General features: G+C 65.9%; 37 protein-coding genes and 1 tRNA gene (1 of these 38 only partly in view). 19 read left to right on the forward strand and 19 right to left on the reverse strand.

The genetic code is table 11. The annotated features are described in order from the left end of the window. On the forward strand, positions 1-1,566 hold the 3' portion of the coding sequence (locus tag G5C50_RS18180; RefSeq protein ID WP_165071634.1) for a hypothetical protein. The gene continues 408 nt to the left of window position 1, outside the view; the window shows 1,566 of its 1,974 coding nt (coding positions 409-1,974); its start codon lies off the left edge, out of view; the stop codon is at positions 1,564-1,566. Between the two features lie 15 nt (positions 1,567-1,581). On the opposite strand, the gene G5C50_RS18185 is transcribed toward G5C50_RS18180, so the two are convergent. Genes G5C50_RS18185 through G5C50_RS18195 form a run of 3 tightly spaced genes read right to left on the reverse strand, consistent with a single transcriptional unit; the run spans position 1,582 to position 7,032 of the window. Beyond that, complete coding sequence (locus tag G5C50_RS18185; protein ID WP_165071635.1) at positions 1,582-4,302, reverse strand: heparinase II/III domain-containing protein; 2,721 nt, start codon at positions 4,300-4,302, stop codon at positions 1,582-1,584. A 16-nt stretch (positions 4,303-4,318) separates the two neighbouring features. Continuing rightward, the gene (locus G5C50_RS32960) at positions 4,319-6,055 is read right to left on the reverse strand and encodes a tetratricopeptide repeat protein (RefSeq protein ID WP_165071636.1); all 1,737 of its coding nucleotides are present in this window, start codon (positions 6,053-6,055) and stop codon (positions 4,319-4,321) included. After that, entirely contained in the window at positions 6,052-7,032 is a 981-nt protein-coding gene (locus G5C50_RS18195) for a YybH family protein (RefSeq protein WP_206107756.1), read from the reverse strand. Before G5C50_RS18195 ends, G5C50_RS32960 begins: the two co-directional genes overlap by 4 nt. Before the next feature lie 225 nt (positions 7,033-7,257). On the opposite strand from G5C50_RS18195, the gene G5C50_RS18200 reads away from it, so the two are divergent. Beyond that, positions 7,258-7,677 carry a secondary thiamine-phosphate synthase enzyme YjbQ gene (locus tag G5C50_RS18200; RefSeq protein ID WP_165071638.1) on the forward strand — a complete coding sequence of 140 codons (420 nt, stop codon included), beginning with the start codon at positions 7,258-7,260 and terminating at the stop codon, positions 7,675-7,677. Positions 7,678-7,792: 115 nt separating this feature from the next. Here G5C50_RS18200 and G5C50_RS18205 read toward each other — a convergent pair whose 3' ends face one another. Further along, positions 7,793-8,962, reverse strand: a complete 1,170-nt coding sequence (locus G5C50_RS18205; RefSeq protein ID WP_165071639.1) for a CAP domain-containing protein — start codon at positions 8,960-8,962, stop codon at positions 7,793-7,795. Positions 8,963-9,512: 550 nt separating this feature from the next. On the opposite strand from G5C50_RS18205, the gene G5C50_RS18210 reads away from it, so the two are divergent. From G5C50_RS18210 to G5C50_RS18225, 4 genes are all read left to right on the forward strand, one after another. Then, a complete protein-coding gene (locus G5C50_RS18210; RefSeq protein ID WP_165071640.1) occupies positions 9,513-11,336 on the forward strand; it encodes a phospho-sugar mutase in 1,824 nt (607 codons plus the stop codon). A gap of 60 nt (positions 11,337-11,396) precedes the next feature. Continuing rightward, positions 11,397-12,731, forward strand: coding sequence for a UvrB/UvrC motif-containing protein (locus tag G5C50_RS18215; protein ID WP_165071642.1), 1,335 nt, complete (start codon positions 11,397-11,399; stop codon positions 12,729-12,731). A 374-nt stretch (positions 12,732-13,105) separates the two neighbouring features. Further along, positions 13,106-13,612 carry a response regulator transcription factor gene (locus G5C50_RS18220; RefSeq protein WP_165071644.1) on the forward strand — a complete coding sequence of 169 codons (507 nt, stop codon included), beginning with the start codon at positions 13,106-13,108 and terminating at the stop codon, positions 13,610-13,612. 255 nt (positions 13,613-13,867) lie between these two features. Next, entirely contained in the window at positions 13,868-15,223 is a 1,356-nt protein-coding gene (locus G5C50_RS18225) for a sn-glycerol-1-phosphate dehydrogenase (RefSeq protein ID WP_165071645.1), read from the forward strand. Between the two features lie 6 nt (positions 15,224-15,229). Here the strand turns inward: G5C50_RS18225 and G5C50_RS18230 are convergent, their stop codons facing one another. The 3 genes from G5C50_RS18230 to G5C50_RS18240 form a co-directional block, all read right to left on the reverse strand. Next, positions 15,230-18,316 (reverse strand): efflux RND transporter permease subunit, encoded by a 3,087-nt coding sequence (locus tag G5C50_RS18230; protein ID WP_165071647.1) that lies wholly within the window; start codon positions 18,314-18,316, stop codon positions 15,230-15,232. Positions 18,317-18,389: 73 nt separating this feature from the next. Beyond that, on the reverse strand, positions 18,390-19,952 hold the full coding sequence (locus G5C50_RS18235) for an efflux RND transporter periplasmic adaptor subunit (protein ID WP_165071648.1): 1,563 nt from the start codon (positions 19,950-19,952) through the stop codon (positions 18,390-18,392). A gap of 117 nt (positions 19,953-20,069) precedes the next feature. Beyond that, positions 20,070-20,591: a hypothetical protein gene (locus G5C50_RS18240; protein WP_165071650.1), complete on the reverse strand. Its 522-nt coding sequence runs from the start codon at positions 20,589-20,591 to the stop codon at positions 20,070-20,072. Positions 20,592-20,733: 142 nt separating this feature from the next. Between G5C50_RS18240 and G5C50_RS18245 the strand changes: the two genes are divergently transcribed. From G5C50_RS18245 to G5C50_RS18260, 4 genes are all read left to right on the forward strand, one after another. Then, positions 20,734-21,411: an HAD-IB family phosphatase gene (locus G5C50_RS18245; protein ID WP_165071652.1), complete on the forward strand. Its 678-nt coding sequence runs from the start codon at positions 20,734-20,736 to the stop codon at positions 21,409-21,411. Further along, entirely contained in the window at positions 21,411-22,460 is a 1,050-nt protein-coding gene (locus tag G5C50_RS18250; RefSeq protein ID WP_206107757.1) for an iron-containing alcohol dehydrogenase family protein, read from the forward strand. The genes G5C50_RS18245 and G5C50_RS18250 overlap by 1 nt, the downstream gene beginning before the upstream one ends. A 142-nt stretch (positions 22,461-22,602) precedes the next feature. Beyond that, positions 22,603-23,694, forward strand: a complete 1,092-nt coding sequence (locus tag G5C50_RS18255; protein ID WP_165071654.1) for an alpha/beta hydrolase — start codon at positions 22,603-22,605, stop codon at positions 23,692-23,694. A gap of 190 nt (positions 23,695-23,884) precedes the next feature. Continuing rightward, on the forward strand, positions 23,885-24,712 hold the full coding sequence (locus G5C50_RS18260) for a sensor histidine kinase (RefSeq protein WP_240907160.1): 828 nt from the start codon (positions 23,885-23,887) through the stop codon (positions 24,710-24,712). On the opposite strand, the gene G5C50_RS18265 is transcribed toward G5C50_RS18260, so the two are convergent. Continuing rightward, a complete protein-coding gene (locus G5C50_RS18265) occupies positions 24,713-26,707 on the reverse strand; it encodes an ATP-dependent DNA helicase (RefSeq protein ID WP_165071655.1) in 1,995 nt (664 codons plus the stop codon). A gap of 251 nt (positions 26,708-26,958) precedes the next feature. Further along, positions 26,959-27,987, reverse strand: a complete 1,029-nt coding sequence (gene thiS, locus G5C50_RS18270) for a sulfur carrier protein ThiS (RefSeq protein WP_165071657.1) — start codon at positions 27,985-27,987, stop codon at positions 26,959-26,961. A 616-nt stretch (positions 27,988-28,603) separates the two neighbouring features. Here thiS and G5C50_RS18275 point away from each other — a divergent pair. The 6 genes from G5C50_RS18275 (at position 28,604) to G5C50_RS18300 (ending at position 33,765) form a co-directional block, all read left to right on the forward strand. Beyond that, positions 28,604-28,981 (forward strand): response regulator transcription factor, encoded by a 378-nt coding sequence (locus G5C50_RS18275; RefSeq protein ID WP_165071659.1) that lies wholly within the window; start codon positions 28,604-28,606, stop codon positions 28,979-28,981. 30 nt (positions 28,982-29,011) lie between these two features. Continuing rightward, complete coding sequence (locus tag G5C50_RS18280; protein WP_165071661.1) at positions 29,012-30,388, forward strand: bifunctional folylpolyglutamate synthase/dihydrofolate synthase; 1,377 nt, start codon at positions 29,012-29,014, stop codon at positions 30,386-30,388. A gap of 24 nt (positions 30,389-30,412) precedes the next feature. Further along, the gene (locus tag G5C50_RS18285; protein WP_165071662.1) at positions 30,413-30,850 is read left to right on the forward strand and encodes a DUF423 domain-containing protein; all 438 of its coding nucleotides are present in this window, start codon (positions 30,413-30,415) and stop codon (positions 30,848-30,850) included. Between the two features lie 20 nt (positions 30,851-30,870). After that, positions 30,871-31,470, forward strand: a complete 600-nt coding sequence (locus G5C50_RS18290; RefSeq protein ID WP_240907168.1) for a glycine cleavage system protein R — start codon at positions 30,871-30,873, stop codon at positions 31,468-31,470. Next, positions 31,457-32,833, forward strand: a complete 1,377-nt coding sequence (locus G5C50_RS18295) for a PFL family protein (RefSeq protein WP_165071664.1) — start codon at positions 31,457-31,459, stop codon at positions 32,831-32,833. The genes G5C50_RS18290 and G5C50_RS18295 overlap by 14 nt, the downstream gene beginning before the upstream one ends. Positions 32,834-32,973: 140 nt before the next feature. Continuing rightward, on the forward strand, positions 32,974-33,765 hold the full coding sequence (locus tag G5C50_RS18300) for a hypothetical protein (protein WP_165071666.1): 792 nt from the start codon (positions 32,974-32,976) through the stop codon (positions 33,763-33,765). Between the two features lie 17 nt (positions 33,766-33,782). On the opposite strand, the gene G5C50_RS18305 is transcribed toward G5C50_RS18300, so the two are convergent. The 3 genes from G5C50_RS18305 to G5C50_RS18315 form a co-directional block, all read right to left on the reverse strand. Then, positions 33,783-34,529 carry an amino acid ABC transporter ATP-binding protein gene (locus G5C50_RS18305; RefSeq protein WP_165071667.1) on the reverse strand — a complete coding sequence of 249 codons (747 nt, stop codon included), beginning with the start codon at positions 34,527-34,529 and terminating at the stop codon, positions 33,783-33,785. Then, positions 34,526-36,112, reverse strand: a complete 1,587-nt coding sequence (locus G5C50_RS18310; protein WP_165071668.1) for an ABC transporter permease subunit — start codon at positions 36,110-36,112, stop codon at positions 34,526-34,528. Before G5C50_RS18310 ends, G5C50_RS18305 begins: the two co-directional genes overlap by 4 nt. Before the next feature lie 120 nt (positions 36,113-36,232). Further along, positions 36,233-37,492, reverse strand: coding sequence for a ceramide glucosyltransferase (locus tag G5C50_RS18315; RefSeq protein WP_165071670.1), 1,260 nt, complete (start codon positions 37,490-37,492; stop codon positions 36,233-36,235). A 210-nt stretch (positions 37,493-37,702) separates the two neighbouring features. Between G5C50_RS18315 and G5C50_RS18320 the strand changes: the two genes are divergently transcribed. The 3 genes from G5C50_RS18320 to G5C50_RS18330 are packed head-to-tail and all read left to right on the forward strand — an operon-like array spanning position 37,703 to position 42,341. Beyond that, entirely contained in the window at positions 37,703-38,470 is a 768-nt protein-coding gene (locus G5C50_RS18320) for a protein-L-isoaspartate(D-aspartate) O-methyltransferase (RefSeq protein ID WP_165071671.1), read from the forward strand. 35 nt (positions 38,471-38,505) lie between these two features. Beyond that, the gene (locus G5C50_RS18325) at positions 38,506-41,391 is read left to right on the forward strand and encodes a hypothetical protein (protein ID WP_240907176.1); all 2,886 of its coding nucleotides are present in this window, start codon (positions 38,506-38,508) and stop codon (positions 41,389-41,391) included. Beyond that, complete coding sequence (locus tag G5C50_RS18330) at positions 41,388-42,341, forward strand: GDP-mannose 4,6-dehydratase (RefSeq protein ID WP_165071672.1); 954 nt, start codon at positions 41,388-41,390, stop codon at positions 42,339-42,341. Before G5C50_RS18325 ends, G5C50_RS18330 begins: the two co-directional genes overlap by 4 nt. 100 nt (positions 42,342-42,441) lie before the next feature. Here G5C50_RS18330 and G5C50_RS18335 read toward each other — a convergent pair whose 3' ends face one another. From G5C50_RS18335 to G5C50_RS18370, 7 genes are all read right to left on the reverse strand, one after another. Beyond that, positions 42,442-42,816, reverse strand: coding sequence for an HU family DNA-binding protein (locus tag G5C50_RS18335; protein WP_165071673.1), 375 nt, complete (start codon positions 42,814-42,816; stop codon positions 42,442-42,444). A gap of 710 nt (positions 42,817-43,526) precedes the next feature. Continuing rightward, positions 43,527-45,152, reverse strand: coding sequence for an alpha/beta hydrolase-fold protein (locus G5C50_RS18345; RefSeq protein WP_165071675.1), 1,626 nt, complete (start codon positions 45,150-45,152; stop codon positions 43,527-43,529). Between the two features lie 178 nt (positions 45,153-45,330). Beyond that, positions 45,331-45,404 (reverse strand) — tRNA-Ile (locus G5C50_RS18350). 190 nt (positions 45,405-45,594) lie between these two features. Beyond that, complete coding sequence (locus G5C50_RS18355; protein ID WP_165071676.1) at positions 45,595-46,893, reverse strand: DUF1559 family PulG-like putative transporter; 1,299 nt, start codon at positions 46,891-46,893, stop codon at positions 45,595-45,597. A gap of 134 nt (positions 46,894-47,027) precedes the next feature. Continuing rightward, the gene (locus tag G5C50_RS18360) at positions 47,028-53,453 is read right to left on the reverse strand and encodes a hypothetical protein (RefSeq protein WP_165071677.1); all 6,426 of its coding nucleotides are present in this window, start codon (positions 53,451-53,453) and stop codon (positions 47,028-47,030) included. Positions 53,454-53,555: 102 nt separating this feature from the next. Then, the gene (locus tag G5C50_RS18365; RefSeq protein ID WP_240907183.1) at positions 53,556-55,820 is read right to left on the reverse strand and encodes a prepilin-type N-terminal cleavage/methylation domain-containing protein; all 2,265 of its coding nucleotides are present in this window, start codon (positions 55,818-55,820) and stop codon (positions 53,556-53,558) included. 71 nt (positions 55,821-55,891) lie between these two features. Then, the coding region (locus G5C50_RS18370; protein WP_165071678.1) for a type IV pilus modification PilV family protein at positions 55,892-57,487 on the reverse strand (1,596 nt) is incomplete at its 5' end.

Genomic DNA, 57,487 nt, shown 5'->3' on the forward strand with positions numbered 1-57,487 from the left:
ATCGCCGACGGTCGGCAGTGGTGGCAAAACCTCGGTCGCCTGGACGGCGTTCCTTACGAAGCGATCAACAGCCTCCATCTCGCCCCCAACGGCGACCTCTGGGCCGGCACGCCCGAAGGCGCCTGGCGGCTCCGCGACGGCCGGTTCCGCTATTTCTGGGGGCGACGCTGGCTCCCCGACAACGACGTCCAGTCCGTCTGGACCGATGCCAAGGGCCGCGCCTGGTTGGAAACGCGGACGGGGATCGCCTGCATCGAGGAGCCGCCGACGACCCTCGCGCGAAAGGCCGCGCACTTTGACCAGATCCGCGAGGGTCGCCACGTCCGCCGGGGCTTCGTTGCGGCGGTCGAGCTGACCGAACCGGGAAAGACGGACGGTCCAACCGTCTTCGACGTGAGCGACAACGACGGCCTCTGGACGGCAATGTACGTCGCGGCCGAGTCGCTGCGGTTCGCCGCGACGAAAGACCCCGTGGCACGGACCCAGGCCAAGCGGTCGCTCGACGCGATCCTCGACCTGGAGCGTCTCTCAGGCATCCCCGGATTTCCAGCGCGAGCGATGGTCACCGACGATGAGATCGCAACGGGCGTCCATGGCTACAGCACGACGTCCCGCGTCAACGCGGTCGGCGAGACGGCGAAGGTCTGGTACCGCTCGACCACGACCCCTGGGCTCTGGTGCAAGGGAGACACCAGCAGCGACGAGCTCGACGGCCATTACTTCGCCTGGTACCTGTACCACGACCTCGTCGCCGACGCCGCCGAGAAGGCGGAGATCGCCGCCGTCGTTCGTCGCGTGACCGACTGGATCCTCAAGAACGACTACACTCTGGTGGACCACACCGGCCGGATGACCCGCTGGGGGATCTGGCGGCCGGAACTCATCAATCAGGATCCGCTCTACCACGACCTCCGCGCGCTGAACTCGATCGAGATCCTGATGTTCCTGAAGGTCGCCGAACATATCACGGGTGACGCGAAGTACGCCGAGGCGGCCGACCGGCTCATCAAGGACCATCATTACCTGCTCAACTCCCTACTGATGCGACGCTACGAGGGAGGGCGCTGGGCGGATATCAACCACTCCGACGACGAGTTGCTGTACCTGTCGTACTACCCGCTCCTGATGCTGGAAAAGGATCCGGCGAAGCGTCGAATCCTGGTTCAGAGCATCGCCCGGACCTGGGAGCCGATCGACGGCGAGCAGTCCATCCGCGCCGAGCGGAGCCCCTTCTACAACTTCGTCTACGGGGCGACCACGGGGAATCGCTGCGACGTCGAGGACGCCCGCGAGACGCTCCGCGACTGGCCCTGGGATCTCGTCTCCTGGACGACGAAGAACAGCCAACGTCAGGACGTCCGCCTGCGTCATGAGCCGGGCGCCCGACGCGTTAACGCTTCCATCGACCGTGTCCTCTCGCCGGCCGAGCGCAGCCAGGCCCGCTGGAACTCCGACCCCTGGAAGCCCGACGGAGGGTCCGACGGCCGCCGAGAAGACGACGGCGTCGCCTGGAGCCTCGCCTACTGGCTGGGAGTCCATCACGGCTTCCTCTCGCCGACCGAGTGAGCCGCTGCCCGTTGGTCAGGGAATCGTCCGACGGGTCGCCATGGTGGCGATCTCGAAGCGGTTGACCCCGGACCAGGTGCGGGAAGGGAAGTAGCATTGCCGGCTCTTCCCTTCCCCGTCGATCTCAATCGCCGGGTCGTCCGCCAGGACGAGGACGGGTTTCCCGTCCTGTTCGGCCACGCCCGTCACCTCGTGCCCTTGGGTGAAGCCCTCAGGATCGGACACGACGAGGGTTCGACCCTTCAGAAAGCCAGCATCCGGTAGCGGACTGTCGACGATCAAACCGTCCAGAACGGCTCCTTGGGCCTTGCGGAGGACGCCCACGACCTGGCCCCGAACGATCCCCTGGCCGTCGAGTTGGCTCCCTCCCGATGAAAGCCGGGTTCCGCCGATCAGCGTCATGCGTTCGATCGCCCCAGCGCGTTCGCGGACGAACCCGACACGCCCCTGAAGGGAACGGTCCCCGTGGCGGATCGTCGAGCCGACGGGGTCGGCGGCGATCAGGAGCGTGTCGACGCCCCCCTCCCAGGCGACTCGAACGACGACGTCCCCAGGACTCCCCTCGTCGGGCGTCAATCGCTCGACCGATCGGAGCAAAGGCTGGCCGACCGTAGGCTCGAACACATGTATGAAAGTGCTTGAGAGGTCCGAGCCTTCGCGGCGTTCGACCAGCATGGGCATGGTGTATCGATCGAGATTGGCGTCGTCGGAGCCCGCGCGACGGATTGAAGGGCCCCGAGCCTTGAGGATCTCCGTCCCAGGTTCGGGCAGGCCGTGGATTCGCAGCTCGCCGGTTGTCGGAGCCTCGCTCGTGAATCGGGCCGTCCAGTTCCCCGACGGACGCATACTGGCGACGTCGCGAACGAACGCGTAAGCGATGTTCCGCCCCTCGGCGTCTCCCGGAACGCTTTCTCCGGTCGGCAGCCGAAATCGGACTCCGGGCGGCAGCAGGGTGTCGCCGAACCGCGTCGACGGCAGGTCCACGTCCACAGCGCCGTCATGGTCGGCGTCGCCGGCGAGGACGTATTCATGGAGCTTGCCGCCGACGACGCGGAAGACGTCGAGCACGTAGCTCCGGTTCGGCTCCGTCTCGACGAGGAGGAGCATCCGTCGATAGTCGCTCGTGATCTCCGGATAGGCTCGCGGGGCGGCCGCCTCGACGATCTGCAGGCCTTCGCCGTTGGGAACGAAGAGCCGAAGAGCGCCGTCGTTAGGCCGGCGGGCCGACCCGGTCGCCTGCTCGCGCCCGTCGACCATGACCGTGTTGTGCGACAGCGTGCTCTCCCCCCAGACTCGGTAACGCGTGTGCGTATAACCGACGTCGGAGAGCCGCTCGGCCCCGCGTGCGAAGAGGGTCAGGCTCAGAAGATCCTGGTGCTGATGACCATAGCCGCCGGAGAAGTGGAGATGCGCCTGGGTCTGGTCTTCGCCCTGGCCCATGCCTAACCGAGCGTGCCCGTAGCCCGAGAGCAGATCCGGCCCCGTGGCCGTCGTCGCAGGCCCCTCGATGCGACCGGCCCAGGTGTCGTGGATCGCCACGACGCGGCCATCAGGGTAGCGCAGCCTGCCCGGCAGAGCGCGAGCCTTCGCCAGGAGGGGAAAACGATTCAGGAGATCGAGGTCGTCGAATCGGCTCCCGTCGCGAGGGTGATGGTAGTTCGGGGGATCGGTGTACCCCTTCAAGGAGTTGGCCAGTTGGAGGAGCCCGCCCACGGACTGGTTGTGATAGCTGACGGTTCCCTCGCGCCACATACCATCGGAGTAGAATTGTCCCTCCGCCAACGCGTCGATTCGAGAGACGGCGTCGTGGATATAGTCGGGTTCGTTGAGAACCTTGCCGGCCGCCACCAGGCCCCCGATGAGCCTGGGATCCATATTGCTTCGAGCGGGCGGGAAGCCGCGGACGAATTCGACGCTGGCGCGGAAGAAGTCGTTCTCAATGCGACGCGCCACCTCGGCGTCGATCTCTCCGCTCGATCGGATCCGCCCGTAGGCCTGGATCAGCGACTCGGGGATGTCCATGTACGCCCACCACGACCATTTCGCGGCCCGGTAATCCGAGACCGGGAAGGGGTGGCGTTGGCTGCCTGGGAAAAGGTGCTTCGGGGTGAACGGAACGTCGTAGTGCACGCAATAGCCGGGATAGACCTGCGCGAAGCGGTCGATGATCAGCGCCGCCCGCCGGGCGTAGGACCGATCGCCCGTCTGAGCGTAGAGGATCGAGAGGTCGGCGGCCGCCCCAGCGAAGTACTCGCGCGCCAGGAACCAGCCTTTCGCTCGGAAGAAATACCGGGCCCCTCGTTTCGGGTCCGGCTCGATGACCTTCCACCCTGATTTCGGAGGAGGATCGGGCGATTCCCAGCAGGGGTATTCCTGGACCTGGCCCCGTGGGTTGACGACCCGAACGACCTGGTTCTCCGGGAACTTCTCGTTGGGAAACTGCATGCGGCAGTATCGGCAATAGACCTCGTCAGGGCGGTCGAGAGTCCAGTCGAGTTGTTCCTCCTGAGTGCCGCCTCGGCAGTTGGGGCACCCGACGAAGTGGAACCCCGCCCGGTCGGGGATCAGCCGCAGCAAGTCGGGCTCGGAAAGTTGAAGGACGGGCGCGAGTCGAGCTTTGAGTCGGTCCGCGTCGGCTGATCGTCGCGAGGAGGGTTGAGCCCACGTCGCGGACCCAGGCGCCCCGATCACGAACAGCATGACCAGGCCGTTGACGACATATCGCTGAAGGATCACGCAAACGCCCTTTCCACTAACGAGAGAAGCTCAAACCCGGATCAGCGGGTGCGGCGCCGACGACGTGGAACGCGAGGTGGCTCGCGTCCGTCCAGTCCACTCGGCCGACGAGCGCAGGCCCAGCGTCCTGGACGAGCGTCAGGAGGCTGTCGCCATAGGTGTAGGTCCCGGCGAACTTGTGGACGTTCGCCCCCTGGGTCGCCGTCCACTCGAACCGGCCTCCGGGCTGGATCGTCAGGGACACGCTAGCGTCGGGTCGGGGTTTCGCCGTCCAGGAGCCGTCGAGCGACGCACCGGCGGGAGGAGGAGAAGCGGCGGGTAGAGTCGTCGGAGCGGTTTCGGCCGTCGCGGGAGGCGACAGCTTGGCCACCAGGCTCGCGGAAAGCGAGTCGTCAGGCCGCAGGGCCACAACCTCCTTGAGCACCTTCACCGCCGTCGGGATGTGGCCCTGGACGAGGTAGTGATACGCCAGGACGAAGCGATCCGACGCCGACCGCGGGTCTTCCTTGTAGGCGGCCTCCAGGGCGCGAAGCTGCGTCGTGTAAACCTCAACGTCGGGGTAGAGCCCGATCAAGGTGGCCCAGTCCCAGCCGGGGCCGACCGAAAGGACGTCGTAGAGCACGGCCGCCGCCTCGTCGTACCGCTTCAGGGCGAAGAGACAGAGAGCGCGGAATTCGTGCAGGGCGGTGTCGTTCGGCGTCAGTTTGAGGGCCGTATCCGACTGCTGCAACGCCTGGTCGTAGGCCCCGTCCAGGAAGGCCGCGCGAGCGGCGTCGAAGGCGGCGAGCCCCTGGTTCGTCGCGTCGTCGGCCGCCGGAGCGGTTCCGGTGTCGATCGGTTGCGAGTAGTCGTAGACGGGAGCCGCGGCCGCGACGTAGTAGGGGTTGGCGTAGCCCATGTATCCCATGTCGTAGAGCGAGGAGCCCATGCCCCAACTGGCCAGGCCCCACCCCAGTCCGAGGCCGGTCATCATCCCCAAACCACCCCAGCCCCATCCGCCTCCCCAACCCCAGGCGGCGTCGTTATGGCCGTTCCAGTAGCCGTGGACCCAGCCCGAGTGATAGGCCCCATAGGCGTTGTAGCCGTAGGGCCGATACCCCGAGGCTCCATAGGCTCGGCCTCCTTCCGCCGCGAATCCGCGAGGCCCGGATGCAACCGCCAGATTCGATCGCCCGGCGACCGCATTGCCTCCCGGCCCAACCGCCGCGCCGGCCCGGCCGACGTCGGTGAACGATCGCCCGCCTGGCGTCGTAACGCGGACTCCGCCGGCCCCACCAGCGGCCTCGCCGCCGCGAGGACCCTCCGCGGCGCGTCCGGCCCCGGCGTAACCGACGGAGCCTCCGCGAGCCCCGGTGTATGAGCCGGCGGCAAAGCCGGAACCAGCGCGTCCGCCTCCGAACCCCTCCCCGAACTCGCCTCCTCGTGCGGACATCCCGCCGGCGTAGGGGTTGTAGCCTCGGAACGCCGAGCCGCCCCGATCGAACGTGCCCACCGAGCTGAACGATGGACTGCGTCCGAAGGATGCTCCCCCGAATCCTCCTCCGTATCCGCCTCGATAACCTCCTCCGAAGCCCCCGCCCCCATAACCGCCCCGGAAACCGCCGCCCCCGAAGCCTCCTCCTCGGAACCCACCGCCGCCGCCTCGAAAACCGCCGCCGCCGCCGAATCCCCGGGCGAAGACGATCCCGCCCGCGGTCGTCGCGATCAACAGCCCGGCCAACCACCGACACAGGTTCGATCGAGTCGTGATCATCGGGGCCTCCGTTCGTCGTTGCCGACAGGAGCGGTCGGGGCGGGGGATGGGGCTGGTCCCACGCCCGAAAGAGGCGTGGGTGGAGTACGGGTCAGGATCGATTCGACCTCACCCGGGATGGTGCGACCGTCGACGACATGATCGACGAGCGACCAGCGGACGCGGTCGGGCCGGAGCCGGACGAGGATTCTCGTCGATGAGGCCGTCGCTCCTTCGGGACGGACGCCCGATTGCTTGATCACCCAGCGGTCGCCGTCGCGGCTCCAGCGTCCTTCGCCGAAACCTCCCTCGGAGTCGAACTCCCAGGATCGGAACTCCTTCGCCACGGGATCCCAGCCCACGCGTTGGGTGACGCTCAGCACGACCTTGCCCGCGTGCTTCTCCGTGAACTCGCGGAGAAGGAAGTTTCCGTCGGGCGACCACCGGCAGGTCACCCGCGTTTCCGACTCCGGACCCGAGTCCAGCCACTCGCCCAGCATCCATTCAAGCTCTTTGAGTCGCTCACGGGGCGAGACGAGCTCGTCGTTTTCCTCCCGAACACTGGCGATGAGCCAGGAGCCTCCCCGTTTGACGTAGAGCACGGTGTAGAACCGCGGAACGGTCTCACCGGAAGCGAGCCGAGTGATCGACCGCCCTTCCTCCTTAACGACCTCCGGGGTCAAAGGGCGGATCGAGGCGATCTCCAGGTTGAGCTTGGCGCCTTTCTGATCGGCGAATGTGTCGGCGAAGCTGCGTTCGATGAGGGGCCGGCCCGAGTACCTGGCACCATCGGCCTCGAAGACCTCGGCGTCCTCGGTGAACCTCGTGGCGAGCGCCTTGGCGTCGCCCGCGTCGTAGTCGCGGACGAACGCCGCGTCGACAGCCCGGATCTCGGCCTCGACGGCGGAAGCCGCCGGCGGCGATTCCGCCCGAGCAGCCATGGCCGAGGTGGCTAGACAAACGAAGGGGACCGCGAGCAAGCGCGCCGAAGGTGACACCATCGTTCCTCCCGAGCCGCGTTGGAGAGCATGAGGCAATCACTGTGACTCTAAGCCGACCGCGGTGCGTTTCCAACAAGCTGGGACGGCGGGCGATGGGTTTGCAGCCCCGAGTTTGGGTCCGATAATGGACCTTATGTTTATTTCCGGAGGCCGGAACCGTTTCCAGCATCCCCCTGGCTGCTCAATCGGACGAGTCGGCCTCGATGACCCCTGGAGTGCGAAGTGATCCACCAGCAGACTCTAACGATCTCCACTCGCGGCCGAGGGACGATCGAGATCACCGGCGAGCTCGAGCGGATCATCGCCGGCTCGGGCGTTCGGACGGGCCTTTGCAACGTCTTCATCCAGCACACGAGCGCCTCGCTGATCGTCTGCGAGAACGCGGACCCGAGCGTCCGCCAGGATCTGGAACGGTTCGCGGCCCGGCTGGCGCCCGACGGCGATCCGATCTTTCGCCATACCCTTGAAGGCCCCGACGACATGCCGGCCCACGTCCGGTCGATCCTCACGCAGACGGCCCTCACGATCCCCGTCGCCGACGGGTCGCCGGCGCTGGGAACCTGGCAAGGGATCTTCGTCTGGGAGCACCGAACTCATCCGCATCGACGATCGGTGGTCGTCACGGTCCTCGGCGACGACTGACCGTGGATGCATGTTCGAAAAATGAACCACCCCCCGACGATCCCCAGATTGTCGGGGGGTGGTTCGCTGCGGCCCACGAGGTGCGGGCCGACGTTCGAGGCCGACGAGCGGCTAATTAGTTCGATCGGGCCTTCCAGGTCGTCCAGGCGGCCATGGCGGAGGCGGCGACGTCCGGCCCCTTCCAGTTGCTCGGCGTGAAGACCGCCATCTTGGAGCTGCTCGCCGTCGAGGAAGAGACCTGCGCGCTCATGACGGTCGGGGCGACGGCGACCGGAGTCGGGGTCGGCGTGACGGCGACGGGAGTCGGGGTGACGGCGACGGTCGAGGCCGAAGCGGACGGAGTCGACGCGGCGGTTCGCATGGTGGCCGCACTCAACGACCGGCCGTCCCAGGAGTTGCTGGTGACGAAGTCCTGCTCGACGTTCTGGTTGGAGATCGTGACGTTCACCTGCTTGATGACGACGTTGTTCTCGCTGGCCGTGACCTGATACTTGCCGGCCGAGAGGGGCATCTGGTATCCGCCGGAATCCCAGGTCTTGGTCGAGCTGGTCGCGCCGGTGGCGAGGTTGGTGGCGTCGATCTCGACGCTCCCCTGCCCTTCGCCGGCGCTGTAGAAGCCGTCGCTGTCGTCATCGCTGTAGACGACTCCCAGCAGTTGCGGGGTCGCGGAGGCGCTGCGGCCGAAGTCCTGCGTGATGAGAACCGGCCCCACCTTGCCGCTGGAGGACTTGGCGACGCCGACGCCGACGTCCGTGAAGGAGTTGTCGGCCGAAACCCCCGGCTGAAGCAGGTTGCGGCGATGGCCCGCGTCCGAGACGCCCCAGTCGTAGAGGAAGGCCTGCATGGCGTTGTCGACGCTGTCGGCGTAGGCGAAAGCGTTCTCGCCGGTCGAGGTGGCGTTATAGCCCGAGTTGGCGATCCGGTCGTCGGCCGAGGAACCGTCGGAGCCGGTGTGCGACTGGTACTGGTTCGCCGCCATGTCGTCGCTGTGGGCCTGGGCCGCATCGGCGAGGTCCGCATTCCAGGCGACCGGCGGCAGCGGGTTGCTCGAGGAGATCGTGTTGAGGACGCTGTTGACGTCGACGTTGAAGTGCTTGAGCGTGTTGGACACGTCCGAGCCGATGTTCTTCGACAGCCACTGGGCCGCCAACTTGGGGGTGGTCCGAGCCATGTTGATCAGCTGGAGGGCGAGCTGCTGGTCGTTGCTGGGGGCGGCCGACGAGAGGAGCTGGCGATCTTCGAGATTCTCGAAACGCAGCGATCGTCGTGACGTCGGTCGAGCCATCCTGACCTCCCTGTCTATCGGCTGTCGGCGAGTCCTCTACGACTCGACCGGTTTCGGCGATCATCCGTATCCGCCCTATAGATCGTGCCGAACGACTGTAACGACTTTAGTGAAAAGAGCTGATTCACTGATCGTCGTCTTGGTCGCGGCGAAGAGTGGATTGAGCAAGGTGCGTGCCACAACCAGGAAAGGAACTGCTCGGGTTTCTGAATATCGCCATAACCAACCAATCGAACTGGATTTCCGTCGTCCGGGTTCGCCGCAAGTCACGCATTCGGGTCACGCGCCTTTTCGGTGGGACTGCGAACAGCCCCCGTTTCCTGTCAAGTGGAACTTACAAAACGGCTGTTCTTACAAGCCTCGGCCGGTGCTGGAAATCACGGAAAGTTTCGCTCAAGAATCGACTTGCGCCGACCGGAGCGACGCCGCGCGACGGCCTTGTCGGGTCGCCGTTTGCTTGTCGATCGGGGCGTTTCCGATTAGCCTTGAAGGCCGTCGAGCCGGGCGCCGGGGGCGTCCGCGAGTCCGCACTTGAGGGAGCCTTCCTGAGATGAGCACCGTGGCCGCCGCGCTGGCGAAGATTGAAGACGCCGAAAAGGGGGGCCAGCTGTCGAAGTCGGCCGCCGCGGGGATCCGTAGGTGGCTCGAAGAGGCCCCGTTCGCTCAGTATCGCGAGAAACTCCTCGGCGAGATCGAGGCCGGCCGCTGGAAGCAGTTGGACGACGCCTTCTACGCCGTGCTGGAGTTCGGCACGGGCGGCCGGCGCGGGATCATGTACCCCGTCGGGACCAACGTCCTGAACGCCCGAACGATCGGCGAGAGCGCCCGCGGCCTGGCCGACTTCGTCCGCAGGAAGAAGGGCGAGGGCGCGGCCTGCTCCTGCGTGATCGCCCGCGACACCCGTCACAACTCCCCCGAATTCGCCGAGATCTGCGCCCGGGTGCTGGCGGCGGCCGGCGTGAAGGTCCACCTGTTCAAGGACGCCCGTTCGACCCCCCTGCTCTCCTTCGCCGTTCGCCACCTGAAGTGCGACGCCGGCATCATGATCACGGCCTCGCACAACCCGCCGTCCGACAACGGCTTCAAGTGCTACAACGCCGAAGGCGGCCAGGTCGTCCCTCCCGACGACGCCGAGATCATCAAGTGCGTTGAGGCCGCTTCCGACCGCGAGATCCCCGAGAAGTCGCTCGACGAAAGCCTGAAGGACGGCTCGATCGTCTACGCCGGCTCCGATGTCGACGACGCCTACATCGCGGCCGTCGTCGGCGAGTCGGTCTCCCACGCCCGGGGGATCTCGATCGTCTACACGCCGTTGCACGGCGTCGGCGAGACCTCGGTGGCCGCGGCACTCAAGGCCGACGGCTTCATGGACGTCAATATCCTGGCCTCCCAGCGCACCCAGGACGGTGATTTCCCCAACGTCCCCGGCCACGTCTCGAATCCCGAAAACCCCTCGGCCCTTCAAGCGGCCATCGACGAGGCCCGAAAGACCAAGGCCGACCTCGTCCTGGCGAGCGATCCCGACGCCGACCGCATCGGCGTGGGCCTTCCCAAGACCAGCGACCTGGCCGGCGAGTGGCTCACTCTCGACGGCAACCAGATCGGCGCGCTGATGGCGGCCTTCGTCATGAAGCAGACCGCCGACCGCGGCCGGCTGCGGCCCGATCACTACATCGTCACCACCCTGGTCTCCACGGGAATGACCAAGGCCCTGGCCCGTCGCGAGGGGATTCGGACCGAGGACGACCTGCTCGTCGGGTTCAAGTGGATCGCCCAGCGCGTCGATCGCGAGGGGCCGGCCGGCTTCCTCTTCGGCTTCGAGGAATCGCACGGCTACCTCAAGGGGGTCTACGCCCGGGACAAGGACGCCTCCGTCGCCGCGATGCTCTTCGCCGAGTTGGCCGCCACCTGCAAGGACCGTCGGCAGTCGGTCGTCGAATACCTGGACGACCTCTACGTCGACGTCGGGCACTACGGCGAGCACCTCATCAACAAGACCTACAAGGGCCGCGAGGGCGTCGACAAGATCAAGTCGATCATGAAGGCCTTCCGCGAGGCACCTCCCAAGACCATCGCCGGTCTTAAGGTCACCGAGGTCTTCGACTACAAGACCCATGAAGTCCGCAGCCTGACCGGCGGCGCGACCTCTCCGCTGCCCGAGCCTTCGGGCGACCTGGTCATCTTCCACACCGAGCGGGAAGGCGTCCGCTTCGCCGCGCGTCCCTCGGGCACGGAACCCAAGATCAAGTTCTACCTCTTCGCCCGGACCCACGTCACGGGCCCCGACGCGCTCCCCTCCGCCAAGGCGGAGACTCGCGCCGTCCTTGACCAGATGGCGGCGGACATCGAAAAATATCTTGAGGAGGTGGCCTGACACGGCGACCCGGCGGAAGGACCGCCCGGACCGCAACGGCCGTCGCGACAGGGAGTCCTCATGTCTGAGCCCAAGAAGGCCGAGGACGCGCTTTCGCCCGCCGAGAAGGTCCGGGGGTTCCCCAACACGCCGGGGGTCTACCTGATGAAGGACTCGCAAGGGCGAGTCATCTACATCGGCAAGGCCAAGAACCTTCGCGCCCGCGCCGGATCGTACTTCCACAAGGCGGCCGAGCAGGACAAGCGGATCGTCAACTGGATCGGCGAGGTCGCCGACATCGATCACCTCCCCGCCGACAGCGAGGTGGACGCCCTCCTGATGGAGGCCCGCCTCATCAAGGACATCCAGCCCCGGCACAACAGGGACCTCAAGGACGACAAGTCCTTCCCCTATCTCCAGATCACGACCGGCGAGGATTTTCCCAGGGTCAACTTCACCCGCGAGCCCCTGGACTCGGGCGTGAAGCTCTACGGGCCCTTCCCGCGAGCCAAGAGCCTGCGGGGGGCCATCCAGGTGCTCCAGCGGATCTTCAAGTTCCGCACCTGCTCGCTCGACATCGACGAGGACGACCCCCGTTGGCGCTGGTTCCGCCCCTGCCTGCTGGCCTCGATCGACCAGTGCACCGCCCCGTGCAACATGCGGATCGACCGCGAGACCTACCGCCGCGACATCCACCGGCTTCGCCTCTTCCTCGACGGCAAGAAGGACGTCCTTCTCAAGGAGATGAACGAGGAGATGCGCGAGGCGGGCAAGGCTCTCCAGTTTGAGAAGGCCGCCCGGATCCGCGACGAGATCAAGGCCCTGGAGAACTTGAACCTCCGCGGCGACCTTGCCAAGCACGCTCAGCCTGAGGTCTTCTACATCGACCCGCGCAAGGGTCTGAAGGGTCTGAAGCAGGTTCTGCACCTGGATTCCATGCCCCGAACGATCGACGGCGTCGACATCGCCCACCTCGGCGGTACGGAGACGGTCGGCTCGCTGGTGACGTTCGTGGACGGGCTCCCCTTCAAACCGGGCTATCGACGCTATCGCATCAAGAGCGTCAGCGGCATCGACGACTTCGCCTCGATCCGCGAGGTCGTCTCGCGCCGGATCGACGGCCTCCGCGAGCGCGACGAGCCGTTCCCGGACATCTTCCTGATCGACGGTGGCAAGGGGCAGTTGAACGCGGCGCTCGACGCCTTTGAGGCCAAAGGGGTGACTCCTCCCACCCTCATCTCGCTGGCCAAACGCGAAGAGGAAATCTACGTTCCGGGCCGATCCGACCCAATCGTCCTCCGTCGCCGGTCTTTCGCACTTCGCCTTCTCCAGTACGTCCGCGACGAGGCCCACCGTTTCGCCCAGCATTACCACCACATGCTCCGCAAGAAACGCGTCCTCGGCGACGACGAGTGAGCCCGTGCGGGTTCGTTTGCGGCAGCCTGAAACCGAAGCCATCAGACGCAACCTCTTGACGCTCAGGAGGTTGATGCGAGAATCCCGCCCCTCGCTTTGGGTTTGATTGGCGGCTTTCGTCGTGGTGGTCATGGCCTGCCTCGGCCCCAAATCCAACTTATGCCGACAATCCAAGCACCTCGCTCCACCTAGAAGTTACGACCCATTTGTCAATTCTGGCGGGGAGAATCGGCATGGCCCGGATTGGAGGGTTCGACTAGACTCCCCGCGCCCGGCTCCAACCCGGGCGGCGTCGAAGAAGATGGAGTCGTCGGCCGACTGGGATGGATCCCGATCAGGCCTAAGACCCCGCCGCCCTCCTCCGGAGAGACCCCATGAGCAGGGATGCGCTCGGGAGATTACTGCTGGTCGAGGACGAACACGTCCTGCGCGGGCTCGTCTTCCAGTTCCTCAAGATGGAGGGCTATGAGGTCGAGGCCGTCGCCGATGGACAGGCCGCCGTCGACATCTACGCCGCCCAGGGCCCGTTCGACGTGGTTCTGATGGATCTGAACCTCCCCGTCGTTCCCGGCGTCGAGGCTTGCCGTCAGATCAAGTTGATGGACCCGAGGCAGCCGATCCTGGTCTGCAGCGCGGCGATCCTGGAATCGCACACCGAGGCTCTCCACACGCTCGACGTCCATGACACGCTCGGCAAGCCCTACCATCCCGCCGAGTTGACGACCCGGATCCGCATGATCATGGCTCGCCCCCGACGACAACCGGTGGTCGACGACGCCCTTCGCCTCTCGTGGCGCTCCCACGTCCATGCGCACGCCCATTCTCCGTCGGCAGCACGGTCAGACGTCTCCGCGTTCTTACCCGAAGGACCGGTCGAATAGGACGACGAGGATTCGGTCGTAGCCGACAGGTGCTCTGGCGCGGCTCGCCCGGACTACTCGTCCTCCTTGTCGACAAGCTCCGATGAAAACCACCGTGGTGCCGAGGACGTACTGGCGAGCGGGCCATCGCCCGCCGACTGCGCGACCAGCGGACTGACGTCTCCTTGGCCTCCCCTTCCAGGCTCCTCCAATTGCCCCCCGGAGCCGGTCCTGGGAGAATGGCGAGGTTGACGTCTGTCGCTACGGAGTCGCTGCATGTCTGCCTCGTCCGGTTCCACCACCGCTCTGCTGGAAAAAGCCCTTCGCGCAGCCCGCGACACCCGTCGCGCGATCGTCGGCCGAGCCGTCGTCTCGCAGGCGCCCGGTCCTTTCGCCGCCGAGTTCGGCGATGCGTCCGCCGTGCTCGTGTCGGATCTCAACACGTTCAATGCCGCCGGCCGAACGGTGCTCGACGCTTTCCGCCGAGAGGGGCTCGCTCTGGCCGAGCCGTTTCAGTTCGGAATAGACGTCTACGCCGGGTATGACGACGTCGAGAAGTTGGAAGCCGCTCTGGCGGACGTCGACGCCATTCCCGTCGCGGTCGGTTCAGGGACGATTAACGACCTGACGAAGCTCGTCGCCCATCGTTTGCGACGTCCCTACATGTCCGTGGCGACCGCCGCCTCGATGGACGGCTATACGGCCTTCGGGGCCTCGATCACCCATAACGGCTCGAAGCAGACGTTCGACTGCCCTGCCCCGCGCGTCGTCGTCGCCGACCTCGACGTGATCGCCCACGCTCCGGCTCCGATGAACTCATGGGGATACGCCGACCTGTTGGCGAAGAACGTCGCCGGCGCGGATTGGATCCTGGCTGACGCCGCGGGAGTCGAACCCATCGACGCCGACGTCTGGGAGACGGTCCAGGGCAGGCTCCGCGAGTGGGTGGGAGATCCGTCCGGGATCGCCCGCAACGATCCCGAGAGTGTGCAGGGGCTCGTCGACGGTCTCCTCATGAGCGGCTTCGCGATGCAGGCCCACCAGACCAGCCGGCCGGCGTCGGGCGCCGATCACCAGTTCAGCCACCTCTGGGACATGCAGCACCACACGTTCGAGGGCGTCGCTCCCTCGCACGGCTTCAAGGTCGGCATCGGGACACTCGCCTCCCTGGCCCTGCATGAAGACCTGCTCGCGCGCGACCTGCGAGACGTCGACGTCGACCGGGCCGTCGCTGCCTGGCCAGTGTTCGAGCAGGTCGAGCGCCGCATCCACGACCTGTTCGGCGACGAGTCTCTGGCCGCGAAGGCCGTGAAGGAGACGCGAGTCAAACACGTCCCCCCCGACGAGCTGCGCGAGCAGTTGCTCCAGCTCAAGGCGGTCTGGCCCGAGCTTCGCAACCGGCTGAAGAACCACCTGATCCCCTCGGCCGAGGTCCGATCGATGCTCCGGGCCGCGGGCTGTCCCACGCGACCAGAGGAGATCGGGATCTCCCGGGAGCGTCTGCGCGTCTCGTACGACCAGGCGTACTACATCCGGAGGCGATTCACCGTTCTGGACGTCGCCCGGCGATTCGGGATCTTCGACGACGCCCTCGATCGGATCTTCGCCCCCGGCGGAGCCTTCGCCCCCTGAGGTCGCTCAAGCGGCCTCGTGGTGGATCTCCCGAGGAGCAAACCACGGGTAGATCGCCGGCAGGACCAGCGAGGTCAGGAGCGTCGAGGTGAACAGGCCGCCGATGACGACGGTCGCCAGCGGACGCTGAATCTCGGCGCCCGGAGTCGTCGCCAGGGCCATCGGGATGAACCCCAGGCCGGCGACCAGCGCCGTCATGAGGATCGGCCGTAGGCGAACGATCGAAGCCTCGCGGGCGGCTTCGTGCGTTTCCATCCCTTCGGCCCTGAGATGTCCCACAGCACTGACCCAGACCAGGCCGTTGAGCACGGCGACGCCGAAGAGAGCGATGAACCCGACGGCCGCCGAGATCGAGAACGGCAGGTCTCGCAGGGCCAGCGCGAACACGCCGCCAGTCGCCGCGGTGGGGACGGCCGTGAAAATCAACATCGACAGACTGATCGATTTGAACGAGCTGTAGAGCAGCAGGAACAGCAGGACGAGCGCCACCGACGCGACGATCAGCAGGCGTTTCTCCGCCGACTCCAGATGCTCGAACTGGCCTCCCCAACGGACCATGTAGCCGGGAGGCATTTCCACCTGCTCGGCGACGGCTTTCTGCGCCTCGTGAACGAACCCGGCGAGGTCGCGGCCTCGGACGTTCACGCCGACGTAGACGCGCCGGGAGATATTCTCGCGTTCGACCTCGCTCGGCCCCTCCTCCAGGGAGATGTCGGCCAGGTCCTTGAGTGGGATGGGCCGACCCATGGCGTCGATGATCCGGATCGAGCCGATGCGGTCGGCGTCGTTCCGCCACGAGACGGGCAAGCGGATCTGCAACGGGCGGCGGATCTGCCCTTCGAACACAGTCCCGACCGTCGTCCCGCCAAGAGCCGAGACCACGTCCAGCACGTCCGATCCCTTGATCCCATACCGCGCGAGTTGATCACGACGGACGGCGATCTTGAGGATCGGCAACCGGCCGGCGGAGGGCACCTTCACGTCGTGCGCGCCCGGGACGCGGGAGAGGACCCGTTCGACCTCCGCCGCCTTGTGCCGCAGCACGTCCAGGTCGGGCCCGTAGATGAGGGCGGCGACGTCGCTCTTGACGCCCGCCACCAGTTCGTTGACTCGCATCTCGATCGGTTGGCTGAAGCCGAATTTCACGCCGGGGACGTTCTCGGCGAGGACCTTGTCCATCTCCTCGATCAGCGAGTCGCGGGTCACGCCAGGCCGCCATTCCTCGCGGGGCTTGAGCATCGTCCAGACGTCGGTCTGATGGACGCCCATCACGTCGTTGGCGATCTCGGGGCGGCCCGTCTTGCAGTAGACGGTCCTCACCTCCGGGAACTGCTCCAGGAGCTTCTCGATCTGCGTCGAGACCACGACGGCTCGCTCCAGGGGCGCCGACGGGATCTGGACGGCCTCGATCAGCAGATCTCCCTCGTTGAGCTTGGGCATGAATTCGGCCCCGAGGTTCCAGGCGACGGGGACGCTCGCGGCGACGAGTACCAGCGCGGTGCCCATGGCGACGACCGGGCGTTTCAGGAAGAAGTCAAGGATCGGCGTGTAGACCCGCTTGAGCTGATGGATCAGCCAGAGTTCCTTCTCGACGGGCTTGGCGCTCAGCCCCAGAGCGGCCATCACGGGCATGAACGTCAGCGAGAGGATCAGTGACCCGGCCAGCGCGAACACGACCGTGAGCGCCATCGGCCGGAAGAGCTTCCCTTCCTGACCCTGGAGCGCCAGGATCGGCAGATAGACGGTGGCGATGATGAGTTCGCCGTACATGGTCGGCTTGCGGACCTCGACGGCGGCGTCGCGGACGATGTCTTCCTTGGGCCGCGTCCCACCTTCGTGGGCGAGGCGTCGGACGCAGTTCTCGATCATGATGACGCTGGAGTCGACGATCAGACCGAAGTCGATCGCCCCCAGGCTCATCAAACTGGCCGAGATCCCCGTCAGATACATCACCTCGGCCGCGAAGAGCATGGAGAGCGGAATCGCCAGCGCGACGATCAGGCCGCCGCGGAGGTTCCCCAGCATGGCCAGCAGCACGATGATGACCAGCACGCCGCCTTCGGTCAGGTTGTGAAGGACGGTGTCCAGCGTCTCGTGGATGAGGTGCGTGCGGTCGTAGAGGGGTTCGATCGTCACCCCCTTGGGGAGCGACTTCTGGATCTCAGCGATCTCAGCCTTGACGTCCTCAACGACTCGACGACCGTTCTGACCGATCAGCATCATGACCAGGCCGACGACGATCTCCCCCTGTCCGTCGCGCGTGGCCAGACCCGACCGGATCATGGCCGCCGGATGGACCGAGGCGATGCTGCCGATGGTCACCGGCACCCCTTCGCGCTCGTCGATGACGATCGACGCAATGTCCTCGATCGACCGAGCCTGACTGACGCCTCGGATGTAGCGAGCCTCCCCCTCGTGGACGAGATAGCCGCCGCCGACGTTGGCGTTGTTCATCTGGAGCGCCTGGAAGACGTCCGTCATCGACAGGCGGTATTCGCCCAGTTTGTCGGGGTCGACCTCCACCTGATACGTCTTCAGTTCGCCGCCGTGGGCGTTGATCTCGGTGACGCCGGGGACCTTCCTGAGTTGATACGAGACGAACCAGTCGAGGATGGACCGCAGCTCCATTGCCGAGACTGACGACCCCGCCTCCGCCTTCACCTGGAACTGGAAGACCTCGCCGAGCGCTGTGGCGATCGGCCCGAGCGTGGGAGAGCCGTAATTCGCCGGGATCGATTGTGCGGCGCGCGGGATTCGCTCGCTGACGAGCTGACGGGCCCGCAGGATGTCGGTCCCTTCGTGGAAGACGATCGTGACGACCGAGATTCCGAACTTGGAGACCGAACGAATCTGCTCCACGTCCGGCAGACCGCTCATGGCCGACTCGACGGGGAACGACAGAAGCGACTCGACCTCCATCGGCGAGAGCGCCGGCGCCTCGGTGATAACCTGCACCTGGACGTTGGTCAAATCGGGGATGGCGTCGATCGGCAGGCTGAGCGCGGCGTGGCAACCCATCGCGGCGACCAGCACCGTCCCCACCAATACGAAAAACTTGTTCTTGAGTGAGAAATCAATGATGGCGTTGAGCATGAAAGTCCGAGCGACCTCCGAAAGGCGGGGTTGAGAAGGAACGATCGACGACGGCCGCGAACGGCCGGGCCGGTCAGTCCTCGTCCCCCTGAGACTGGAGGATCAACTCGCTCTTGAGGTCGAACGCCCCTCGGGCGACGACGACGTCCCCTTCCTTGAGCCCGGACTTGATCACGACGCGATCGCCCAACTCGCGGCCGGCTTCGATTGGGTGCAGAACGAAGGAACTCCCCTCCTCGCCCGGCGAGGCCGCGGCGACGGGTTGGAAAACGGCCTGACGCCCCTCGACCTCGACGACCGAGGCGTGCGGAACCGTCAGAACAGGCTCGCTGGCCGGTCCGTCGAAGAGGATGCGTGCGAACATCCCGGGCCGAAGCTGGCCGTCGGCGTTTCCGGTCCTCGCCAACAGCGGCACGGTCCGCGTCATCGGGTCCAGGATCGCCCCGACGGAAAGGACCTTGGCTTCGAAGATCCGGTCGGGATAGGCCGCGGCCGTCAGTCGGACCACTCCCCCCTCGATCGTGGGGATCTTGGCCAGATCCGATTCGGGGATGCTGGCCGTGACCCAGACGTCCGTCATGTCCGCCACGACGAAGAGGATGTCGATCGGGTTGGCGCTCTGGCTGGGGACGGCCGACTTGATGATGATCGTGCCGTCGAACGGTGCGACGATCGGGTAGGCCGTGACGTCCTCGTCCTTGGCCGCCTTCTGCGCCTCCTCGGCGTGATCCAGCAGGCTCTGGATGTTCTCGTCGACCCCCAGAATCCGAAGCCGGTGGCCGGCGTCGACGACGGCGGACTCCGCGAGCTTCAGCGCCTGATCGGCCAGACGCCGCTGCTGCTCCGCGTCGAACTTAACCTGTTCGATGGTCGCGAAAAGCTTGGCCTGCAGACCCTGCCTCGTGTGCTTGGCGAGGATCGCGGGGTGTTCGCCGATGACTTCCTTGCCTCGGAGGGCAAGCGTCTTCTCTTCCTCATGAATGGCGATGTCGAACTCGGAATAGGTCTGCAGCAGGAGGGCGCGGAATGAGCCCAGGGGCTTATTCGCGTATTCCTTTTCCAGAACTTCCGGGTCTACCCCCTTGGCGATCTCGGGGACGAGCTTGGCGACGGTGTCGGCGACCTGGTTCTTCCACTCGGCTTCGATCCGCGCGGTGAGCAACTCGCGCTGGCGGGCGCGGAGGTTGAGACGGGCGGTGCCGACGTCTGGGCTGTCCAGAATCGCCAGCATGTCCCCCTTCCGGACCTTTCGGCCAAGCGTCACGCCGACCTCGCGGACGATCCCCGGCGCTCGCGAGCGGACCTCCACGCGGCGGTCGGCGTCAACCTCGATCCGTCCGGGTACACCAAGTTCCGTTGGCAGCCGTTCGGTCCGAACGGCTGCGGTGGCGAGATTGACCGCCTTGAGCTTCGCAGCCGAGAGCGCGACCGTGCCGGGGGCGGGACCGCTCGGCGAGGGCTCGGCGGCCGCCGTTGCGGCGGAGTCGTCCGGGGCGCCGCCCAGGCGACTGACATGCGCGGGAATGTCAATGGCGAGATAGGCGATCAGGGCGGCCAGCAGGCCACCGGCCGCCATCCAGGGGATCCGCGACCAGACGCGACCCCCGGTCAAGGAACGAGCAAGCGCAAACGACATGGACGTAAACTCCGCTGGAGCGATCCGTGAAACCGTAAATACCGGAACCGGACAGGCGTGAATCCTCGTCCCTCGCAACGGCGAGGAGACGTGAATCGGCCCGACGAGCCGGGGGTTTCAGCAGTTCCAGCGGGCGAGGCGCGCGAGCGTTCCGACGGACGAAAGCCCGTCGTTCGGCGCGCAGAGCGACCAACGCAACGGGGGATCTGATCTGGCGTCGAGGTCAACCCAAACCGCCATGTACGGCGTGGCGACGATCTCATCGTTCAGATCGAGGCGCAGGTCGCGCACGCGATATTCGGCGACGATCAGGGGGGTGGGGGCCTGGCCCGCCCGGTTCAGATCGCCGTCGTCGGCGTGGAAGGCCGGCAGCGTGCGGCCGGCCTGATCGGCGGCGGACGTGTCGAGCGACCTGGGGGGCAGCCAGTGCCAGTGCAGCACGGCCACCGCATCGCCTTCGCCGGCCTGAGGATGCCACCTCAGAAGATGGTCGTGCTGAGGGCAGACCTGCCCGACAGCGTGGCGGTGACGGACGACGTGAAAATCGGCCTGCGGCAGCGGGACCTGGAGCAGACTGGGAGCGAGCAAGGCAATCGCCAGGATGCGAGCGATCAGGCTTGTCGGCCGATTCCGCCGCATAAAAGCCCGCCCTCTCCTCGCCAAAGGAACTCTCCCACGCTGATCGCCCTTGGAGGTATTATGAAAGCCTGAACGAACACGGTCAAGTCGACGAGCCCAACGCTCGGCGGCGCGTCGTCAACCACGCCGAGCCCGGAAGATCATGCCTCACGAATCGCTCCGCCACGCCTCCCTCCTCGTCACCGATTTCGACGGCACTCTGACGAAGGACGATTTCTACCAGCTCGCCATCAAGGAGTTGCTCCCAGACGACGTCCCCGACTACTGGGGAGACTACCGCGCCGGGAGGCTGACGCACTTCGAGGCGCTTCGGGACTACTTCACCCACATCCGGAAGGATGAGAAGACGGTCCTCGACGTCGTCCACCGGATGGGGCTGGAACCCCAACTGGCCGATTGCCTTCGCGAAATGGACTCCGCCGGCTGGGACGTCGTCGTCACCTCCGCCGGCTGCGCCTGGTACATCCAGATCCTGCTGAACGAGGCGGGCGTCGACATCCCCGTCTATTCCAACCCGGGCCGGTTTGTGGAAGGCAAAGGCCTGCTGATGGAGCCTCCGCCGCCAGGGCCGTATTTCTCCCGCGAGTTGGGCGTGGACAAGGCGGGCGTTGTGCGCGAGGGACTGCGCCAGGGCAAACGCGTCGCCTTCGCCGGCGATGGCTTCCCGGACCAGGAAGCCGCCGAACTCGTCCCGGCCGACCTCCGCTTCGCTCGCGGCGACCTGGCCAAGGTGCTCACCGAGAACCGTAAGGGCTTCATCCCCTACAAAACCTGGGCGGACGTGGCCCGGCATCTCTGCGGCCTTCCGGGGAAGCCCTGATGATCAAGACGCAGATCGCCATCCCATCGCTCGTCCGCGTCAAAGCCGGCGCACTCGACCGCCTGGGAATCTATCTCAGGCGCAACGAACACCGGCGGGCGATGGTCCTGGTCAGCCAGGGGATGGTCCCGGTCTACGTCGACCGCGTCCGAAAGGCGCTTGAGTCCGAGGGAATCGCCTGCGACGACTGGGTGGAGGTCGCCGACAACTCGTTCGAGAAAGCGGCCGAGCTGTTCCAGGGGGTGAAGAAGGAAACGAAAGCCGTGATCGGACTGGGGGGAGGCAAGGCGCTGGACGTCGCCAAGTACGTCGCCTTCCTGGCCCGGGTCCCCTACTATGCGACCCCCACGTCGCTCTCCAACGACGGCTTTTGCAGTCCGCAGTCGAGCCTGACCATCCAGGGCCGCCGCCGTTCGCTGGCCGCCGCGCTCCCCTTCGCGGTGGTCGTCGACCTGGAGGTCTGCAAGGACGCCCCCAAGGCACTCTGGCTTTCCGGCGTCGGCGATCTGGCCTCCAAGATTACGGCCATTTTCGACTGGAAGCTGGCCTTCCACGCCGTCGGCGAGCCGGTCGACGATTTCGCCGCCCTCCTGTCGGACGCGACCGTCTACCAGTTCATGGGCCAGCCCACGTTCGACATCGCCGGCGCACGCTTGTTGAGCACCTCGCTCATGTTCAACGGAATCGCCATGGAGATCTGCGGCTCCTCGCGACCCGCCAGCGGCAGCGAGCATCTGATCTCGCACGCTCTCGACTCGATCTCGAAACGGCCCCGATTGCACGGGCTCCAGGTCGGTGTGGCGACCTACCTCATGAGTCTTCTCCAGAACAACGAAACGGCGCGACTGGATCGCCTGTTCGACGAGACCGGTTTCTGGGACGCGATCCGGGCCGACCGCTTCTGTCGCGACGAATGGGCCCAGGCGATCCGCCTCGCCCCGTCGATCAAGGACGACTTTTACACGGTTCTGTCTCAAGACGGAGCCGTTGAACGGGCGATTTCCCTCCTGAACGACGACGGCCGACTCCGCGAGTGCTTTGCAAGCTGATCGCGGAAGTGCGAATGAACCGCCCACTGAGATTGACACATCGCGCAAGATAGGCAAACTATCCCGCAGCCAGACCGACGTCGGATCGGATCGGTTAGCCGAACAGGACGTTCGACCACATATTAGGAAGCCAGGGACGGCCATGAGCTCCAAGCCGCGGTTCGCGATCGCGAGCGCGCTCGCGATCGCTTTGCTCTCCTTCGGTGCCGCGAAAGCCCAGGAACCCGCGCCGACGCATCGCCGCGTCGAGCGGTTCGAGATCGGCACCGGCCCGCGCTCGTATTTGCTCTTCGAGCCGGCCGATCCGAAACCGGCGTCAGCTCCGGTGGTCGTGTTCCTGCACGGCTGGTTCTCGGTAAACCCGGCGATCTACGGAGCTTGGATCGATCACCTTGTCCGCAACGGAAAGATCGTCGTCTTCCCGCGCTATCAAAACGACGTCGGGACCTTGCCTCGCGATTTCCTCCCCAACGCGCTGGAGGCGATCCAGGACTCACTCGTCGTGCTGGAGTCTGGGGCGGCTCACGTACGTCCCCAGCGCGATCGGTTCGCACTGATCGGGCATTCGGCGGGTGGAAACCTCACGGCGCAGATCGCCGCGCTCTCTGCTGACCCAGGTTACGGTCTGCCGAAGGTCAGGGCGGCGATGGCCTTCTTCCCCGGCGAGGTCTTCCCGACTCGGGAGCCCTCATTCGACAGGATCCCGGAGAAGACTCTCCTGGTGGTGGCCGTGGGCGAAGAGGACATGCTCGTCGGCGACCTTCGCGGACGGCAGATCTTCTCCCAGGCGACCTCTGTTCCCCGGTCGAGGAAGCGGTTTCTCCTTTATCGCTCGGACAGGCATGGCTATCCCCCGCTCGTCGCGGAGCATACAGCGCCTTCCGGGGCGAATACCCTCCTCGACAACGGCGAGGGGATCCTCAAGAACTTCCAGTTGAGCAAGGGGGACGTGAACGCCCTGGACCGCGCCGGGTTCTGGCGGATCGCCGATGCGACCCTGGAAGCCGCCTTCACGGGTCGAACGCTCGACGAGGCCGCGGCCAATCCCGAGGCGTTCACGCACCTGGGATACTGGAGCGACGGCCGCAAGGTCACCCCACCCCTCATGGCCGACGACCTTGACGGCGTCCCCCGAGTCATCCTTTCCAACGGCATCCGACTCATTCCCTGGGACTGGAACGTCAAGACCGCCGCGGCGACCCGGGAAGATGCGGAAGCTTCGCGGGTGAAGTGACGGCCCCTCCGTTTTCCCGTTCCCCTCGGATCCTCCTCAACGCCGAAAGCCGTCGCGACGCCCCCAGTCCCCCCTGCCCTTCCCTGCTTCCCGACGATCGAATCAGGCTGGCCGTCGGAGTGATCCCGACGCCGCAACCAGCCGATACGAAAGGAGGTCGCCAACCAAGGGACAGGAGGTCGCCCGGGCCATGTCGCGCATGACCAGAAGCAAGCCGCAAGTCGAGCCCGAAGCGATCGACGCCGAGACCGCGATCCAGCAGATCGAGGCCCTCCGACGCCAGGTCACGGCCCTCCAGCGGATCAGCAGCCTGGGCCTTCTGGCCGGCGGCGTGTTCCACGAGCTGAACAACGCCCTGACGCCGATCGTCAGCTACGCCAAGCTCGGCCTTCGCAACCCCGATTCCGCGTATCGCGAACGGGCGCTGAAGAAGATTCAGGAAGCCGCCGACCGGGCCACCACCATCACCGGCTCGATGCTCGGCCTCTCCCGCCCCGGCCGCGACCCGAACCACCGCGAGCCCGTCGACCTGGGCCGGCTGGTTGACGACGTCGTCATGCTGACCTGCAAGGACCTGAATAAACACAACGTGCGGCTCGACGTCCTGACCCCGAGTCGCCCCTTCGCGCGGGTCAACGCGATCCAGATCCAGCAGGTGCTCATCAACCTGCTCATCAACGCACGTCAGTCGATGCCCGAAGGCGGCCTGGTGACGCTCCGACTGGCGACCGATACCACCGGACGGATGGCCGAGGTGAGCGTCGTCGACCAGGGCGTGGGCATCGCGCCCGAAAACCTCCGACGCATCTTCGAGCCCTTCTTCTCGACCAAGAACGGCCCCGACGACGTCGGCCAGGGGGGGACCGGCCTGGGCCTCGCCGTCTGCCGCGATATCATCGAGGCTCACCACGGCCGCATCCGCGCCGAGAGCCGCCGAGGCAAGGGCTCCACGTTCACCCTTCTCCTCCCCTCCTGCCCTCCTCCCGCCGCCGCCGAGCCCCGCGTCGGCGCGGCGTGATCAGCGTCGTTTCGCGGCCGTGGATGGGTTCGCGAAATTGTCGGGGTCCACGATCCTCGGACACTCCGGCAGCGAGTTCAGGAACGTCTTGCCGTAGGGTTTGGTAAGGACCCGGGGGTCGAGGATCGCGACGATCCCGCGATCGGTTCGAGTGCGGATCAGGCGGCCGAAGCCCTGCTTGAGCTTGATGACGGCCTCGGGGATCTGGTACTCGACGAACGGGTTGCCGCCTCGGCGGCGGATGTCCTCCAGGCGGGCCTCCAACAGGGGATGCGTTGGGACCGAGAACGGCAGCCGGACGATGATGACGTTCGAGAGGGCCTCGCCGGGGACGTCCACCCCCTGCCAGAAGCTGTCGGCCCCGAAAATGACGCTGTTGAGGTCGCTCTTGAACGCCTCCACCATCTTCGACCGCGGCATGCCGTCGCTCTGCGCGAAGAGGGCGATGTTCCGCTCGGCCAGCCAGGGCGTGAGCGCCCGCGCGGCGGCCTCCAGCATCTTGTAAGACGTAAACAGAACGAACGCCTTCCCCTGGGTCCGCTCCAGATAGTGGGCGATCGCCCCGATCACCTCCCGCTCGAAGTTCTGCGGGTCCGTCGAGGGATCGGGCAGGTTCCTGGCCAGGTGGATCTTCACCTGGTTCGGGTAATCGAACGGGCTCCCCAGCGCGAGCGTTTCGGCCCGTGTCAGGCCGACTCGCGACTTGAAGAAATCAAACTTGGGAGGCGAGCCGACGCAGAGGGTCGCCGAGGTCAGCACGCACGTCGGGACCTTCTCGAAGAGCGTTCGCCGCAACGTCGGGCCCACGTCCAACGGCGCGGAGGCCAACTTCACCCGCCGGCGAGCCCCCGCCTCGGCCTCGACCCAGTAGACCTGTCCTTCGACGGCCTGCCGGACCCACGTCCGGACCTCCTCCGAGAGCATCTCGCAACGGTCGCTGGCGGCGGACAACTCCACAAGTTGGTCGGCCGACTCGATCGTTTCGGCCCCGTAGTCGATGGCGGTGGAGAGCTTCTTGAGCTCCTCGGCGAGAGCGTCGGTCACTTCGATCGGTCGTCGCACACGGGCCGTCGGGCTGGACTGCCGTGTGTGCCATTGAGAAACCTGGTCGAAAAAATCCTCGGCGGCCGTCCGCACCCGCCGCACCTGAGCCATCGCGTCGCCGAGCTTCAAGCCCGCCAGGATCCCCTTGCCGGTGCGTTCGTTGTAGAGGCGGGCGAGCGAGTAATCGAGCCCGATGTTTGAGAACTGAATCCCGAGGTGCTCGCCGGCGACGGCCTCCAGGGTGTGGGCCTCGTCGAAGATCGCCACGTCGTACTCGGGCAGGAGCCCGTAGCCGGCCGACCGCATTGCCAGGTCGCTGACGAACAGCGCATGGTTGACGATCAGGATGTTCGCCGTCCAGACGCGTCGCCGAGCCTGGAAATAGAAGCAGTCCTTGTAGCGTGGGCACTGCTTTCCGAGGCAATTGCCGTTCTCGCTTTGGACGGCGTCCCACACCGAGTGGAGCGGTTTGAAGTCGAGGTCGGAGCGGGTGCCGTCCTGCGTCTTCCCGGCCCACATCTTCATCTCAGCGAGTTGGTCGTATTCCTCGGGCCTGTTGAACGTCGACCCAGCGCGGGCGGCGGCCCCGTCCAGGCGTCGCAGGCTGATGTAGTTGCCCCGCCCCTTCACGAGGACGGCCGTGAACTCCTGGGGCATGATCGACCGGAGGAACGGGACGTCTTTCTGGAGGAGTTGCTCCTGAAGGGCGATCGTATGAGTCGAGACGACGACCTTCTTCTTCTGCTCGACGGCCGCCATGATCGCCGGCACGAGGTAGGCGAAGCTCTTGCCGACCCCCGTCCCGGCCTCGACGACCAGGTGCCCCCCCTGATCGATCGCGCGGGCGACGGCGTCCGTCATGCGGAGTTGCTCGTCGCGGACCTCATAACGAGGGAGCCGCCGGGCCGCCGCGCCATCGGGGCCGAGGATCGAACGAGGGTCCAATGGCATGCGCTGCGTCCGTCCCTGATGGCTGGTTTGGTTGACGACCCAACGCTTTTGGTTACGAGTCCTGGGAAGACGGCGATAGCGGCCTTCCCCCCTTGAGGGGGAAGGTGCCCCGCAGGGGCGGATGAGGGGTGGAGATCCAGGGGCCTTCGGGCTCGAAAGCTCCCCTGCATCCCAAGGCGGTCCGCCCCCTCATCTGACCGCTTCGCGGTCTGTCTTCCCCCTCGAGGGGGGAAGACGTTTTCGTGACCGCCTCACCCCCGCCCGATCATCCCCTGGGTCGGGCTCGACGCCGTGGCGTACAGCTTCTTGGGGATCCGTCCCGCACCGGCGGCGAGTCGACCGGACTCGACGGCCAGTCGCATCGCGTGGGCCATTCGGAGCGGGTCCAATGCGCCGGCGATGCCCGTGTTGAGCAGGACGCCGTCGCAGCCCAACTCCATCGCCTGGGCGACGTCGCTGGCCGTCCCCACGCCGGCGTCGATGATGACCGGGTAGTTTGGGTCGTTCCCCTTCAGGTCTTCCAGAATGATCCGGATGTTGTTGGGGTTGAGCACCCCCTGACCGCTGCCGATCGGGCTCCCGGCCGGCATGACCGAGGCCGCCCCCGCCTCCTTGAGCCGACGCGCCATGATCGGGTCGTCGCTCGTGTAGCAGAGCACGTGGAAGCCTTCGGCCACCAGGATCTTGGTGGCTTCGAGCGTGGCCACCGGATCGGGCAGGAGCGTGCGCTGGTCGGCCAGGACCTCCAGCTTGACCCAATCCGCCCCCGGATTGCCGAGTCCGCTCAACAGCTCGCGGCCGAGTCGGGCCGTCCGCAGCGATTCCTCGGCGTTGAAGCAGCCGGCCGTGTTGGGGAGGATCGTGTACCGCTTGGGGTCGAGGAAGTCGAGGAGGTTGCGGCCCTCGCGGTCGAAGAGACGCTCACGACGGACGGCCACCGTGACGACGTCGCAGCCGCTGGCCTCCAGGCAGTCGCGCATCAACTCCAGCGTCGTGTACTTGCCGGTCCCGACAAACAGCCGGCTCCGGACCGTGTGGCCGCCGATCGTCAGGGGAGCCGCTGCGATTCCCTCATCGGGGCCTCCGCCGCCGACGAGGGTCACGATCTCCACCGCGTCTCCGTCGGAGACGGGCGTTTCGGCGTGCCGGGCCCGGACGACCAGGTCGCGGTTGACCTCCACGGCGACGTGCTCGGACTTCAGTTCCAGCAGGCCGAGCAGCCTCGACACCGTGAGGCCCTCGGGTACGTCGCGACGCTGGCCGTTGAGCGTGATCTCCACGTTGGATCTACCGCCTTGCGACCCGCCCGAAGCCGGTGAAATCCTGAGAATCCCGGCTCTCAAGCACCCTCCGCGGCGCGGTCCGCATCAAAATGTCAGGGAAGACCGGCCGCCCCGGGACGGCCCCCCGTCATCGTATCCCCCGCGACGCAAAGGAATCAAGCACGCCACGACCCTCCTGAAGCACGACGGCCGCTCGCAACGGACGTTCCGTCCTGCGCGATTGAAATGCCCGCAGATCGCCGGAATCCCTGGCTGGACCGTCCAGAGTCGATGATCCAGGCTCATTCTACTACTCAGAGCGGAGCGCCTGACGCCTCTGCTCCGTGGCTCGTTGACAATTCGACTGCAAGATCAGACGCCAGTCCGCGGATCGGTTTTCTCGCCGAACAAAGCCAATTCCGGAAGCCGATTTTTCGCCTTAAGCGTCCATTGAATCAACGGGTTCCGTCAAACTGGCTTTGAACGTCTCCCTCGGAAACGAACCCGCCGGCGAGCCCGCCGAGGAGAGGCCGGGGCATGGCGGACGGTTCGCGGCGGAGTTATGCTGACGGAGCGAATGGGGCGGGCGCGCGGTCAACGATCGCGGGGTAGCTGGGGACGGTGGGACGACGCCATGGGCGCGATCATCGTGCTGGCCGAAGATGAACCCGACCTCCGGGCCCTCTACGCCGAGTGCCTCCGGCGGCTGGGCTACGTCGTCTGGGAGGCGGCGGACGGGGTCGAGGCGACGGACCAGGTCCGCACCCACCGCCCCGACGTCCTGCTCCTGGACCACTGGATGCCGGTGCTCAACGGCCTGGAGGTCCTGGAACAGCTTCGAGACGCTCGCGAGGCCATCGGCCTGAAGGTCGTCATGCTCACCCATCAGCGCGACGCCGAGACCCGTCTCGAAGGATTCGCACTTGGCGCCAGCGCCTACTGGACCAAGGATCTTTCGCTGGCCGAGCTGGGGGCACGGATCCAGGCCCTGCTGGACCCCGCCAACGCCTGACTCGTTCCCCAACGGCCCATCGGACCCACCATGCTCGACCCTTACCAGGAACGCCTCGACTACCTCTACGGTCGTCTGGACTATGAGCGGGTGGGCATGCCCCGAGGCCTCGCCGAGCTTGGCCTGGGTCGGATGCGAAGGCTGATGGCTCGACTGGGCGACCCCCAGGACAGCCTGCGGATCATCCACATCGCCGGGACCAAGGGGAAGGGCTCGACCGCCGCCATGGCGGCCGCGGCGCTTTCGGCGTCGGGGGTGACGACCGGGCTGTACACGTCGCCGCACCTCAACCGTCTGGAAGAGCGCTACCTGATCGATGGGGTCATGATCACCCCCGAGGATCTGGTGGCCCTGGTGGACGAGGTGCGGGCGGCGGTTGAGAAACTGGACGCGGCCGGTCGACCTGGGGCGACGTTCTTCGAGATCACGACCGCCGTGGCCCTCCTCTACTTCGCCCGCCGCAAGGTGGGGGCCGTGGTGTTGGAGGTCGGCATGGGAGGGCGGCTGGATTCGACGAACGTGGTTCGGCCGCTCGTGTCGGTTGTGACCAGCATCGCCCTCGACCACACGAGGCAACTCGGTGACACGCTGGGAGCCATCGCCGGCGAGAAGGCGGGGATCTTCAAGAGAGGGATCCCCGCAGTCAGCGGCGTTCAGGAGGACGAGCCCCGCGCCGTGATCCGACGAATCGCCGCGGCCCGTCGATGCCCGTTCCGTGAGATCGACGTCGACTTCCGCTACGAAGCCTTCGATCCGGTCCCCCCACTGGATGGGCCGACGCCAGGCAAGGCGGCCGTGAAGACCTGGCGGACCGACTGGGGAACGATGGACGTCCCTCTGCTGGGCCCTCACCAGGCCCACAACCTGGCCGTCTGCCTGGCGACGCTCGACGCCCTCGCGGAGGCCGAACCGGCGCTGGGCGTCGATCCGGAGACCGCCGCGAGGGGCTTCGCCGGTTTGAGCTGGCCGGCGAGGGTGGAAGTGATGGGGAGCCGCCCGTGGGTCGTCGTCGACGGCGCCCACAATGTGGCCTCGGCCCGCGCCCTCGCCGAGACCCTCCGCAAGCACTTCCCGGACGTTCCCCGCACCCTGGTTTTCGGAACGACCCGTGAGAAGGACCTCGAAGGCCAGCTCCGAGAGTTGCTGCCGCTGTTCGAGACCCGGATCGCCACCCAGTACGCCCACAACCCCCGCGCTGTGATGGCCGAGGAGACGGCTGCCGCAGCCAAGGCGATCGACGGACGGCCCATCAATGTGATCGAAGACCCTGCCGAGGCCCTCGCCGTCGCCCAAAGAGTCACGGGGCCCAACGGCCTGATCTGCGTGACCGGCTCCCTGTTCCTCGCGGCCGAGGCCCGAGCGATCCTCCTCGATCGATCGACCACCCCCGCGCCGGCCTCAACTTGACCTGCCTCTGGAGATTCATGAGCGATGAGTGATGGATTCTGGCTGAGGGTCGGCGCCGCCTGGGGCTTCCTCGCCGTGGCGATGGGGGCTTTCGGCGCCCACGGGCTCAAGGAGCGTCTCGACCAGATCGGCCGGGCCGACAACTTCCACACCGCGGCCCAGTATCACATGTACATCGCCCTGGCCCTGGTGGCCGTCGGCCTGCTTCGGCTGACAGGTCGATCGGGCGCTGCGGTCCGGACGGCGGGTTGGACGTTCCTCGTCGGCTCAATGATCTTCTCGGGAACGCTGTACGCACTGAGCCTGACCGGGATACGCTGGCTGGGAGCGATCACGCCGATCGGCGGAGTTCTGATCATGATCGGCTGGGCGGCCCTGGCCGTCGCGGCCGGCCCCGTCGCCAAACCGACTTCAGCCGCCCTGGAAACGACGACGTCCGCGTCCATCAACGAGTTCAGATGAAAGGCGATTCGATTCCTGCCATGAGCAGCTTCATCATCTCCGTCACCGCGGCCGACCGAGTCGGCATCGTCTTCTCGGTGACGGGAGCCCTGCTGGACCTCGGCGGCAACGTCCTGGAGCTGAGCCAGACGGTCATGCGGGGGTACTTCACGATCATCCTGGAGGCTGAGTTCCAGACCCCTCGCACCCGCGAGCAGATCGTCGAGGCCATCCACGACCGGGGCCGTCGCTTCGACCTCCAGGTGCAGGTGACCGAGATCAAGAACGGCCGCAGCGAGCCGCAAGTTCCTACGGGCGAGCGGTTCATCCTCACCGTTCTGGGCGACGACAGCCCGGGCATCGTCCACAACATCGCCGGCTCGTTGGCGGCCCACGGCGCGAACATCGTCGACCTGCACGCCCGCGTCGACGGCTCGCGGTTCTCCCTGGTCATGGAAGCCCTGATCCCCCACGACCTGACGCCGGCTGCGATCCGGTCCGAGCTGGAACGCTACGGCAAGGCCCACAAGCTGGAGGCCTTCGTCCAGCACGAGAACATCTTCGCCGCCACCACCGAGCCCAGCCCCGTCCGCATCGGCGCGGCGCTCCGCAGCCAAGGAGAGAGCCTTGCATCGCACTGAAGACGTCCTGGCCACGCTCAGCATGATCCGCCAGCACAAGCTGGACGTGCGGACCGTCACGATGGGCATCGATCTGGCCCCCTGCTCCTCGCCCGACGTCACCGTCCTGTGCGACCGCATCCGCACGCGGCTCGTCCATTACGCCGGCCGGCTGCGGGCCGTCTGCCGCGAGGTCGAGGACCGTTACGGCATCCCGATCGTCAACCGCCGAATCGCCGTCAGCCCGATCGGCCGGGTCGCCGCCGGGCAGAAGGCTGAAGGCCTGCTCGCCGTCGCGCGGACGCTCGACGAGGTGGCGGCCGAGGTCGGCGTCGATCTCGTCGGCGGCTTCACTGCCCTGGTCCAGAAGGGTTGGACCGACAGCGAGCGTCGGCTGATCGCCGCGCTGCCGGAGGTCCTCTCGACGACCAAGCGGGTCTGCTCGTCGGTGAACGTGGGGTCGACGGCGGCCGGGATCAACATGGACGCCGTCGCCGCGCTGGGACACGTCCTGAAGGACACGGCCGAGCGGACGAAGGACCACGACGGCTTCGGCTGCGCCAAGCTCGTGATCTTCGGCAACGCCACCAACGACAACCCGTTCATGGCCGGTGCTTTCCACGGCCAGGGCGAGACCGACTGCGTCATCAACATCGGCGTGAGCGGGCCGGGCGTGGTCAAGGCGGCCGTCGAGGACCTCGTCGCCCACGCCCCCACGCGGCCGACGCTCGGCGAGATCGCCGAGGAGATCAAGAGCACGGCCTTCCGCGTCACCCGCGTCGGCGAGTTGATCGGCCGCGAGGTCGCCGCCCGGCTGGGCGTGGCCTTCGGGATCGTCGACCTTTCGCTGGCGCCGACGCCGCAGGTCGGCGACTCGGTCGGCGAGATCCTCCAGGCGATGGGCGTCTCGCGGCTGGGCGGGCCGGGCTCGACGGCCGCGCTCGCTCTGCTCAACGACGCGGTGAAGAAGGGCGGAAGCTTCGCCAGCTCCAGCGTCGGCGGGCTTTCCGGGGCGTTCGTCGCGGTCAGCGAGGATGCCGCGCTCGCCCGCGCGGTGGAGGCCGGCGACCTGACTCTCGCCAAGCTGGAGGCGATGACCGCCGTCTGCTCGGTCGGCCTGGACATGATCGCCGTCCCCGGCGACACCGACGCCGAGACGCTCTCAGCCCTCATCGCCGATGAAGTGGCCATCGGCGTCATCAACCACAAGACGACGGCCGTCCGGGTCATCCCGGTCCCGGGCAAGAAGGCCGGCGAACGGGCCGTCTTCGGGGGTCTCTTCGGCGAGATGGACATCCTCCCCATCCACGCCGCCGGCGGCTCCGCCGACTTCGTCCGCCACGGGGGTCGCATTCCTGCACCCCTATCGAGCCTGAGAAACTGACGCCATGCGGCGGGCTCTCGCGCCCGCCGCTTTCCCCTTGGCAGACGGAGGGAGGGCGGCTACACTCCCCGACGATCGACCTCGGGCCGGTTCCCTGGCCCACCACGGATGGCATCCACGCATCAAGGAAGGATCGAGACATGCTCACGCCGACCGCGGTCTCTCGCGCATTGGGCGTCCTCGGGGTGATCGGCTTCATGGCTCTGGCGACCACCTCGTCGATCGCCACCGCGGGCCGCCAGCAAGACCCCATCGCTCCGGCCCTTCCCTCGTTCGAGGACCCCAAGGAGCCATCGGCCGCGCCCGCACCTGCGATCCAGGCCCCGCCGCCGCCGGTCGACGCCGCTCCAGCTCCCAGGGAGCCCGAACCGCTCAAGGATCTCCCCCCGGCCCCCGAGGAACCGGCTCTCGACGTGGCCCCGCCCGTCGAGCCCAAGCCGAAGCAGCCCAAGGCTGCACCGGCCGCCGTCGAGGAGTCGACCAATCCTCTGCCCCCGGCCCGCGAACTGGAGCCGCCGCCGGCAGCGCCGGCCGCCCGCGTCTCTGCTCCTGAGCGGGAGCCCGTACGTCGCACCTCGGCGTCCGCTGAGCCGGCCGTCGACGACCCCGACGCCAGGGCTCGCACCTTCGTCGAGAAGAACCAGCGCGAGGCCGATGAGCAACTCAAGGCGCTTCGCGAGGAGGCCGCTCAGTTGAAGACCCGCCTCGCCCGCGTTGAGGCCGGCATCCGCCGCTGGGAGGCCCTCGCCGAGGCCCTCGACCGCAGCCAGGAGCGGGCCTCCACGCAACCGCGGACCGGCGCCGTCGATGGCACCCCTCGGACCACCCGCGGCGGCGTCCAGTACATCATCCCCAGCGGCGGCCCGGGCGTCGTGATCCAGTCTCAGCCGGTCACGAGGGCGGATTACGTCCCCGCCCCCCTGCCCCGCTGAGACCGGCGTGACTGATTTCAAGCGGCCTGGGACTCCGAGAGGAGGCTCCGGGTCGCTTCATGCGCGGGGGCCTCGAACAACTGGTCGGGCGCCCCCGACTCGACCACGAGCCCCTCGCCGAAGACGTGGATGACGCTCGCGACCTTGCGGGCGAACCCCATCGCGTGGGTGACCACGATCATCGTCTGACCGTCTCGGGCCAGGTCGGTCATGACGGCCAGAACCTCGCCCGTCATCTTCGGATCGAGGGCGCTGGTGGGCTCGTCGAAGAGCATGACCTCGGGCTCCATCGCCAAGGCTCGGGCGATGGCCACTCGCTGCTGCTGCCCCCCGGAGAGCTCACGCGGACGAGCGTCAAGGCGATGGAGCATCCCGACGCGGTCCAGGAGCTTCTTCGCCCGTTCGACGGCCTCGGCCTTCGGCAGACCCAGGACGTGGATCGGCGCCTCGATCACATTCTGAAGCACCGTTTGGTGAGCGAAGAGGTTGAAGCTCTGGAAAACCATCCCCATCCGCCGGCAGACCCTGCGAGCGGCTTTCGCGTGCTCGGCCGGCGTCTGTGAGGCGTCCAGCACGAGCCCGTCGATGGCGACCCGTCCGTCCTGGAAGGGTTCGAGGCCGTTGAGACAGCGCAGGAACGTGCTCTTGCCGCTGCCGGAAGGTCCGATCAGGCAGGCGACCTCCCCTTTCGAGACCTCCATGTCGACGCCTCGCAGGACGTCGACGGAGCCGAACCGCTTGACCAGTTTCGTGACCTCGATCATCCCATCACCCCCTTCACGCCCGCGGCGTCCAGGCGTCGCTCCGACCAACGTGCGAACCACGACAGCGGCAGACTCATCGCCAGATAGATCAGGGCCGTCGCGGTAGCGAACTCGATCACAGCTCGCGTGCTGTTGGCCAGGATCGAGTACTCCTTCGTCAACTCGACCAGCGTGATCACCGAGCAGACCGACGTATCCTTGAACAGAGCGATGAAGTCGTTGGAAACCGGCGGAATCACCATCCTCACAGCCTGCGGCACGATGATCCGCCGAAGCGCGGTGAACTTGGACATCCCCAGCGCCAGCGCGGCCTCCATCTGCCCCTTCGGCACGGCCTGCAGCCCGGCGCGGTAGATCTCGGCCTCATAGGCCGAATAGTTCATCGCCAGCCCGGCGATGCCCGCGACCCACGGGTCGAGCTTGAGCAGGAAGAACAGGACGTAGAGCTGGAGCATTAGCGGAGTGCCGCGGATCACCTCGACGTATGTGGCGAGCACCCCGCGAAGCCAGCCCGGCCCGTACAGCCGACCGAGGGCGACCGACAGGCCGATCGCCATCGCCAGGGGCATGGAGCCGAACGACAGGCCGAGAGTGACCAGAGCCGCGTCGTACAGTCGGCCCCAGTAGTGGGCGACCATCCCCCACCCACGGGTCGTCTCGGGTCCAGCCGTCGCCGCAAGCGGGGCCGTGAAGCTCGCCAGTTCGCCCTGGAGATCGTTCCAGATCCCGTACTTCTCGAAGATCCGCCGCAGTTCGCCGGAGGACGTCATCCGCCCAAGCCCGGCGTCGAGTGCGTCGCGCAGCGCGGGGTCGGACTTCCGCGCGTAGATGACGTAGTAGCCCCGTGAGACGGGCTGGCCGACCGTCTCCAGCTCGGGATACGAATCCTTATAGAAGGCCACCGCCGGAACGTCCTGGAGCGTGAAATCGTACTGGCCGTTCTGGACGGCGAGCATCGCGTCGGTCGCGCCGTCGAAGCGGATGACCTTGATGCTCTCGCCCGACTGGTCGTAGGCGAAGTCGTCGGCCGCCGATGCCGTCAGAACGGCCACGGTCCATTTCCGGCCGTCGGCGCGGGGCGTTTTCAACTCGTCCCAGGTTCGGACGGGCGTTCCCTTCGGCCCCATCAACTGGAGTTGATAGATGTAATACGGGCGGGTCGCCAGGTAGTCCTCGGCGCGCGCGGGGCTCCACTCATAGCCGTTGACGACGACGTCGTAGCGGCCGGAATCCAGCACCCAGAGCAGCTTGTCCCACTGGCCCTGGGAAAACTCCGCCGAGACCTCCTTGCCCAGCTCGCGAGCGAGCCGGTCCATGATCTCGACTTCAAAGCCAGTGACGGATCGAGGATCGTCGGGATTGGGATAGGCGTAAGGGCCTCCCCCTTCCATGTCGCTCCCGTAGCGGAGAGCCTTGCGGTCGCGGACGTCTTGCAGCGTATCGCCCAGAACGGGCGCGGCGAGACAAAGAATCGCGAGAATCGACGCCAGAATGGGCGTCGAAAGGCGGCGGCTCGGAGATCGGCCGCGGGTGGATCGGTTCGCGTCTGCATCGGATTCCGATGCGCCCGGCTCTTCTTCCATCAAGGGTTCCTTTTCCGGCCCACAGGCCTTGCGAAAGCGCAAACGGACTCATCGGGGCGGGTACGCTCGCCCGCTGATATTCTTACATAGCGATCGGGGCGTGAAAACCCTTGATTTGACTCACTCAGCCCGAGGAGCGTCCTGATCGGCGGAAGGAAGACGCGCTGGGGGGCTTTCGGGCCGAGGAGCCACGGCTTTCCCACGACGTCGCGACGATTCGCTCCGGCCGCGAGGCGTCCGATCGGGCGTGAGCCGGGTCAGTCGGCCGACGTAGAACCGATGCCCTCGCCACTGAACGTGGTTGTTCAGCAGCGCGTCGAACCAGAGGGGCAGAAGCATCAGGTCCTTGATCGGGCTGAAGATCAGATCCCGCACCCTGGGAAACGTCCCTCGGAGCCGACGCGTCTGAACGGCGTCGCGCACCATCTCGAGGCCGAACAGGCCAAGCATTCCGCCCCACGCGAATCCCGACTCCGCCGAGCAAGCCCAGACAAGGCCGATCATCGCCAGGTTCGCCAGCGGCTCAGCGGCGAAGGCCGGCAGCGCCAGCCTTCGGCGAATCTTGAACCATCGTGAGTGGCGATTGAGGAACCAGGTGAAACCTCGTCGGCGGTTCACATTCTCGATGACGTGGTGGCTCAGCCGAATGGAGTACCCGGCCTTGCGGACGAGCATCCCGATGACTTGATCCTCGGCCAGCAGATTACGGACCGAGGCGAAGCCGCCGATGGCCTGGAGGACGGACGCTCGCAGCATCATCGACTTGCCGACGACGCAGGTCACCCCCAGCATCGAAGCCAGCGCCATTCCCCCGGCGATGTACCCATTGATCTGGAGGTTTTCCATGGCCGCCGCCGGGTGCTCCTCGCCAACACCGACGAACAGGTTCGTCACCAGTCCCACGCTGGGGTCGGCCAGGTGGCAGACGGTTTCGCGGAGATAATCGGGCCGGGCGTGGACGTTGGAATCGCTGATCAGGAGGATCTCGTGGCGACGGAACGGCTCCATCGCCGCCAGGCTCTCAACCTTGGGATTGCGTCCGAACGGCGGACAGCCGACGACCAGCCGCGCATCGCGTTCAGGATGCTCGGCCATCAGCTTGCGGACCACGTTCGTCGCCGGGTCGGAGGCTTCCGCCACGCAGAAGATGAGTTGATAGGCCGGGTAGTCCAGGGTGAAGAAACTCGCCAGATTCTGCGCGAGCCCCTCGTCGAGCCCCTTGAGCGGTTTGAAGATCGTGATCGGTGGAGTGTAATCGGTGGGAAGGCCGCGCCGTCGCCTGAGCACCCAGAAGAGGCAGGCGGTCGACGACAGAGTCGCCGTGACGGCGATCACCACCGCTGCAACCAGGAGGAAGTCGGCGGTCTGGTAGGACGTCATGCGGACTCCGAGGCCGTCACAGGCCGGAGAGGATGGAGGGATGACCGACCGACGTCATCGTCGAAATTCGATCATACCGTCCGCCGCGTTTTCCTCCAATCCGGGAAAACCGGCCCAAGGAGGGAACCCGCGTCGTGAAGCGGCGGCGGAAGGCGTGGTAGACTTGGGTTTTCGCTGCGAAGGCGCAAGATTCGAGGAAGGGAGACTTCGATGACCCGTCGCTCCTGCGCGATCCTGGCGGCCCTGTTTCCACTGGTCGTCGTTCCCCGGGCGTTCGCTCAGTCTCAAGAAGCCGCGAAGACCGATGCCGAAGATCCCACGGCCAGGCCGCGGGCTCGGATGGTCCAGCGCCACCTGGCCGAGCGTGGCATCAAGGACCCCCGAGTGCTTGACGCCTTCCGGACCGTCCCGCGCCACAAATTCCTCCCCCCCGGCTCCAATCGCCAGGCTTACGACGACGAGTCGATCCCGATCGGCGAGGGCCAGACGATCACGCCGCCGTACGACGTGGCCTTCATGACTGAGGTCCTCGATCCCAAGCCGACCGATCGCGTCTACGAGGTCGGCACCGGTTCGGGCTACCAGTCGGCGATCCTCTCGCGGTTGGTGAAGGACGTCTACTCGGTGGAGATCCACGCACCACTCGGCGAGCGTGCGGCGAAGGTCCACAAGGAGTTGGGTTACACCAACATCCACACGAAGATCGGCGACGGTTACGAGGGATGGCCTGACGCCGCCCCGTTCGACGCGATCATCGTCACCTGCGCCCCCCAGCGAATTCCCAAGCCGCTGGTCGACCAGCTCAAAGACGGCGGCCGCATGGTGATCCCCCTGGGCGACCGCTTCACGCAGAGCGTCTGGTTGGTCGTCAAGAAGAACGGCCGGCTGATCGAGAAAGAGCTGAAGCCGACCCTGTTCGTCCCGATGACCGGCAAGGCGCTCAAGGAACCCGCCGAGCCCAAGGCGAAGGCCGATTGATGAAGGACCGTCAGTCCACGCCGCGGAGATCGAACGTGACCAAACTCGCGTCCCTGACTCTGACCCTCGCCCTGGCTCTGGGGGGAATCTCATCCCCCGCTTTCGTGCTCGCGCAGCAAGCCGCCCCGGGTGATGCGATCCGTCGCCCGCCGCCGCCTGATCGGGATGACTTCGAAGTCGACGCCAACGGCGACGGCGTGCCGGACGGATGGTACAACGCGCGCGACGCGGTCATCGAGCACGAAGGGGGCGAAGTCGGCCCGAAGTTCCTCCGTTTCGCCTGCGAACGTCGCGGCCGTCCCGCGCGTCTCAGCCGGGCCTTCGGCGTCGACGGCCGGACCACGGAAGCCATCATCGTCGGGATGTGGCTTCGCACCAAGGACGTGGAACGGGGCGAGCGGAGCGGCGAGGAGCCGAGCTTTCTGATCGACTTCCTCGGCGACGAGTTGAGGCACGTGTCCCGGGGGACCATGGGTCCCTGGACGACCTCGATCGGCGATCGCTGGACTCACGTAGCCAAGCGGATCTCGCTTCCGCCGAGCACCCGCGACGCGATCCTGTCCATCGGCCTGATGGGCGCGTCCGGCCGGCTGGACGTCGACGGCGTGACGTTGAAGCTCGTCCCGCGACAGTCCGTCGAGACCACGAATCTGGTCGCCAACGGAGACTTCGAGCTGGGCGACCCCGCTCCCGCGTCCTGGATCGTCAACAACGACGCCAGCCGGGTCTCGCCGGGGCATGCCTCGGATTCGGCGATCGAACTGTCGCGCTCGGGCGCCAAGGTTTTCACCGGCCTGGCACTCCCGGTCGAGGCTTTCGACGGACTGGAGATCTCGGCGCAGGTCAAGGCCCAAGGTCTGCGCGGTTCCGGTGGAGCCGGCGCTGGAGTTTACTTCCTCGACGCCGACGGCGAGTCCCTGGGAGGACGCCGAGGCGGCGCCCAGGCGTTCCAATGGGCCGGGTCGTTCGACTGGACTCCCCAGCGCACCGTGGTCCCCGTCCCCCGGGGAGCGGTCCGGGCCGTCTTGCAGTTCGAGAAATCCGACGGCCTCGGATCGGTTCGGGTGGACGATGTTCGAGTCGCCGCCTCTCCGAATCCTGAGATCGCCGGTTGGAGCCCCTACCAGATCTCCGACGACGTCCTCGGCTGGCATGAGCACGCTGCCGTCGGACCGATCGTCGCTGGTTCTGCTCTGGACTTCTCGTTCCTCAATCCGGGGCCGGCCGGCTCGAAGGGGCCGGTGGTCGTGAAGGACGGCCGCCTCGCCTTCCGCGACGCGGGAAGGGCCCGGTTCTTCGGCGTCCAGCTTTTGCCTCCGGCCGCATTTCAGGATGCGGAGAAGGTCGATGCCCTGGTGGACCGCCTTGCGAAGTCCGGGGTCAACCTCGTCCGCATCGGCGACTTGGACACGGCCTACGGCCCTTCCCGGAGCCTCTTCGACGACGCCCGCGACGACACCAAGGAGTTCGATCCCGACTCACTCGCTCGACTGGACCATCTGATCGCCGCGTTGGAGTCGCGAGGGATCTATGTGGCCGTGGAACTGCTCGGGGGGCGTATCTTCCGTTCGGAGGACGGAGTGGCCTCGGCCGGGATGCTGCCGCCGGGAGGAGGAGCTGCGGCCGTCTTTGATCCGACAATGGCCAAACTCAATATCGACGCATCGCTCGCCTTCCTCGGCCGGACCAACGCCGAGACCGGAAAGCGCCTTCGCGATGACCCCGCGTTGGCCTGGGTGACGCTCGCCGGCGAGGTCTCGATGTTCAACCTCATCGACAACCCCGCGGGGCTCCCACCAAAATATGCGGACGAATTGCGTGTGCGCGGCGAACAGGCCCGCGGCCTTCCTGGGCGTCGGCTCTGGCAATCGCTGGAGTCGGCCCACCACTCGGCCTGGGCCGAGGAGCTTCGCAAGGCCGGTCTGAAGGCACCCTTGGCCGGTGTTTCGCATTGGCGTCGAGAAGGAGAGTTCACGCCGACCCTCTCCGCACCAGGACTCGACCTCATCGACGACCGCCTGTTTTGGACTCCGTCTCCCTGGGTCGCCCCCGAGGCTCGTTCACTGCTCTGGAGCACCGACGGCGGCCTGGTCGCCGGCGCATCGCGCAAGCAGGTCGAGACTCGTCCCTACGTCGTTGGTCAGTGGTGCCCGCAAACTCAGGGGGCCTGGGCCCTCCCCTACGAGGCCGCTGATCAGCTTCTCGCCGCCGCGACCGCCCGGCATGAGGACTGGGACGCCCTGGTCCGTCGCGGGGTGTTCATCCACCCCAAAGTCTGGGGCGACGGCCCTGTCGGCCTCGTGGGGGGCGAGGACATCTTTCAGATTCCCGAGGTCGCCAACGGAACCCCCCAGGTTTACTCCCTCTGGCCCCACGCCGCCTCGATCCTTCTCCGCGGGCTCGCCGCAGCCTCGAAGCCCGAGCCGATACGAAGCCCGCTCCATCGACGCACCCCGACACCCGGCTGGGACGCCTCGCGAGGCCGGCTCGTCCTCGATACGCCCTATACGCAGGGCGTCGCGGGCTGGAATCTCGACGGCGTATCCAACTTCGCGACGCTGAACATCTCGACTGGATCGCCCTATGCGGTCGTCGTCGCCTCGTCGGTGGGATCGGAGCCGATCGCCGAGACCAAGCGTCTGCTCGTCACGACGTTGGCCCGCGTCGAACCCACCGGCTACCGCTGGGTCGACCCGTGGAAGCGAGAGACGGCCGATCCGGGCCGACCGCCGCTGCTCCTCGAGCCGGTTCGGGCCCGCGTGGAATGGAAACGGAAAGGGAGCGTGAAGGCGTTCGCTCTCGACAATTCCGGCAAACGAGTGGGCCCGGCCGTCGCCGAGCCCTTGCCGAACGGCGAGGGGCTCGCGCTGATCGTCGACGGCGCCTCGGCCACGATCCACTGGGAGTTGGTCGCCGAATGAAGCTCATCGTCACAGGAGGCGCGGGGTTCATCGGCTCGCACCTGGTCGACCGCCTCCTGGCCGACGGGCGCGAGGTCGTGGTTGTCGACGATTTCGACGACTACTATTCGCGCGCGGTCAAGGAGTCGAACCTGGCCGAGGCGTCGAAGAATCCGCGCTGCCGCATCGTCGAGATGGACGTCCGCGACGGAGTCGGGGCGGCGGCGCTCGTCGAGTCGACCCGCCCCGATGCGATCGTCCATTTGGCGGCTCGCGCGGGAGTGCGACCGAGCATCGCCGCTCCTGGTCTGTACGCCGACGTGAACGTGATGGGGACGGTGCGCTGGTTGGAGGCCGCCGTCCGGATCGAGCCTCGACCTCGGTTCGTCTTCGCGTCCAGTTCCAGCGTCTACGGAGACCGCGCGGAGGGGCCGTTCCGCGAGACCGACGCCGTCGACGCCCCGGTCAGTCCGTACGCCGCCTCCAAACGAGCGGCCGAGTTGATGGCCTACACGTTCCACCACATCCACGGTCTGGCGGCGACAGGCCTGCGGTTCTTCACCGCCTACGGCCCCCGAAATCGCCCTGACCTGGCCGTTTCACTGTTCGCCGATCGAATCGAGAGCGGCCGACCCCTGGTCATGTTCGGCGATGGCACCACACGCCGCGACTACACGTTTGTCGGCGATATCGTCGACGGCGTGGTGCGAGCCGTCGACCGCTGCTCGGGATGGCGGATCTACAACCTCGGGAACGCCCACCCCGTCGAGTTGCGGAAGATGATCGCGACGCTAGCCGAGGCCCTGGGGAAACCCGCGATCATCGAGCGAGCGCCTGAGCAACCCGGCGACGTGCGGCAGACCTTCGCCGACGTCTCGCTCGCTGAACGCGAGTTGGGCTATGCCCCGGCGACCTCGCTCCGCGAGGGCCTGGACCGCTTCGTCGCCTGGCGACGATCGACTCGCACCTGACGGGTGCAGGGTTCGAAACGACGAACCGCGTCGGCGGGAGCCCCTGGGGGAGTTCCCGGACGCGGTTCCATCCGCGCGGGCTGAGCGCGCCTCGCAGGCCTCAGATGAGGTCCTTGAGGGCCTTCAGCGGAAGCACGCGAACGACCTTGCGAGCCGGCTTGGCCTTGATCGTGATCGGCTCCTTGGTCGCCGGGTTGAAGCCCGGGCGGGCCTTGGTCGCCGGCTTGTGCTGAACCTTGATCTTCAGAAGGCCGGGGATCACGAAGAGGCCGGGGCCCTTCTTGCCGATCTCCTTGCCGATCAGTTCGGACATGGCCTCGAACACCGCCGCGACGTCCTTCTTGCTCAGGTTCGTCTTGGTGGCGATGGCCGTGTAGATCTCGGTCTTCGTGGCGGCCTTGGCGGAGGACTTCGCAGCGGGGGCGGCGGCGGCCGGCTTGGCTTCCGCGGCCTTGGGGGCGGCTTTCTTGGCCATGGAGAAACACCCTATTCGAGAAAGGTCGACGACGATCGTCGTGCGAGCCGGCCGGTTCCTCCCTCCCCACTGAAGAGCGGTCGTCCTGGCTCCTGCCGATCGTTTTCGACGATTATGCCGCAAACCTCCAGAGAAAATCAGGGGCGCCCCCCGAAAATCCAGGGTTTTCGGCCTCTTTCCCGCTCCGAGGGCTCTCCCGGCGGCTTGGCGAGGGCGATCGAGCGGAATCGTTCACACGGCGATCGCATGGTGAAACGGTTCGAAATCCATGAGAAACCTCCCCGTCGCCGACACCATGTCGACCATGAAACCCGCTCGAGCGTAAGCCTCGGCACTCCTTGAGGCCTGCCCGTAATCCGTGAAGACCTGTCGCACCAGCCTCCTGCCGTCGCTGATCCTCAATACGATCTTGGGACTCTGGGATCGCGAATCGTTCGGCATTTTCCCCTTCCTCGCCCGACCCCCGAGGGAATGCCGGGACTGGCTGCGGCGACGTCCTGCGCCCACCGCGGAAGCTCTCGGTCCAGGGCCCACCGCCCCATCCCACTCATCGCCTCGGAAGCCGAGGCCATGCGCGGCACTAGACCTACGCAGAATAGGAGAACTTGTGCCGCAGGTGTCGACATGTTTCCCGGAATCCTCATGTCGATTCCTTGTCTCACCTTGCGGCAAGAATGACGACACTCATCAATCCAACTAATCTCGCGGCCTTACAGTCGCGGTGCAGTCGGCTTCTTTGGGGTGTCGAAAGCGTTGGCTCCATGCACCTTCACCTTGCGACGATACACGACGCTTCCCGCTCCGGCGTAAAGTGTGTCGAAATCCCCACCGCCGAACGCCACGGATGAAGCGTAACCGCTGGGCGTAGGGATGATTGCACTCACCCGCCCCGCCTGGTCGCAGGCCTGAATTCCCACGCTGGTGGCCGCGTAGAGGCGGCCGTCGCGGTCGACGGCGAGTCCGACCGTCCCCGGATCGCGGGCGTCGTCGCTCAGGACGAGGTGGTAATACTTCTGCCCGTACGCCAGGGATAGATCGGGCTGGATCTGGTAGCTGTAAACCCAACGGCTAGCGGCGTCTGCCACGTAGAGAAGCGACTGATCGGGGGACAGCGCCAGCCCGCCGGCGTGAGGAAGGCCGGTGTTGGAGACGCCGCCGCGACCGTCGGCAGAGCGGATTTCCAGCTGGCGGCCGCTCGTGGAGGTCTCGCCCGGGCCGGGGTAAGGCCGAAAGCGGACGCCGTCGCCGCGGGTGAGACGGCCCTGGAGGGCGTCGAGAACGTCGTGCGGTGGTTGGGAGACCGGCTCGGTCCGACCGTCGCCGAGGAGCTTCTGAATTCGGGAACCGGTCGCATCAGCCGTGTAGACGACTCCCATCGAGTCCACAGCGAGCGCCGCGGCGGGCACGCCCTGGGCGGCCACCTCCCAGCCCTGCTCTGGAGTCACGATCTCCTGGAGTTTGTCGGACCCCTTCCCTGCGACGATGGGGGTCGGCCAATCTTTCCAGAGCCAGCGCATGGCGACTGGGAAGATCTCCGTGGCGTGTTTGGAGCTATGGAGGCCGTCGCCCCAGTTGTGCTCGACCTCGTAGCCGGCGAAACGGAGGGCGCGTTCCATCTCCTGGTTGGCCATCCACCAGTCGCCGCCGAAGTTGTTCAGGTCGTTGCTGCCGTCCTCCAGAAAGATCCGAAGGGGCTTGGGCTCGACCTTGCGAATCAGCGTCGGGTAGTCGTTGGCGCCTCGGAGGCCGACGTAGGTCCCAACGGCGCTGAAGACCCGGCGGAAGGCGTCGGGACGTTCCCAGGCCGCCGTGAACGCACAGACGGCCCCGCTGCTGGAACCGGCGATGGCTCGATCGTTCGGATCGCGGGAGATTCGGATGGGCCGGCCGTCGGCGGCTTTCTGCTTCTGAACCTCGGGGAGCAATTCCTGGATGAGAAAGCGGGCGTAGGCGTCGCCGAGGCCATCGTATTCAAAGCTCCGGTTGAACCGGTCCAGGGCGGCGTCGGACGGAGCCTTCACGCGGCCGTGCATCACGAAAACGCCGATCAGGACCGGGATCTCCTTCTTCTCGATGAGCTCGTCGAAGACGGCCGGCGCGTTGTACTGAACCCCGTCCTGACAGACGAACAGACACGCGGGTTTGGCGGGATCGTACTGGCGAGGGATGTAGACCCAGTAGTCGTGCGTGGCGCCCGGGAAGATCGCGCCCGGGGCGAGCGTGTGTTTTTGGACCTCGCCTTTCGGAACGTCGGCCGCCTGAAGGGCAGGACGGCCTGCGAAGCCCAACGAGAGGGCGGTGAAGACGATCCAAAGACGGCTGAGTCGTCGCGACATCGGCTGGCTCTCGCTCGCGTGGTTGAGGCGTCTGAGAGCGCACGAGGCCGGACGTCCAGGGGAACGTCGACGGCCGCGAGGCTCGATGATTCTAACCAGCCCGTATGTCGGGCGACAGATCCGGCCTGCGAGAGAGGCCGATTTGGAGAAGAGGCGGGGAGAAGGGGCGGGACTCGAATGGGCGCACCAGGATTCGAACCTGGGACCTTACCCTTATCAGGGGTACGCTCTAGCCACCTGAGCTATGCGCCCGCGTTGGCGGGACAGGGAGTAGTCTATCCGAACGTGGCGGAGAGTCAACAACCCACTCCCGTTTCCTGGGCTGTAAGGAGATTTTCGGGAAAAGAAAACGACCCGCCCGAGGCCTCTCAGGGCTCTCGGGCGGGTCGAGGGGGACCCGTCGTCTCGTCGTCAGGCCTTCATCCAGCTAGGACCCGTTCGATCAGTTGATGAACGCATCCTGGCTGACCGGCTGCTGCTTGTAGGGCACGGGCAGCTTGCTGCCGGCCGGGGTGATGATCTTGGCGTAGACGGTGCCGTCGATGGTGTTGTTGATGAACCGGACGGAGCCGTCGCAGAAAGCGTAGTTGGAGCCGTTGGGATGGCCGCTGTTGATGAAGGGGCTGGTCCCCTTGAGGGTCAGCGACTGGCCGTAGCCGATGTTTTCATAGCCGCCGACGATGTTGGCGTTGGTCCAGGCGGTGGAGTCCGTCGCGACCGTGCCGTCGGAGAGCGTGGTGCTGCAATCGCCGGCCGTGCCGCAGACGTTGTCCGAGGCGATGAACATCGAGAAGGTCGGCCAGGGGGCCGCCCAGTTGGTCGGCTGGCTGCCCGACCACATGCTGCCGACGCCGTCATAGCCGACGAGGGTGTTCTCGCCCAGCATGATCGTCGAGCCCGAGCCGTCCGTGATGGCGGCGGTGGCCGTCTTCATGCCGCCCCACGACGGGCTCCGGCCGTTCCAGACGCCCGGGACGTTGGTGCCGTCGAGCTGGTTGTTGTAGACCGACTGGATGAAGAAGACGCCCAGCTTCTGCATGTAGTTCTGAGCGAGGGCCCGGTCGCCGGTGGAATCCCACTTCAGCATCGAGCCCGTGCTGCCGCCGCTGGAGCCGGTCGGGTCGTCCTTCTGGAAGCCCTTCCAACCGATCGGGTAGGCGCCGACGCGGGCGAAACCGCCGTTGGGGGCGTAGCTCAGGTTGCCCTGGTTGGGGGTGAAGTTGTTGTCGTCAGGGCATCGCAGAATGGCCAGGGCCGTGTTGGCGAGGATGCTGTTGGGGGTCGCCGTCGCCGTCGTGCCGCCCGGCGAGCTGACCGCGGTGTAGGTGTACTCGTTCGTCCAGTTGTTCGCCAGGTCGGCCTGGTCGAGGTCCTGGAGGATCTCGACGACCCAGCTGCGACCGGCGCGACCGGCGTCCGCGGAGGTGGGCTTGTCGGCGATCCGGTAGAGGACCGACTTGGTGACGTCCCCCTGCGAGCCGGCGCCAGCGCCCGTCGTGCTCGTGATCGAGGACGGGTCCTCGAAGAACAGACCGGAGGCCGGATAGGCACCCTTGCGGATCTGGTAGTTGTTCAGGGCCAGGGCGATGTTCCGCATGTTGTTCTGGCACTGGGCGCGACGGGCCGCCTCACGGGCGGACTGGATGGCCGGCAGGAGCAGGCCGACCAGGACGCCGATGATGCTGATCACGACCAGCAGCTCGATCAGCGTGAAACCTTGGCGACGACGACGGGGCTTCATGAGACGGTCCTTTCGTAGACGGGAAGGGCGAGACTACTGGAATCGTATCGAGGTATCGTCCCCTTAGACAATACGCCCGAAATCTGTGGCTGTGACGCTCGTCGGCGGGAGGGCCCAAGCCCCCCGCCGGATCGTCACTCGATGGTGCGACGGTACACGACGGCCGGGCGATACGAACCGATGGAGGTCGGGTCGTACCCCGTAAGCTTGAGCCGATCCACGATGAAGAAGCTGCGGTAGCGGATGTTCTGCGCGGTTTCGGCGCCGATCTCCGGTCCCATGATGTCGAAAGCCGCGGTCGGATACTGGCTGCCGACCATCGTGATGTCCCCCTCGCGGATCACCTCAAAGAACCCGACCGTGATCCAGACCGCGAACTGATGCGTCCGCGGAGTCGAGAGATTCAACACCCGCTGCATCAATTCGCCGCGGAAGTAGGGGTGCTGGGTCAGGCTGGGATTGGTCGGGCTTCCTCCCCGTCCAAGATCGGTCTCGGGGAAGCCAGACGGATGAGAGGTATGAGGGATGACCAGCGTCGGACCATCGTCGTTGAGAGTGGTCACATTGGCGGTCATGGCCACGGGGTTGTAAACGTACATCTGCGGCAGGCCGCCGAGCACAGGATTGCTCGTTGACGCGTTAGGCGTGATGTCGTTGACGAACGCGGCTCCCCTCATGTCGGCATTGCTCGTGGTGAAGCCGTCGCAAGGTTGAAACAGGCGTCGAACCGGGACCGGCGGCGGATAGATGATCCCATTAGTCGCGCCGCTGCCGCCGGCCCCCGTGCTCGACGACCAGTCGACGCGATTGTAACCCTTGAAGTGGGTGTTGTTCCTCACTCCAGGATCCCTTGCCGTGGCGGAGAGGTTCGGGTCTGTGTAAACCGAGGGAGGCAACGGCGCCGGCCGATTCATCGTGTAATTGACGTCAGGATAAGTCGAGGACCGGAATGGCCGCTCCTGAGGGATGGACTGAAGGAAGTAGCTAGGATTCGGCAAGGTGCCCGGCACCGCCGCCGGCGCGACGGTCATATTCTGACCCACGGCCCCGTCGCCAAACCCGAAGACGAACCCAGACCCGCCATGTCGCAGCCACAAGAACTGCGCGAAGGCGGCCTTCATGCGCTGATTGACCGCACCTGTCACAGGGTCCGTCTCGATCACTCCCACGCTCGGCATGGGTTGGGCGTACGCAGGCCCGCCGACAGCATTGGCCGCCGTCACGATCATTGGGGTCGCGGGGTATCCAGTACCCCCATTTATCGTGAGAGGGACCGACTGAGGGTAGGCAGTCAGGAGGGTGTTCATGGTCCTGTTCGGGGTCAGGCCCCAAACTCCGCCGCTGAACCGGTCATCGTTGTTCGGAGCGCTTGTAGACATCACCCCGTAGTTGTACAGATCATCCGCAGTTTGGATGACGAACGGGTTCATGACCTGCTGCTGGAACGAGGGCGAACTGGCTCCGGTGGCGATGCTCATGTCTTGACGACCCAGGAGGGCGAGGAAAGCCTCCTCGTCGATAAGCAAGTTCAAGTTCATCATGCCCGGACGAACGTCCTGGCGTGCCCAGTCGAAGTTCGTCCCCTGGGCGACTGAGCCGATTGCCCCGGCTGACTGACTTGGGACCTCGAAGAACTCAAACAGCCGGAACCAGCCGTCGGCCGCGTAACCGCCGACCGTACTGTTCGGGGTGTCGGAGATGCCTGCTGTATCGCCGACGGCCGTGTAGAAGAATTTATCGATCAGGTAAGGGAATGTATGGGGCTCCGAAGCCCCTCCTGTCTGTCCGCGGAACAAGAAAGGCGCCGCGGCGTCCGCGTCGGCCGCTGTATTGGCCGCAAGATTCGGTTTGGTCGTTATCGTGGCCGCGGTCGTGGTCAGGACGCCGCCCGCGGCAGTGGTGAACGCCGATTGGTTGCCGGCGCTGGGGGCGAATTCCGCGAACTGCTTCGTGAACAGTCCTGGTGGAGTTCCAGGCACCAGGGTCACCTCGAACGGGCTGCTGAAGTCGCGATCGTGGAAGGGGAAGAAGTCCCAGAATTCAAGCGGGTTGCTCCCAACCGGATCCGCGACGGTCTGATGGTTGGGGTATCCCAGCGAGTGGGAGATCATCCCCTTGGAGACCTGCGGTGACTTGTCGCCCCCCTGTTGCGTCGATTTGTCGCCGTAGATGAGGACTGTGCCCCGCGGCTGGTTGGTCGACACGGTGTTGGTAAGATCCAGAGGCGTGGCGATTTGTTCGGTGTAACCATAGCGCACGTCAATGGCGTTGGTAGACAGCGGCTCGAAGGGGACGGCCTGTCCGCCACGGTAGGGCTGGAGCCGCTGGTATGAGTAGAGATCGTTGGTCCCCGGCGTGACGATATCAAACCGGCCGCTGCCGACCGGGTTGTCAGTTTTCGTCGTCTGGACCGTGCCCCCGACATCGATGACGGGGAATCGCATGCTGTCCACCACGATCATGGGATTCGATTGACTGACCGGCGCCAGCGGGTTCGCGGGGCGCCGCAGGCAGACCCAATAATACTTGCCCGAGCCGGCCGTTCGCGGGATGCTGGCCGTGGGTGCAGCCGTGGTGACTTTGCCGGTCTGGTCGTTCGGCAGAATCCCACCAGGAACGTTTGGTAGGTTCGGGTCCTGAATCCGAAAAGTCGCCGAAGGCGTATTGCAGAACGGGCTGTAAGTGGGATCTAGCCTGTAGAGGGTGCCACTGTTGTTCGCCTGGAATGGGTCTGTGTTTTGGACCGTGGTCAACGCGATGGTGTTGCCCAATGCCGGGGTGCCTTGTCCCGTCGGCGCCAACGGTTCGCTACTCTGCTCGGCCGTCTCCCCGCCCGGGAAGTCGTAGGTCAACACAGCAACCGTGGGGCGAGCACCGAACCAATTCTTCGCAGCCAGTGCTCCACCGCCGGGCTTGGATTGGGGTAGAGGATTGAGGAGGATGTCGATCGGCCCATTGGTGGACGTAGCATTCTCGTACTTCGAGGTAGCCGTATTCTGCCCAAGCGGCGTGAGACCGTAGACGGTCCCGCCAGGCTGAAGCTGGCCTGTGTACGGATCGGGACGGCTATTGAGATCGTCCGAGGTAAAGACCAGGTCCCAGCAGGAACCGGCGTACGGCGTCCCCACTCCGGCGTTGGCAGCGTCGAAGCCGCTCAGGCTGACAGCAGATCCGTTGTTGCTATATGCCGCGTCGAGTCCATCAGGGACTGTGTTCGTATTGATGAGTTCAATGAAGAAGCGGCCCGTGTCGGTAGGGACGGCGCCTCCGTTTGTCCCCACCTTGCGCTGATAGGTGTAGGCCAGCGTCTCATTGATCGCGATCGGGTTGTACTCCATGCCGTAGTGCTCGACATGGTTCGCCCCTACCAGCGCCAACGACGGATGACCCGTCCCGGACGGGGCTACGGGGATGTAGTAAACGTCTGGATTGGTCCAGTGCGTCATCGTGCAATCGGGGTCGCGGAAATCGATGAGATTGACCAGATATTGTCCGAGCTGGTACAGCTCCTCGGGCGTGTCCACGGCCCGGGGCGGCAGCACCGTCTTCATGAGTTGGTAGGCGTCAGAGATCCACTTATTGCGAATCGGTTCATTGGGATCGTTGGAGACCGGCAGCGGCAGGTTCAGGTTGATCTTCCGGCCCCGCTGCGCCAGCGCAGGCGTGTAGAATTTGTTGCCGAGAACCCCCATGGAGGCGTTGGCGTTTTGGCCGAAGCGGTGGTTCTGAGCAAAAGCGCCCTGGGGGTTGTCGGTGACCCAGGAGAAGGCATTGGATTCCCAGGTGTCGATCGAGTACAGCCGACGCCGACGGAGGCCGTCCTGGTCGTTGGTGAAGCTGATCGGAGCGAGTTGCGACAGCCGGCTGACCAACGACGAGCCGTCGACGTCGTGCGAGCGGTAGAGCCACTCCAGGTCGGCGTGGGTGAACGGTGCGTCGTAGTTCGTGTTGGGGTTGTAGAGATCCAGCTCGTCGGCTTCGTTGAGGCCGTCCGAGCGGCTGTTGATGGTGGGGGATACACTGTTGCCCGTATCATCATCGTCGATCGTGAAGTTTTCCTGAATGCCCGAGTTGATCGACCCGTTGTAGGAGGGAATCGTCTTCGGCACCCCGAACGCGAGTTTTCCTGTGTTCGGATCAACCTGCCCGTTCGTCAGGTCGGCGTAGGCCAGCATGCCACCCGAGCGCTGGGGCGTTCCTCGGGTGTTGGGGAAAAGGAACGAGTCGTAGCTGTGGAGGATGTTGTTGTCGGTCGCGGTCTTGCTTGTGACCGTCGCCTCTGAGGCGCGCGATCGAGGGAACGGATCGCCAGGAGACCACGGATACGAGATGACGCCGGTGGATGGGTCGACCTGGCCGGGGAGGCCGGGAGGGCGGAAGTAGCCGCGGTATTCGACGCGGCCCCAGTAGTCGCCGCCCAGGTTGTTGTTGCGGGCCCCGCCGCCGCCGCTCCGAGAGTTGAACCTCGTCACCAAGCCGGTGCCGTTGACGTCGATCGGCGCCAGAAAGCGACGCATCCGCTCCACGGGAAGCAGCAGGCCGCCGACAGCGTCGTAATAGTCGGCGTCATGGACTTCGCCCACTCGGTTCGGGTTCGTCGCGTTGAAGACCACGGGAAAGATGTCGAACGAATTGTAGTTGTCGTCCGCCGCGTCCGCGGGCGTAGGATAGCCCGGATTCAGGAGGATGTCCTGAACGCTGATCGAGTAGCCGGGACGGACCTCGTTCTGGTAGTTGGCCCCAATCGGCGCGTAGGTCCCGCCGGGAACCGAATCGGGCTCGCCCCAGCGGCCGACGACGGAATTGGTGAACCTCACCACCGTGCTCGAGGTCGTCGCGGCGGAGCCGCTGGTGTCAATGTCCCTGGCGTCCATGACGCTGTTCGGCATATGGTACGTTCGAGAGTGGCCGAGAGCGTCGAAGCCCATGAGCACGCCGTTGTAATCGCCGTTGACGGTCCCCGTCTGATCCGGGTTGTAAGGGTCGACCTGGGGACGGGTTCCGGCCAGGATATTGCGCAACTGGGTGAGCCGGACATCGATATTCGCCGCGGTGCCCGTCGCCACGTCCACGGCGTCGTCGAACTGCCCGTAACCTGCGGCGAACGCGTTCTGCAAGCCGTAGGTCGGGTCGATCTCGCTGACCGAGTTGCCCAGGTGCGAGGCGTGGGTCGACTGGGCCTCTTCAGTGCTATCGCCGCGGCCGGCCAGGTTGCCGGCGGTGTTCAAGGGGATCCGGCCGTTGAGGCCGATCACCATGAAGGCGAAAAGCGGCTTGTAAAGCTTCCCTTGCGCGTTGCGGCGGGCGGGGTAGCCGAGGTCCACCCAGACCGAGTCCATGATCCCGTCGCCGTCGTTGTCGACGTCGTAGGTGATCTTGCCGTCCACGTCGCTGGGGATCAGGTCGGGGAAGGTCTTGGAATCGTGACCGTCGGCCGCTCGGGGGCGGAGGATTCGCGAGAGCTTCTCCCGAAGCGCGGTCGGTCTGCTGTTCAGATCAACCGAATTGCTCCAGTCGTTCGTGAAGTTGACGCTCTGCGTGCTCACGCCGACCGGGTCGTAGCGGACGGCGGCCGGCCGGTGAAATGATGGGATGATCACCTGGCCGTCGGCGCTCTGCATGGCCAGGAACCAGTTCTCCAGGTCGACGGCATCGTAATCCTCGTCCATGCCGATGGCGCCTGGCAGGTAGGTGTTGTACCGAAAGTTGCCGAGCCTGGCCTTGTTCGCCCGGTCGGGGTTGGTGATCGGACTGCCGTAAGGGTCGTAATCCACGATGGAGGTGTCATTCCCCGTCATCCCCGGACCGTTGAAGGCGTGCATCCAGCGACTGTCGAGGGTGAACCGGAGGTTGGCGGACAGGTTCGTCCCCAGGTAGGTCAGGAGATACGTGGCGGGAGTCGTCGTCTGAAAACCCAGTGTTGGGTTGGGCACCGTGATGTTCTCGGAGTTCGGCAGGACGACGGTCAAAGTGCGGAAGCCGGTCCCCGATGGCTGGTATCCTGAGTCGACGAAGACCTCGAACGACTGATTGACGAATGTGGTCGGGGGGCTGATCGGGGAGCCGACATAGGCGATCCGAATCGTCCAGCGGGTGAAGTCGTAGCCGTAGAAAAGAGGATCGTTGGCGGGGATGTTGGTCGTCAGGTCATAGCACGGGAGGTTAGTGCTCGCGCTTAGAGGCGTATTGAAGTTTGCCAGCGTGATGTAGAAGTTCGAATCGCTGGCGGGGTCCATCTGTGCGCCGTCGCTGCGGCTGGTCAGGTAGCCGTTGCGGTTGGCGTCGTTGCCGTACATGTCGCGGGCCAGGCTGTGGCCGCGGATGGCGGAACGGACGTCGTTGGTGTCGCAGATGAGCTGCGCCAGGGCGAAGTCCATCATCTCGTCGCCCTGGGGCTGAAGCTTGGACTGGATGAAGCTTCGGCCCGCGATCCGCGCCTGGCCGGTGAACGTGGCGAAGGTCACGCCGATCACCGCCATCAGCCCGAGGACGCCGAGCACGAGGATGAGAATCACCCCACGCCGCCCGCCGCGCTGACTTTGATATGCTCTGGTCGTCATCGTCGTCCCCCTTGCCGCCTCTTCTCGCCTGGTCGCCGTTTCAGGCCGCGCTCGATTTCGACGTCGGCGGCCGGCCCCGGGTTCCGTATTCCTTCGTGGTTCTCAAAGTTTGTCCGTGAAGTCCTGCCGGATGGTCAGAACCTTGATCCGCTGGTTCGTCGGGTCGGTCACGCGCACCTGGATCTGGATCCCTCGGAGCGGGGCCGGGTAAGGAGGCGGATACGACGGGTAGATCGGTGCGGTGAACGGCGGTCCGTAGGGGAAGCCGACCCCCGGCACGACGCCCGTCGCGATCGCCTTGCTGTAAGTCGTCGACCAACTATCCCAGGTCCGCCGCATGCGGATCGTCTTGTTGGCGTCGTCGCCGAGGTTGCCGGTGTAGAGGGGATTCGAGCCGTAAAACCCAGCCACGACTTTTCCGAACTGAGCGTCATAGCGACAATCGTTCTGGAGCGGAGGCATCCGGCCCTCGTGGGCGAAGGTCTGGTTGAGCACATGCCACGGCCGACCGTGGATGAAGGCGTAGGCGTTCTCTGACACCCCCCCCGTGATGGCGTCGAACGTGCCCCACATATAGGGAGCGAACTGGCCGGTCCCCAGATTCACGGACGCCAGGTTCGCGGTGCCGGGAATCGTACTGGTGGCGGCGGCGGTGATCCGCTGGTCGTCGCCCCAGCCCAGGTCGGCGTAGTCAGCCAGGGCCGGCTCGAAGGCCTTGACGTCGAAGCTGCGGACGTTGGTCAAAATCAGGTCGTCTTCCCAGCTCGCCGAGGCCCAGAGGCCCGAATTCGGATTGCCGCTGAAGAAGCCCGTCGTCGATCCGGCACCATCGGTGAACGGATCGAATTGAGACCCGCGCCAGGCCGGGAGCAGCGGCGGCAGGAGTTGCTGGCCGCTTGTCCCAGTCAGATCCACGTGCCCGGCCGTGATCTCGGCGTAGGTGTGGGGCAGCAGGGCATTGGGGAAGTAGGGCGCCGACGTCTGGTTGACCTGGAACGTCGGGTCGTTCCACTCGGGCGCCAGGGTTTCGCGCCAGGTCGGCCATCCCCAGTACGTCTGCAGGTTGTTCGACCCCGTCTCATTGGCGTTCGTCGGCGCGGGGAGGTTGTCGCCCAGGTCCAGGGGGTTGTGGTTAAGGTATTTCAGATACTGGGTCTGGTCGTAGCTGTAGATGTTCGACCCATCGCTGGCGACGGGCGCGGGGGCGTGGATCCAACCGCGCCAGGTGTTCCAGTTGGTGTTCTGCGCCCGCGAGTACGACCCGCGGAAAACATAAGGAAACGCGAATCGATCGGCGAAACTCACGCAGGCGTTCCGCAGAAGGTTTCCAGAGTCCGGGATCGGGTTGTACAACCCTTTCGTGTTGTTGAGGCCGTAGTTGAATTCCTCAAGCAGCCGCGTGGAGAGCGTCGGGTGCCAATCGGGGACGCTGTCGGAGTTCAGGTCGTCGGCAATGCCGTCGGGACCGGCGAAATCGTCCGAATACCGGGGCATGGAGAACCGATTGTGGCGGTCCGAGAGGTCTCCGAGCTTGTTGAGGATCACCGAGTTGAACTGGTTGGCGCGCGGCGTCCCGCGCGGGGACGGATGAGCGGAAAGGTCGTTGACTCCCTGCCAACTCGTCTGGTAGCCGCCCAGAGCCGTCGGTGTGAAGGCCACCTGGATGCCCCCCTTCGACGGGTCGAGAGGGCCCTCCACGCCGTTGCCGGGGCTCAGCCCTGGAAAGGTTCCCAGGTTCTGGGCGCCGCCCGCGAGCGAGTACGAGTTGACGATCCGCGTCTGAAGTTCCGGAGCGATCAGCAGCACCCGGCGGTAGAGGTTGCCGTTGCGGAGGAAGTAAATGACCTCGGCGTGCTGACTGGTGACAGTGATCGGCTGCGATTTGAGGTAGTTCGCCAGGGCCGTGGAATTGCTCGCCAGATCGGCGTAGCTCATCTGGTACACCGCGCCGGTGTTCAGCAGGATCTTCGGCGGCTTGGCCCACATGCGGCCGATGAAGGGGCGGTCGTCGGGCGCCTTGACGGTGAGCCGGATGGTGTCGTCGCAGTCCTCGCCGTCGTTGTCGGCGAACTCGTTCTCGGTGTACTCGAAGTAGCCCTGATCGTCGGCGGGGTCGATCGGCGGGGTGAACTTCGCCGTGGCGCCGGAGAGGTCGCTGCGGATCGTCGAGTCGAGCCGTCGCAGGTCGTCGTCGAGCCGCTGATAGACCTGCGCGGCGTTCATCGAGCTGGTGGCGGCCTGGAAGATCTGGACGACCAGGGCCATCATCAGCAGGAGCACGGCCAGCGTGACCAGCATCTCGACGAGCGTCACGCCGCGTCGCAGGCGGCGGACAGGATTCGCATTCTTGCGGCGTCGGGTCTTCACGGCGAGGCCCCTGCACTGCCCCCCCGCCCCGTCGGCCCAGGGCCGAGGGACGGAGCGGAAATCGGTTCGGATCAGTGGATGACGATCGTCTGAGGGATCACGTTGACGACGTGCGGCGCGATCAGCACCGCGTTGACGGTGGTCGGCAGCCCCGACGTCGAGTCGAGCGGCGTCCGCGACCTGAGCCGCGAGCCGACCTGAACGACCATGCTCCGGTAATTCGCGCCGAGCTGCGGATCAGTGATCGGCGGCCCAACCTTCACGACCTGGTACCAGAAGGCCCGCTGAGCCGGCAGGTTGTCCCACTTGCCCCCGTTGAGGACGTTGGGAATGCCGATCGGGATCGGATTGCCCGCCGCATCCGCCCCCGTGGACAGGAAGCGTCCCGTGCTGGCCGAGGGATTCCAGACCTTCACCTGCACGCGTTCATAGGTGACGTCGCAAATCCAGCTGCCGATCTTGACGATCGGGTCTTCCATCCCCGCCGACCAGCGAAGCAAGACCGTCCGGTCCGCCGCGGCGCCGTAGCCGATCGAGAACCCGGGAGCGGTCGCCACCGACCGGCTGTACCCGAACACGCCTTCAACGACCGTCTCGTCGGCGGGCGTCAGGATCGTCGTTCCGGTGATCGGGGCGGTTCGCGGCTGGAGGTCGAACGGACGGTTCTCGCAGATCACGAGGTCGCCCTCGAACGTCGACCCGTTGGAAGCGCTGGAGAGCTTTCCGGTGAACATCCAGGAATATCGCCAATCCTGGACGGGAGTTTGGTCGGTCGGGAGAATGCCGCTGTTCAGCAGATTCGAGATGTCGAGCTGGGTCTGCCCCACCGTATGGTCGGGAAGGACCGGACTTCGGTTCGGCTGATACGACTTGTCGGCGGCGCTCCAGCTGGGATTCGTCGGGTCGTTCCAGACGATGTCCTCGGGCGAGACGAAGATGGCCGGCACGCTCGTCGTCGACGGCATGACGTACATTGGTCGAATCGTGCCTTGCGAATCCGTGTAGTGGTTGTAGATGCGGCCGTTGAAGTTGGAGAGCCGCTGAAGCCCATGGGCGCTGGGGATGTTGTCGTCGCTGGGGTCGGGCCGGACGAAGCCCAGCCCAGAGCCGAAGCGAGCCTCGGGCACTTCCGCGCCGCCGACCGTGTCGTGGAGGTACAGACCGGGAAGGCTCACTGGGTTGCCGGGAGCCACGACCTTGTACCGCCAGAGAGGATCGTAGGCGAAAGGCAACCCGGAGGCGCCTCGCGTGTTGAAGGCGATATTCGATGCGTCGAGGCCTATAAGATTCAGGTTGTTGTCGTAGAGGTCTTGGCCGTATCCCGATGCATCCTGGATCAGGGGGTTGAAACTCCCCGTGGGCGTGATCGCGTTCAGCTGGCAAGGATACCACCAGGGGAGCCCATTGTATTTGTTGAGCAGATCGGCGTATTGAAACGTGTCGGAGGCGACCAGATTACGGGCGGCCATGTCGGACGCCGCCGACTCGAACAGCAGAGCTGAGCGCGACTGGCGTTGGGCCTCGCGCAGGCGCAGCAGGCCGATCGGGAAGAGCGTGGCGATCGACACCAGGCCGACCCCCATGATCATGATCCCGATCAGGCACTCCGTCAGCGTGATGCCCCGCCGACCGCGGCGGGCGGACTCGTCGGCGCGGATCATGGCGTC

This window comes from Paludisphaera rhizosphaerae (assembly GCF_011065895.1).
GTDB classification, from domain to species: Bacteria; Planctomycetota; Planctomycetia; order Isosphaerales; family Isosphaeraceae; genus Paludisphaera; species Paludisphaera rhizosphaerae.

What these genes read in the sequence shown, in the direction of transcription:
- G5C50_RS32960 (WP_165071636.1), bottom strand. Translation starts at nt 6,055, where the DNA reads ATGATCACGACTCGATCGAACCTGTGTCGGTGGTTGGCCGGGCTGTTG.
- G5C50_RS18205 (WP_165071639.1), bottom strand. Translation starts at nt 8,962, where the DNA reads ATGGCTCGACCGACGTCACGACGATCGCTGCGTTTCGAGAATCTCGAA.
- G5C50_RS18210 (WP_165071640.1), top strand. Translation starts at nt 9,513, where the DNA reads ATGAGCACCGTGGCCGCCGCGCTGGCGAAGATTGAAGACGCCGAAAAG.
- G5C50_RS18215 (WP_165071642.1), top strand. Translation starts at nt 11,397, where the DNA reads ATGTCTGAGCCCAAGAAGGCCGAGGACGCGCTTTCGCCCGCCGAGAAG.
- G5C50_RS18220 (WP_165071644.1), top strand. Translation starts at nt 13,106, where the DNA reads ATGAGCAGGGATGCGCTCGGGAGATTACTGCTGGTCGAGGACGAACAC.
- G5C50_RS18225 (WP_165071645.1), top strand. Translation starts at nt 13,868, where the DNA reads ATGTCTGCCTCGTCCGGTTCCACCACCGCTCTGCTGGAAAAAGCCCTT.
- G5C50_RS18230 (WP_165071647.1), bottom strand. Translation starts at nt 18,316, where the DNA reads ATGCTCAACGCCATCATTGATTTCTCACTCAAGAACAAGTTTTTCGTA.
- G5C50_RS18235 (WP_165071648.1), bottom strand. Translation starts at nt 19,952, where the DNA reads ATGTCGTTTGCGCTTGCTCGTTCCTTGACCGGGGGTCGCGTCTGGTCG.
- G5C50_RS18240 (WP_165071650.1), bottom strand. Translation starts at nt 20,591, where the DNA reads ATGCGGCGGAATCGGCCGACAAGCCTGATCGCTCGCATCCTGGCGATT.
- G5C50_RS18245 (WP_165071652.1), top strand. Translation starts at nt 20,734, where the DNA reads ATGCCTCACGAATCGCTCCGCCACGCCTCCCTCCTCGTCACCGATTTC.
- G5C50_RS18250 (WP_206107757.1), top strand. Translation starts at nt 21,411, where the DNA reads ATGATCAAGACGCAGATCGCCATCCCATCGCTCGTCCGCGTCAAAGCC.
- G5C50_RS18255 (WP_165071654.1), top strand. Translation starts at nt 22,603, where the DNA reads ATGAGCTCCAAGCCGCGGTTCGCGATCGCGAGCGCGCTCGCGATCGCT.
- G5C50_RS18260 (WP_240907160.1), top strand. Translation starts at nt 23,885, where the DNA reads ATGTCGCGCATGACCAGAAGCAAGCCGCAAGTCGAGCCCGAAGCGATC.
- G5C50_RS18265 (WP_165071655.1), bottom strand. Translation starts at nt 26,707, where the DNA reads ATGCCATTGGACCCTCGTTCGATCCTCGGCCCCGATGGCGCGGCGGCC.
- G5C50_RS18275 (WP_165071659.1), top strand. Translation starts at nt 28,604, where the DNA reads ATGGGCGCGATCATCGTGCTGGCCGAAGATGAACCCGACCTCCGGGCC.
- G5C50_RS18280 (WP_165071661.1), top strand. Translation starts at nt 29,012, where the DNA reads ATGCTCGACCCTTACCAGGAACGCCTCGACTACCTCTACGGTCGTCTG.
- G5C50_RS18285 (WP_165071662.1), top strand. Translation starts at nt 30,413, where the DNA reads ATGAGTGATGGATTCTGGCTGAGGGTCGGCGCCGCCTGGGGCTTCCTC.
- G5C50_RS18290 (WP_240907168.1), top strand. Translation starts at nt 30,871, where the DNA reads ATGAGCAGCTTCATCATCTCCGTCACCGCGGCCGACCGAGTCGGCATC.
- G5C50_RS18300 (WP_165071666.1), top strand. Translation starts at nt 32,974, where the DNA reads ATGCTCACGCCGACCGCGGTCTCTCGCGCATTGGGCGTCCTCGGGGTG.
- G5C50_RS18305 (WP_165071667.1), bottom strand. Translation starts at nt 34,529, where the DNA reads ATGATCGAGGTCACGAAACTGGTCAAGCGGTTCGGCTCCGTCGACGTC.
- G5C50_RS18310 (WP_165071668.1), bottom strand. Translation starts at nt 36,112, where the DNA reads ATGGAAGAAGAGCCGGGCGCATCGGAATCCGATGCAGACGCGAACCGA.
- G5C50_RS18315 (WP_165071670.1), bottom strand. Translation starts at nt 37,492, where the DNA reads ATGACGTCCTACCAGACCGCCGACTTCCTCCTGGTTGCAGCGGTGGTG.
- G5C50_RS18320 (WP_165071671.1), top strand. Translation starts at nt 37,703, where the DNA reads ATGACCCGTCGCTCCTGCGCGATCCTGGCGGCCCTGTTTCCACTGGTC.
- G5C50_RS18330 (WP_165071672.1), top strand. Translation starts at nt 41,388, where the DNA reads ATGAAGCTCATCGTCACAGGAGGCGCGGGGTTCATCGGCTCGCACCTG.
- G5C50_RS18335 (WP_165071673.1), bottom strand. Translation starts at nt 42,816, where the DNA reads ATGGCCAAGAAAGCCGCCCCCAAGGCCGCGGAAGCCAAGCCGGCCGCC.
- G5C50_RS18345 (WP_165071675.1), bottom strand. Translation starts at nt 45,152, where the DNA reads ATGTCGCGACGACTCAGCCGTCTTTGGATCGTCTTCACCGCCCTCTCG.
- G5C50_RS18355 (WP_165071676.1), bottom strand. Translation starts at nt 46,893, where the DNA reads ATGAAGCCCCGTCGTCGTCGCCAAGGTTTCACGCTGATCGAGCTGCTG.
- G5C50_RS18360 (WP_165071677.1), bottom strand. Translation starts at nt 53,453, where the DNA reads ATGACGACCAGAGCATATCAAAGTCAGCGCGGCGGGCGGCGTGGGGTG.